General features: G+C 72.5%; 47 protein-coding genes and 2 pseudogenes. 23 read left to right on the top strand and 26 right to left on the bottom strand.

Annotated elements, in window-relative coordinates:
• From ABZS77_RS26005 to ABZS77_RS25995, 3 genes are all read left to right on the top strand, one after another.
• Entirely contained in the window at positions 1 to 759 is a 759-nt protein-coding gene (locus tag ABZS77_RS26005) for a TetR/AcrR family transcriptional regulator (RefSeq protein WP_354827869.1), read from the top strand.
• A 181-nt stretch (positions 760 to 940) separates the two neighbouring features.
• Entirely contained in the window at positions 941 to 1,570 is a 630-nt protein-coding gene (locus ABZS77_RS26000) for a DUF6230 family protein (RefSeq protein WP_354827866.1), read from the top strand.
• Position 1,571: 1 nt separating this feature from the next.
• Positions 1,572 to 2,081 carry a DUF6114 domain-containing protein gene (locus tag ABZS77_RS25995; protein WP_354827863.1) on the top strand — a complete coding sequence of 170 codons (510 nt, stop codon included), beginning with the start codon at positions 1,572 to 1,574 and terminating at the stop codon, positions 2,079 to 2,081.
• Between the two features lies 1 nt (position 2,082).
• On the opposite strand, the gene murD is transcribed toward ABZS77_RS25995, so the two are convergent.
• Positions 2,083 to 3,429 carry a UDP-N-acetylmuramoyl-L-alanine--D-glutamate ligase gene (murD, locus tag ABZS77_RS25990; RefSeq protein WP_354827860.1) on the bottom strand — a complete coding sequence of 449 codons (1,347 nt, stop codon included), beginning with the start codon at positions 3,427 to 3,429 and terminating at the stop codon, positions 2,083 to 2,085.
• Positions 3,430 to 3,511: 82 nt separating this feature from the next.
• On the opposite strand from murD, the gene ABZS77_RS25985 reads away from it, so the two are divergent.
• A complete protein-coding gene (locus ABZS77_RS25985; protein WP_354827858.1) occupies positions 3,512 to 4,864 on the top strand; it encodes a hypothetical protein in 1,353 nt (450 codons plus the stop codon).
• Positions 4,865 to 4,969: 105 nt separating this feature from the next.
• Here ABZS77_RS25985 and ABZS77_RS25980 read toward each other — a convergent pair whose 3' ends face one another.
• Genes ABZS77_RS25980 through ABZS77_RS25970 form a run of 3 tightly spaced genes read right to left on the bottom strand, consistent with a single transcriptional unit; the run spans position 4,970 to position 9,108 of the window.
• Positions 4,970 to 6,763, bottom strand: coding sequence for a PucR family transcriptional regulator (locus tag ABZS77_RS25980; RefSeq protein WP_354827855.1), 1,794 nt, complete (start codon positions 6,761 to 6,763; stop codon positions 4,970 to 4,972).
• 52 nt (positions 6,764 to 6,815) lie between these two features.
• Entirely contained in the window at positions 6,816 to 8,267 is a 1,452-nt protein-coding gene (gene argG, locus ABZS77_RS25975) for an argininosuccinate synthase (RefSeq protein ID WP_354827852.1), read from the bottom strand.
• Between the two features lie 28 nt (positions 8,268 to 8,295).
• Complete coding sequence (locus ABZS77_RS25970; protein ID WP_354827850.1) at positions 8,296 to 9,108, bottom strand: RNA methyltransferase; 813 nt, start codon at positions 9,106 to 9,108, stop codon at positions 8,296 to 8,298.
• A gap of 118 nt (positions 9,109 to 9,226) precedes the next feature.
• On the opposite strand from ABZS77_RS25970, the gene ABZS77_RS25965 reads away from it, so the two are divergent.
• The gene (locus tag ABZS77_RS25965) at positions 9,227 to 11,074 is read left to right on the top strand and encodes a thiamine pyrophosphate-requiring protein (protein WP_354827847.1); all 1,848 of its coding nucleotides are present in this window, start codon (positions 9,227 to 9,229) and stop codon (positions 11,072 to 11,074) included.
• A 129-nt stretch (positions 11,075 to 11,203) separates the two neighbouring features.
• Entirely contained in the window at positions 11,204 to 11,446 is a 243-nt protein-coding gene (locus ABZS77_RS25960; RefSeq protein WP_354827844.1) for a hypothetical protein, read from the top strand.
• A gap of 204 nt (positions 11,447 to 11,650) precedes the next feature.
• On the opposite strand, the gene ABZS77_RS25955 is transcribed toward ABZS77_RS25960, so the two are convergent.
• The 4 genes from ABZS77_RS25955 to ABZS77_RS25940 form a co-directional block, all read right to left on the bottom strand.
• Entirely contained in the window at positions 11,651 to 13,849 is a 2,199-nt protein-coding gene (locus ABZS77_RS25955; protein WP_354827841.1) for a transglycosylase domain-containing protein, read from the bottom strand.
• A gap of 185 nt (positions 13,850 to 14,034) precedes the next feature.
• Positions 14,035 to 14,802 carry a hypothetical protein gene (locus ABZS77_RS25950; RefSeq protein ID WP_354827839.1) on the bottom strand — a complete coding sequence of 256 codons (768 nt, stop codon included), beginning with the start codon at positions 14,800 to 14,802 and terminating at the stop codon, positions 14,035 to 14,037.
• 151 nt (positions 14,803 to 14,953) lie between these two features.
• A complete protein-coding gene (locus ABZS77_RS25945; RefSeq protein WP_354827837.1) occupies positions 14,954 to 16,060 on the bottom strand; it encodes an SPFH domain-containing protein in 1,107 nt (368 codons plus the stop codon).
• Between the two features lie 4 nt (positions 16,061 to 16,064).
• Positions 16,065 to 16,538, bottom strand: a complete 474-nt coding sequence (locus tag ABZS77_RS25940) for an NfeD family protein (protein WP_354827834.1) — start codon at positions 16,536 to 16,538, stop codon at positions 16,065 to 16,067.
• A gap of 109 nt (positions 16,539 to 16,647) precedes the next feature.
• Here ABZS77_RS25940 and ABZS77_RS25935 point away from each other — a divergent pair, with 109 nt between their 5' ends.
• Positions 16,648 to 17,949, top strand: coding sequence for a serine hydrolase domain-containing protein (locus tag ABZS77_RS25935; RefSeq protein WP_354827831.1), 1,302 nt, complete (start codon positions 16,648 to 16,650; stop codon positions 17,947 to 17,949).
• A 23-nt stretch (positions 17,950 to 17,972) separates the two neighbouring features.
• Here the strand turns inward: ABZS77_RS25935 and ABZS77_RS25930 are convergent, their stop codons facing one another.
• Positions 17,973 to 18,785 carry a DUF3097 domain-containing protein gene (locus ABZS77_RS25930; RefSeq protein ID WP_354827829.1) on the bottom strand — a complete coding sequence of 271 codons (813 nt, stop codon included), beginning with the start codon at positions 18,783 to 18,785 and terminating at the stop codon, positions 17,973 to 17,975.
• Positions 18,786 to 18,847: 62 nt separating this feature from the next.
• Positions 18,848 to 19,219 (bottom strand): annotated as a pseudogene (locus ABZS77_RS25925) (chlorophyllase); the annotation flags it as partial.
• Positions 19,220 to 19,318: 99 nt separating this feature from the next.
• Between ABZS77_RS25925 and ABZS77_RS25920 the strand changes: the two are divergent.
• Positions 19,319 to 20,113, top strand: a complete 795-nt coding sequence (locus tag ABZS77_RS25920) for a hypothetical protein (RefSeq protein ID WP_354827826.1) — start codon at positions 19,319 to 19,321, stop codon at positions 20,111 to 20,113.
• Positions 20,114 to 20,141: 28 nt separating this feature from the next.
• Here ABZS77_RS25920 and ABZS77_RS25915 read toward each other — a convergent pair whose 3' ends face one another.
• From ABZS77_RS25915 to fabG, 4 genes are all read right to left on the bottom strand, one after another.
• Positions 20,142 to 20,921: an HAD-IIA family hydrolase gene (locus tag ABZS77_RS25915; RefSeq protein WP_139587782.1), complete on the bottom strand. Its 780-nt coding sequence runs from the start codon at positions 20,919 to 20,921 to the stop codon at positions 20,142 to 20,144.
• Positions 20,914 to 21,966, bottom strand: coding sequence for a ferrochelatase (locus tag ABZS77_RS25910; RefSeq protein ID WP_354827823.1), 1,053 nt, complete (start codon positions 21,964 to 21,966; stop codon positions 20,914 to 20,916). The genes ABZS77_RS25915 and ABZS77_RS25910 overlap by 8 nt, the downstream gene beginning before the upstream one ends.
• Before the next feature lie 124 nt (positions 21,967 to 22,090).
• Positions 22,091 to 22,858, bottom strand: a complete 768-nt coding sequence (gene fabI / locus ABZS77_RS25905; RefSeq protein WP_354827821.1) for an enoyl-ACP reductase FabI — start codon at positions 22,856 to 22,858, stop codon at positions 22,091 to 22,093.
• A 27-nt stretch (positions 22,859 to 22,885) separates the two neighbouring features.
• On the bottom strand, positions 22,886 to 23,590 hold the full coding sequence (fabG, locus tag ABZS77_RS25900) for a 3-oxoacyl-ACP reductase FabG (RefSeq protein ID WP_354827818.1): 705 nt from the start codon (positions 23,588 to 23,590) through the stop codon (positions 22,886 to 22,888).
• 155 nt (positions 23,591 to 23,745) lie between these two features.
• Here fabG and ABZS77_RS25895 point away from each other — a divergent pair, with 155 nt between their 5' ends.
• The 4 genes from ABZS77_RS25895 (at position 23,746) to ABZS77_RS25880 (ending at position 27,772) form a co-directional block, all read left to right on the top strand.
• Complete coding sequence (locus ABZS77_RS25895; protein ID WP_354827815.1) at positions 23,746 to 24,978, top strand: histidine kinase; 1,233 nt, start codon at positions 23,746 to 23,748, stop codon at positions 24,976 to 24,978.
• The gene (locus ABZS77_RS25890) at positions 24,975 to 25,637 is read left to right on the top strand and encodes a response regulator transcription factor (RefSeq protein WP_354827812.1); all 663 of its coding nucleotides are present in this window, start codon (positions 24,975 to 24,977) and stop codon (positions 25,635 to 25,637) included. Before ABZS77_RS25895 ends, ABZS77_RS25890 begins: the two co-directional genes overlap by 4 nt.
• A gap of 99 nt (positions 25,638 to 25,736) precedes the next feature.
• Positions 25,737 to 26,633, top strand: a complete 897-nt coding sequence (locus tag ABZS77_RS25885; protein WP_354827809.1) for an alpha/beta hydrolase — start codon at positions 25,737 to 25,739, stop codon at positions 26,631 to 26,633.
• Positions 26,630 to 27,772 (top strand): acyltransferase, encoded by a 1,143-nt coding sequence (locus ABZS77_RS25880; protein WP_354827807.1) that lies wholly within the window; start codon positions 26,630 to 26,632, stop codon positions 27,770 to 27,772. The genes ABZS77_RS25885 and ABZS77_RS25880 overlap by 4 nt, the downstream gene beginning before the upstream one ends.
• 478 nt (positions 27,773 to 28,250) lie before the next feature.
• On the opposite strand, the gene ABZS77_RS25875 is transcribed toward ABZS77_RS25880, so the two are convergent.
• From ABZS77_RS25875 to ABZS77_RS25865, 3 genes are read right to left on the bottom strand one after another with little or no spacing between them, the layout of a single operon-like run.
• Positions 28,251 to 29,201 carry a VWA domain-containing protein gene (locus ABZS77_RS25875; RefSeq protein ID WP_354827804.1) on the bottom strand — a complete coding sequence of 317 codons (951 nt, stop codon included), beginning with the start codon at positions 29,199 to 29,201 and terminating at the stop codon, positions 28,251 to 28,253.
• Positions 29,198 to 30,199, bottom strand: a complete 1,002-nt coding sequence (locus ABZS77_RS25870) for a DUF58 domain-containing protein (protein WP_354827801.1) — start codon at positions 30,197 to 30,199, stop codon at positions 29,198 to 29,200. The genes ABZS77_RS25875 and ABZS77_RS25870 overlap by 4 nt, the downstream gene beginning before the upstream one ends.
• Positions 30,178 to 31,287 (bottom strand): MoxR family ATPase, encoded by a 1,110-nt coding sequence (locus ABZS77_RS25865; RefSeq protein ID WP_354827798.1) that lies wholly within the window; start codon positions 31,285 to 31,287, stop codon positions 30,178 to 30,180. Before ABZS77_RS25865 ends, ABZS77_RS25870 begins: the two co-directional genes overlap by 22 nt.
• A 241-nt stretch (positions 31,288 to 31,528) precedes the next feature.
• On the opposite strand from ABZS77_RS25865, the gene ABZS77_RS25860 reads away from it, so the two are divergent.
• The 3 genes from ABZS77_RS25860 (at position 31,529) to ABZS77_RS25850 (ending at position 33,949) form a co-directional block, all read left to right on the top strand.
• Positions 31,529 to 31,759 carry a hypothetical protein gene (locus ABZS77_RS25860; RefSeq protein ID WP_354827795.1) on the top strand — a complete coding sequence of 77 codons (231 nt, stop codon included), beginning with the start codon at positions 31,529 to 31,531 and terminating at the stop codon, positions 31,757 to 31,759.
• Positions 31,760 to 31,974: 215 nt separating this feature from the next.
• Positions 31,975 to 32,502, top strand: coding sequence for a PH domain-containing protein (locus ABZS77_RS25855; RefSeq protein ID WP_354827911.1), 528 nt, complete (start codon positions 31,975 to 31,977; stop codon positions 32,500 to 32,502).
• A gap of 34 nt (positions 32,503 to 32,536) precedes the next feature.
• Positions 32,537 to 33,949, top strand: coding sequence for a PH domain-containing protein (locus ABZS77_RS25850; protein ID WP_354827792.1), 1,413 nt, complete (start codon positions 32,537 to 32,539; stop codon positions 33,947 to 33,949).
• Between the two features lie 8 nt (positions 33,950 to 33,957).
• Here ABZS77_RS25850 and ABZS77_RS25845 read toward each other — a convergent pair whose 3' ends face one another.
• Positions 33,958 to 34,986, bottom strand: coding sequence for a phosphatase PAP2 family protein (locus ABZS77_RS25845; RefSeq protein WP_354827788.1), 1,029 nt, complete (start codon positions 34,984 to 34,986; stop codon positions 33,958 to 33,960).
• Positions 34,987 to 35,113: 127 nt separating this feature from the next.
• On the opposite strand from ABZS77_RS25845, the gene ABZS77_RS25840 reads away from it, so the two are divergent.
• Positions 35,114 to 35,518 carry a hotdog domain-containing protein gene (locus tag ABZS77_RS25840; RefSeq protein ID WP_354827785.1) on the top strand — a complete coding sequence of 135 codons (405 nt, stop codon included), beginning with the start codon at positions 35,114 to 35,116 and terminating at the stop codon, positions 35,516 to 35,518.
• Complete coding sequence (locus ABZS77_RS25835) at positions 35,515 to 36,345, top strand: MBL fold metallo-hydrolase (RefSeq protein WP_354827782.1); 831 nt, start codon at positions 35,515 to 35,517, stop codon at positions 36,343 to 36,345. The genes ABZS77_RS25840 and ABZS77_RS25835 overlap by 4 nt, the downstream gene beginning before the upstream one ends.
• A gap of 68 nt (positions 36,346 to 36,413) precedes the next feature.
• Here the strand turns inward: ABZS77_RS25835 and ABZS77_RS25830 are convergent, their stop codons facing one another.
• The gene (locus ABZS77_RS25830; protein WP_354827779.1) at positions 36,414 to 37,349 is read right to left on the bottom strand and encodes a carbohydrate kinase; all 936 of its coding nucleotides are present in this window, start codon (positions 37,347 to 37,349) and stop codon (positions 36,414 to 36,416) included.
• A 95-nt stretch (positions 37,350 to 37,444) separates the two neighbouring features.
• A complete protein-coding gene (locus tag ABZS77_RS25825; protein ID WP_354827776.1) occupies positions 37,445 to 38,590 on the bottom strand; it encodes an XdhC family protein in 1,146 nt (381 codons plus the stop codon).
• 314 nt (positions 38,591 to 38,904) lie between these two features.
• Between ABZS77_RS25825 and ABZS77_RS25820 the strand changes: the two genes are divergently transcribed.
• Positions 38,905 to 40,017 carry a lytic polysaccharide monooxygenase gene (locus ABZS77_RS25820; RefSeq protein ID WP_354827774.1) on the top strand — a complete coding sequence of 371 codons (1,113 nt, stop codon included), beginning with the start codon at positions 38,905 to 38,907 and terminating at the stop codon, positions 40,015 to 40,017.
• Between the two features lie 91 nt (positions 40,018 to 40,108).
• Here ABZS77_RS25820 and asnB read toward each other — a convergent pair whose 3' ends face one another.
• Positions 40,109 to 42,070, bottom strand: a complete 1,962-nt coding sequence (gene asnB, locus ABZS77_RS25815; RefSeq protein WP_354827771.1) for an asparagine synthase (glutamine-hydrolyzing) — start codon at positions 42,068 to 42,070, stop codon at positions 40,109 to 40,111.
• A 134-nt stretch (positions 42,071 to 42,204) separates the two neighbouring features.
• Between asnB and ABZS77_RS25810 the strand changes: the two genes are divergently transcribed.
• The 3 genes from ABZS77_RS25810 to ABZS77_RS25800 all read left to right on the top strand — a co-directional run bounded on the left by ABZS77_RS25810 (position 42,205) and on the right by ABZS77_RS25800 (position 47,841).
• Positions 42,205 to 43,686, top strand: a complete 1,482-nt coding sequence (locus ABZS77_RS25810) for an aminopeptidase P family protein (protein WP_354827768.1) — start codon at positions 42,205 to 42,207, stop codon at positions 43,684 to 43,686.
• 489 nt (positions 43,687 to 44,175) lie between these two features.
• Positions 44,176 to 45,903, top strand: a complete 1,728-nt coding sequence (locus ABZS77_RS25805; protein WP_354827765.1) for a right-handed parallel beta-helix repeat-containing protein — start codon at positions 44,176 to 44,178, stop codon at positions 45,901 to 45,903.
• A 303-nt stretch (positions 45,904 to 46,206) separates the two neighbouring features.
• Positions 46,207 to 47,841 (top strand): hypothetical protein, encoded by a 1,635-nt coding sequence (locus ABZS77_RS25800; protein WP_354827762.1) that lies wholly within the window; start codon positions 46,207 to 46,209, stop codon positions 47,839 to 47,841.
• Positions 47,842 to 47,924: 83 nt separating this feature from the next.
• On the opposite strand, the gene pulA is transcribed toward ABZS77_RS25800, so the two are convergent.
• The 5 genes from pulA to ABZS77_RS25775 form a co-directional block, all read right to left on the bottom strand.
• Complete coding sequence (pulA, locus tag ABZS77_RS25795; RefSeq protein ID WP_354827759.1) at positions 47,925 to 53,426, bottom strand: pullulanase-type alpha-1,6-glucosidase; 5,502 nt, start codon at positions 53,424 to 53,426, stop codon at positions 47,925 to 47,927.
• Positions 53,427 to 53,533: 107 nt separating this feature from the next.
• Complete coding sequence (locus ABZS77_RS25790; protein ID WP_354827756.1) at positions 53,534 to 54,211, bottom strand: cellulose binding domain-containing protein; 678 nt, start codon at positions 54,209 to 54,211, stop codon at positions 53,534 to 53,536.
• 67 nt (positions 54,212 to 54,278) lie between these two features.
• Complete coding sequence (locus tag ABZS77_RS25785) at positions 54,279 to 54,953, bottom strand: cellulose binding domain-containing protein (RefSeq protein ID WP_354827754.1); 675 nt, start codon at positions 54,951 to 54,953, stop codon at positions 54,279 to 54,281.
• A gap of 111 nt (positions 54,954 to 55,064) precedes the next feature.
• Positions 55,065 to 55,454 carry a hypothetical protein gene (locus ABZS77_RS25780; RefSeq protein WP_354827751.1) on the bottom strand — a complete coding sequence of 130 codons (390 nt, stop codon included), beginning with the start codon at positions 55,452 to 55,454 and terminating at the stop codon, positions 55,065 to 55,067.
• A 37-nt stretch (positions 55,455 to 55,491) separates the two neighbouring features.
• Positions 55,492 to 56,283, bottom strand: coding sequence for a collagen-like protein (locus tag ABZS77_RS25775; protein ID WP_354827749.1), 792 nt, complete (start codon positions 56,281 to 56,283; stop codon positions 55,492 to 55,494).
• 19 nt (positions 56,284 to 56,302) lie between these two features.
• Here ABZS77_RS25775 and ABZS77_RS25770 point away from each other — a divergent pair, with 19 nt between their 5' ends.
• Both ABZS77_RS25770 and ABZS77_RS25765 read left to right on the top strand, forming a co-directional pair.
• Positions 56,303 to 56,509, top strand: a complete 207-nt coding sequence (locus ABZS77_RS25770; protein ID WP_354827747.1) for a hypothetical protein — start codon at positions 56,303 to 56,305, stop codon at positions 56,507 to 56,509.
• A 905-nt stretch (positions 56,510 to 57,414) separates the two neighbouring features.
• Positions 57,415 to 57,671: pseudogene (locus ABZS77_RS25765) on the top strand (phytochelatin synthase); the annotation flags it as partial.

Genomic DNA, 57,671 nt, shown 5'->3' with positions numbered 1-57,671 from the left:
TTGACCACGCAGAGCCACCCACCGCCGGCGCCCCTGCCGGGCGCGCGCCCGGGCCGCGACCCGGACCGCGCGATCAAGCGCGGCCCACGCCGGGTCTCCGCGGAGGTCGTGGCCGCCACCCAGCGCGACCGCCTCTTCGACGGGCTCGTGCACGAGGTGGCGACGAAGGGCTACGACAACGCCCGGGTCAGCGACATCTGCCACGCCGCGGGCGTGACCCGGCCGGCGTTCTACGCCCTCTTCACCGGCAAGGAGGACGCCTTTCTCGCCGCGTACCGGCACGGGATCGCCGTGGTGTCCCAGCTGATGGAGAGCGCCTACCGCGAGGCCGGCCCGACCTGGCCGGACGCGGCACGCGCCGCGCTGCGCACCCTGCTGGAGGTGCTGGCGAGCGTGCCGGCGTTCGCCCGCATGGCACTCGTCGAGGTGGACGCGGCCGGCCCGGACGCCCGCCGCGAGCGCGACGCGCTGCTCAGCAGCTTCCGCCGGTTCTTCGCCGACGCCGGCCCGGGGCCGACGCTGGCCGACGTGGGCCGCGACGAGTTGGTGTCCACCGTGGTCGGCGGCATCTACGCCACCATCCGGGGACGTGTGGCGCAGGGCCGGGCGGCCGAGTTGCCGCAACTGCTGCCCGTGCTCACCTACGCGGCCGTGGCGCCGTTCCTGGGCACCGAGGGCGCAACCCGGGCGACCCGGCCGATACGGCCGGACGACGGCCCGAGCACGGCCGCGCCGTGCGTACCGGTCCACCACTCCTGACCACCGGTCGGAAACCGCAGCGGTTTTTCACTTTGGCCGCATTTAACAAATACCGCCCAAATAACTGCCACCCTCCGTTGACCTGCCCTTTACTCGGCGGTAACTTCGGCTCTGCGTCCACCACCACAGATCAGGGTCGCAATTCCCATTGTCGCCGACGAATGATCTTAAGGGAGTCACCATGTCGGAGGAGACCACACCAATCGCACCCGACCCGCCGCGCAGCGGCGTGCGCTGGCGCCGGTTCACCGCCACGTTCGGCATCGTCCTGGCCGGCGCCGCCGGCATGATCATGCTCACCGCCCAGGGCGTGCTGGGCGCGCAGTTCGCCATCTCCGGAATGCCGTTCACCGTCACCGCCGACAAGCTCACCGGCACCGGGTTCGAGCAGTTCGCCACTCTCGACCAGATGATCCCGGACAGCCCCAACCAGGGCGACACCGGCGGGCAGGTCCTGGTGATGGTCTCGGCGATCGACAAGGCCGAGCTGACCAACCTCTGCCAGAGCATCAACCTCGGCGGCATCTTCCTGAAGATCACCGCTGGCGGCGGCGACAAGCCCGTCACCGCCCGGACCCTGGTCGTCGACGGTGACGAGGTCGCCGGTGACGCCGCCTTCCGCAACATCGACGTCGGACAGGACGCCAGCACCCTGGACAAGGTGCCCGGTGTGAAGGGCAACCCGGGCGTCTTCTCACAGCAGGCGGACTCGGTCGTCATCGAGAACCTGCGGCAGAACAACTACGCCACCACGGCGGCCGTCTTCAACCTGCCAAACCTGCGCATGGCGTTCACCCCCGACGGGTGCTGACGTGAGCAGCGAACGACACCAGACAGCGCCGGCCGTCCGCGGATCCCGCGGGCGGTGGCGCCGCTGGCGGCGGGCCCGCCCGTTCACCGCCGCCGTGCTGCTCATTCTCGGAGGCGCGGAGATGCTGGCGACCCTCCGCGCGCCGCTCGGTGTGCTGCTGCACATCGGGCCGCAGGGGCTCGCCGCCTACCTGGTACCCACCATCCTGGTCATCTGCGGGGTCCTGCTGCTCACCACTCCGCAGCAGCGGATCTTCTACGCCGTGGTCTCGCTGGTACTCGGGCTGGTCTCCTGGTTGACCTCGAACCTGGGCGGCTTCGTGGTCGGGATGCTGCTGGCCCTGACCGGCGGGGCACTCGCATTCGCCTGGACACCGGACAAGAACCACCGACCCTCCGGTGCCACGACGGAACCCGTCGCACCCGCGCCACCCGAGGACGGAGACGACACCGACACCGTGCTGCTGCCCGGAATGCAGTCACCGGACCCCAGCCCGGCCGACCGGGGCTGACTCAGCCGGCGGTGTCGGCGACCGCCTGCGCGAACACCTCGGAGCGGTGCTCGAAGTTGCGGAACCGGCCGTAGCTCGGCGCCGCCGGCGACAGCAGCACCACACCGCCGGCCGGGGTCACCTCCCGGGACAGCCGGACCGCGTCCACCAGGTCGTCGACCAGTTCGGTACGCACCGTGGGCAGGCCGGCGAGCGCCTCGACGATGCGGGCGCCGCTGTCCGGGATCCCGATCACGGTCAGCTCCCGTTCGGCCAGGTGCTCAGCCAGCGGGGCGTAGTCCAGCCCCCGGTCGTTGCCGCCGACGATCACCGTCAACGGCCGCCCCTCGTACGCGTCGATGGCGTGCATGGCCGCGTACGGGCTGGTGGCAAGCGTGTCGTCGACGAACGTCAGGCCGGACGGGTCGGTGATCTCGGTGAGCCGGTGGGCCAGCCCCTGGAACTCGGCGACGGCGATGGCGAGGCTGTCCTTCTCGGACACCACGTCGATGCCGAGCGCGTCGAGCACGGCGAGGGCGACACACAGGTTGCCCTCGTTGTGCCGGCCCACCAGCGGCAGCACGGCGCGCGGGAAGAGCGGCTGGTCGCCGAGGTGGAACCAGGGCGTGCCGTCCGCGCCGGCCGCGACGTGGGCGGTGTCCGGACGGCCGGCCCGCACCGCCGGCAGCTCCCCCAGCTCGGCGGCGAGCCGGGGATCGCCGCCGTTGACCACGATCGTCTCCGGGTCGTGGGCGAGGAGGTTGAGCTTGTCCCGGTAGTACTCGCGTTCCCCGCCGTGCGCGTCCAGGTGCTCGGGGAACAACGCGGTGACCACCGCCACCCGGGGCGAGTCGGTGAGGTCACTGCACTGGTAGCTGGACAGCTCCAGCACGTACAGCTCGGACTCGGGCAGGTCGAGGGTGGGCACGCCGATGTTGCCGCCGAAGACGTTCGGCCGGCCCGTCGCCGTCAGCAGATGGCTGATCAGGCTGGAGGTGGTGCTCTTGCCCTTGCTGCCGGTGACCCCCACGGTGCGCGCCGCGTGGTCGGCCATCCACAGCGCGGTGCCCTGGGTGACCGGCACACCGCGCCGGCGCAGCTCGACCAGCCACGGGTGGGTCTGCGGCACGCCCGGCGAGCGGACCACCACGTCGGCGGCGGCGAGCTGCTCGAACCCCGCCTCGCCGGTGACCAGCGGCGCCGCCTCGGCCAGCGGGCCATCCCAGGGCAGCGACAGGAAGTTGGCGCTGTCGTCCACGGCCACCAGCTGGGCCGGGCCGTGCGCGGCGATCGCGGTCACAGCGGCCCGGCCCTCCCGACCGGTCCCCCAGACGGCGACGGTACGTCCGCGCAGGTCAGACAGGCGCACGGGACTCTCCTCGGACATCACGACGACGGTTGGGCGGGCCCGGTCCGGACACGGCCGGACGAACCAGGGCCTAGTATGGCGTGTGCCCAACGAGCAGCTCCGGCGGATGGACGCCTTCACCTTTCCGTCCTACTCGATCGACTTCGCCACCGGCGAGGTGTTGTTCGACTACGCTCTGACCGGCCCGGCCGGTGAGCAGCGGTTCACCGAGGTGATCACCCTCCCGCTGCCGGCCGAGCCGCCGTCGGACGAGACGGTAGCGACCCTCGACCGGGTGCTGGAGGTGCTGCACCTCGTCGCCGGGGTCAGCTACTACAAGGCCGCCGCACCGCCCCGGCTGGTGCTGCCGGCGCCGCTGGGCGCGGCCACCGTCGACTACGTGACGGCCGTCTACACCAAGGGCCTCGCCGAGTACGCGTACCGCAACCAGCTGCCGCACGTACTCCAGCTCCGCCCGGAGGTCCCGGCCGGGGTGGTGACGCCACCCCGGGTGTACGACGACTCCGACCGTCGCCCCCTCTCGGCGGTGGGCGGCGGCAAGGACTCGATCGTCAGCCTGGAGGCGCTGCGCCGCGCCGACCTGGATCCGGTGCCGTTCTCGGTCAACCCGAACCACGTGATCGTCTCGGTGAACGAGGCGTCCGGCCTGACCCCGCTGGCCGCCCGGCGGCGGATCGACCCGGTGCTGTTCGACCTGAACGCGTCGGGCGCGCTGAACGGGCACATCCCGGTGACGGCGATCAACTCGCTTATCGCGGTGGCCACGGCCGTGCTGCACGGGCTGGGCCCGGTGGTGATGTCGAACGAGCGTTCGGCGTCCGACCCGAACCTCGTCTGGGACGGCCACGAGATCAACCACCAGTGGTCCAAGGGAGTCGAGGCCGAGGGGCTGCTGCGGGCGTCGCTCGCCGAGCACGCCGGCCTGACCGAACCGTACTTCTCACTGCTGCGCTCGCTGTCCGAGCTGCACATCGCCCGGCTGTTCGCCGAGTTCACCAGGTACGACGACGTGGTGACCAGCTGCAACCAGGCGTTCAAGCTGCGCGACGCGAGTGAGCGCTGGTGCCGGGACTGCCCGAAGTGCCGGTTCGTCTTCCTCGCCATGGCGCCGTTCATGGCCCGGGAGCGGGTGGTGGGCATCTTCGGCGGTGACCTGCTGGCCGACCCGGAGCAGATTCCCGGCTACCGGGAGCTGCTCGGCGTGGACGGGCACAAGCCGTTCGAGTGCGTCGGCGAGGTCGAGGAGTCGGTGGTGGCCCTCGGCCTGCTAGCCGAACAGGACCAGTGGCGCGACGCCCCGGTGATCCGGGCCCTGGTCGACGCCGTACCGGCCACGGCCTGGTCGGCGGTGGCCAATTCGGACGTCTTCACCCCCGGCGGCCCGAACCACATCCCGCCCACCTATGCGAAGGCCCTGACCGCCCTCGGCGCCTGACCCTCCCCCGTTGATCATGAGGTTGTCGCCACTCGCACCGGCGTGTCACGGCGACAACCTCATGATCAACGCGGGTGGCTGGGAGGGCCGGCGGGGTCGGCCGGATCAGGGGGTGCGGACCGCTTCCAGGGCCAGCAGGGCCACGTGCAGGGAGAGGCTGGTCTCCACCGAGTCCAGGTCCGCGTCGAGGATTCGGGCGATGCGGGCCAGACGTTCGTAGAAGGCCGGGCGGGACAGGTGGGCCGCGGCCGCGCCTGCGGACTTGTTGCGGCCCTGCTCCAGGTAGGCGCGCAGGGTGTCGAGCAGCTGCTCCCGAGGGTGCCGGGCGTCGTACTCCAGCAGCGCGCCGAGTTCGCCCTCGACGAAGGTCTGCAACCGGGGCTCGTCGCGCAGCAGGTGCAGCAGCCCGGCCAGGCCGACGTGGGGCAGCCGGAAGATCGGCAGGTCCCGCCGGTCCCGGCGGGCGGCCTCGGCGATCTGCCGCGCCTCGACCAGCGACCGGCGGGCTTCGCGCAGACTGCTCACGCCGGACCCGGCGGCCACGATCACCCCGCCACCGCCTCCACCCCGGGACGGGTCGACACCTGCCACCGCCCGCGCGGGCTCCGCACCGGGCGCCGGGCGCGACACATCAGCGCCGGTGGCCGACCGGGACGCCTCGCCGGCGGCGGGCGCGCGGCCGGAGCCGGCGTCGAGGCGTACCCGACGAAGTGCGCTGGCGAACGCGGACAGCGCGCGGTCCTCGGCGGCCGGGTCGGTCAGAGCCAGCAGCGCGCCCACCGAGTTGTCGTCGACGGCGCTGGTCAGCGCCGTCAGTTTCGCCTCCCGCAGGGCCTGACCGACCGCTTCGGACAGGTCGCGCAGTCGGGCCTGACCGGCCTCGGGGCCGACCTCCCCGGCGGGGTCGTCCGCGCGGTGGCGGACCATCACACCGACCAGGTGCCGCCGGTCGAGCAGCACGCCGAGCGCCTTGGCGCGCAGCGCCACCTCGTCCACCGGCCGGGAGTGGTCGAGCAGCGCGGTGAGCAGGGTGCGGTGGATCTGCCGTTCCAGACCCTCGGCGTCGCGGCGGATCAGCCGGCCCAGCGCGAGCGTCGACGCGGCCCGCTCGATCAGGATGCTGAGCCGGGTGGGCGGGCCACCGGCCGGCTCACCGGCACGGGTGGGCACGTCGCCGCTGGCCGGCCAGCGCAGCAGCAGCCGCCCCCAGTCCTGCCCACGGGCGCCGACGGTGGTCACCAGCCAGCCGCTGTCCGGGTCGTACGCGGTCCGCCCGGCCGGCCGGATCCGCCGCGAGTGCTGCTCCCAGCCGTCGAGCAGCAGCTCGGCGCTCTCACCCGCGGGGTCGTACCCGAGGACCTGCCGGGACAGGTTCTCCAGCACCACCGGGCAGCCGGACAGCTCGGCGGCCTGCCGGATCACCTCGGCGGCGTCGGCACCCTCGACGGAGAGGTCGTTGAACCGCTGGTGGATCTCCTCGGTGGCGCGCAGCTCGGTGAGCTGCGCGTCGACGATCAACGCGTGCACCGCCTCGGTGATCCGGACGAACGGGGTGGCCCGTCGCAGCTCCACCAGGGGCAGCCCGCGCCGCTCGGCGGCGGCGGCCATCACCCGGGGCACGCCGCTGACGTAGCGGCGGCCCAGCTCGACGACGAGACCGGAGACGCCGACGTCGGCGAGGTCCCCGATGAACGCCCGCAGTCCCGCGTCGTCGCCCGGCAGGCCGATGCCGGTGGTGAGGACCAGCTCGCCGCCGCCCAGCAGGGTGGCGATGTCCGGCACCTCGGCCACGTGCACCCAGCGGACGGGCCGGTCCAGCCCCGCGTCTCCGGCGACGACGCGCGGAGCGCCGTGGCGGACCGGATCCAGGGCGAGGACCTCACGGACGGTAGGGAACACGGCCGCAACGCTACCGTCCGTGATGCCGGATCTCGACGCGCCGGGGTGGTGCTCAGTCCACGCCGAACTCCATGGCGGCCCGGTCGAGCGCCTCGTCGGCGGCGGAGGCGACACCCCGGGAGGCGATGGCCTCCGCGCCGCCCTCCGGCATCGCGCCGATCAGCCCCGTCGAGGCCGCCTGCGCGGCGCCGATCATCCGCTGCGGAGCCCCGCCGCCGACCATGCCGAGGGAGGCGTACTGCTCCAGCTTCGCCCGCGAGTCGGCGATGTCCAGGTTGCGCATGGTGAGCTGGCCGATCCGGTCCGACGGGCCGAACGCCGAGTCCTCGGTACGCTCCATCGACAGCTTGTCCGGGTGGTAGCTGAACGCAGGGCCGGTGGTGTCCAGGATCGAGTAGTCCTCGCCCCGGCGCAGCCGCAACGTCACCTCGCCGGTGACCGCCGTGCCGACCCAGCGCTGCAACGACTCGCGCAGCATCAGCGCCTGCGGGTCCAGCCAGCGGCCCTCGTACATGAGGCGACCGAGGCGGCGGCCCTCGTTGTGGTAGTTCGCCAGGGTGTCCTCGTTGTGGATGGCGTTGACGAGCCGCTCGTACGCGGCGTGCAGCAACGCCATGCCGGGCGCCTCGTAGATGCCCCGGCTCTTGGCCTCGATGATCCGGTTCTCGATCTGGTCGGACATGCCCAGGCCGTGCCGACCGCCGATGGCGTTGGCCTCCAGCACCAGGTCGACGGGGCTGCCGAACTCCTTGCCGTTGATCGTCACCGGGCGGCCCTGGTCGAAGCCGATCGTGACGTCCTCGGTGGGGATCTCCACCGACAGGTCCCAGAAGCGGACGCCCATGATCGGGTTGACGGTCTCGATGCCGGTGTCGAGGTGCTCCAGGGTCTTCGCCTCGTGCGTGGCGCCCCAGATGTTGGCGTCGGTGGAGTACGCCTTCTCGGTGGTGTCCCGGTACGGCAGGTCACGGTCGAGCAGCCACTCCGACATCTCCTTGCGGCCACCGAGTTCGGTGACGAAGGCGGTGTCGAGCCACGGCTTGTAGATGCGCAGCTGCGGGTTGGCCAGCAGGCCGTACCGGTAGAACCGCTCGATGTCGTTGCCCTTGAAGGTCGACCCGTCGCCCCAGATCTGGACGTCGTCGGAGATCATCGCCCGGACCAGCAGGGTGCCGGTCACGGCCCGGCCCAGCGGGGTGGTGTTGTAGTACGCGCGCCCGCCGGAACGGATGTGGAACGCCCCGCAGGTCAACGCCGCCAGACCCTCCTCGACCAGGGCGGCGCGGCAGTCGACGAGCCGGGCGACCTCGGCGCCGTAGCTGAGGGCGCGACCGGGCACCGAGGCGATGTCGGGCTCGTCGTACTGGCCGATGTCGGCCGTGTAGGCGCAGGGGACGGCGCCCTTGTCGCGCATCCACGCGACCGCGACCGAGGTGTCGAGGCCGCCGGAGAAGGCGATGCCGACACGTTCGCCGATGGGCAGGGAGGTGAGAACCTTGGACACGGGAAAGATTATTCAACAAGACGCATGGTCATGCAAGCTGATCGTCGCGACCCAGTTCCCAGAACGCCACGGCCGCGGCGGCGGCGACGTTCAACGAGTCCACTCCACGCCGCATCGGGATGACCACCCGGACGTCACTGGCGGACTGCGCCGCCGCCGTGAGGCCCGGCCCCTCGGCCCCGAGCAGCAGCGCCGCCCGCCCACGCTGCGCCGGGGTCAGCCGCTGGATCGGTACGGCGTCCGGGGCCGGCGTCATGGCCAACACCGTGAAACCCGCCTGTCGTACCTGGTCCAGGCCCGCCGGCCAGGGATCGAGCTTGGCGTACGGCATGGCGAAGACCTCGCCCATGCTGACCCGCACGCTGCGGCGGTACAGCGGATCGGCACAGGACGGCGACAGCAGCACCCCGTCGATGCCGAGCGCGGCGGCCCCCCGGAAGATCGCCCCCAGGTTGGTGTGGTTGTTGACGTCCTCCAGGATCAGCACGCGGCGCGCGGCGTCGAGCACCTCGGCCGCCGTCGGCAGCGGCCGGCGGTGGAACGACGCAAGCACTCCCCGGTGTACGTGGAACCCGGTGGCCCGTTGCAGCACGTCGGGTGTCGCGGCGTAGACAGGCGTGTCGCCGGCGTCGAGGTCGGCGAGCTGGTCGACACGCTTGGCGTCCACCAGGTACGACCGGGCGGGGTATCCCGCGCGCAGCGCCCGGCGCAGCACCAGTTCCCCCTCGGCGATGAACAGGCCGTGCGGCGGTTCCCAGCGGGTGCGCAGCTCGACGTCGGTGAGCGCGCGGTAGTCGGCGATCCGCTCGTCGTCGGGATCGGTGATCTGGTGGACGGACACCCGACGATTCTGCCGGACGGCGCGTCCGGCCTCCGCAGCCCGGCCCGCGTGGTGTTTTGTCCGATGGAGAAGGGGAACGACCGAGGGAGAACCGGACCGGACGGAAGGAAGCAGCCAGGTGAGCACCGACCGCACCGTGCCGTACGAGACCGGCCCTCTGCCCCGGAACCCGACAGTCGCGGACCACATCGTGTCCCGGCTGGCGAGCTGGGGTGTGCACCGCTACTTCGGCTATCCCGGCGACGGCATCAACGGCATGACCTCCGCGCTGCAACGCGCCGGCGAGCGGGCCCAGTTCATCCAGGTACGCCACGAGGAGACCGCCGGGTTCGCCGCCTCCGCGCACGTCAAGTACGGCGGTGGCCCGTTGGGCTGCGCGCTGGTGACCAGCGGTCCGGGTGCCATCCACCTGCTCAACGGGCTGTACGACGCCAAACTCGACCACCAGCCGGTGGTGGCCCTAGTCGGGCACACGGCGACCACCGCCGAGGGCGGCGGCTACTACCAGGAGGTCGACCTGCTCGCCCTCTACAAGGACGTGGCCGCGGCGTTCCTCGCCCAGCTCGACAATCCGGCGCAGGTCCGGCACCTCGTCGACCGGGCCTGCCGCACGGCGTTGGCCCGGCGTACCGTGACCGCCCTGATCCTGCCGCTGGACGTGCAGGACGAGCCGGCAGTGGTGGACCCGCCGCACGCGCACGGCTACTACCAGACCAGCAACGCGCCGAGCAGCGCGCCGACCGTGCCACCGGAGGCGGACGTACGCCGCGCCGCCGAGGTGCTGCGCGGCGGAGAGCGGGTGGCGATGCTGGTGGGGCAGGGCGCGCTCGGCGCCCGCGACGAGGTCCGCGAGATCGCCCACCGGCTCGGCGCCGGGGTGGCGACCGCGTTGCTCGGCTTCACCGCCGTCGACCACCGCGAGCCGTGGGTCACCGGCGCGATCGGACTCCTGGGCACCCGACCGAGCTGGCAGCTGATGACCGGCTGCGACCGGCTGCTGATCGTCGGCAGCAACATGCCGTACTCGGAGTTCTACCCGCCGCCCGGGCAGGCCCGCGCCGTGCAGATCGACCTCGACGGCACCCAGCTCGGACTGCGCTACCCGACCGAGGTGAACCTGACCGGCGACGCGGCCCCCACCCTGCGGGCGCTGCTGAACGAGCTGGGCCCCGGCCCCGGGCCGACCGCCTGGCGGGCGAAGGTCGCCGAGACCACCTCGGCGTGGCGCCGGACGCAGCGCGACCTGGCCGAGCAGAGCGCCGACCCGGTCAACCCGCAACTGCTCTTCCACACCCTCAACCAGCGGCTGCCCGACGACGTGATGCTCGCCGTCGACTGTGGCACCACCACCGCCTGGTACGCCCGGCACATCCAGGTCCGCCCCGGAATGCTGGCCAGCCTCTCCGGCACGCTGCTGTCCATGGGCGGCGCCATGCCGTACGCGCTGAGCGCCAAGTTCGCCCACCCGGACCGGCCGCTCGTCGCGCTGATCGGCGACGGCGCCATGCAGATGAACGGCGTCAACGAGCTGATCACGGTGGCGAAGTACTGGCGCAGCTGGGCCGACCCCCGGTTCGTGGTGCTGGTGCTCAACAACCGGGACCTGGCGTTCGTCAGCTGGGAGCAGCGCTCCTCGGAGGGGACGCCGATGTTCCCGGACAGCCAGCAACTGCCGGACATCGCCTACCACCGGTGGGCGGAGGTCCTCGGGTTGCACGGCGAGCTGGTCGAGTCGCCCGAGCAGGTGCCGGGGGCCTGGGACCGGGCACTCACCGCCGACCGACCGGTGGTGATCAACGCGCTGGTCGACCCGGCCGAGCTGATGCTGCCGCCGCACTTCACCGCCGAGCAGGCCCGCAAGACCGCCGCGGCGGTGCTGCGCGGTGACACCGACTGGGCCGGCATCATCCGCCGCGGCCTACCCGCCACGATCGCCAGCTACCGCCCCCGCCGCCGGGAGAGCTGACCGGGGCCGGCCTGCCGCCACCCGGCTCCGCTGACGTCGACCCCCACGCCGATCGACGGATTGCGAAAGATCGATCAGGGGTACGTGCCTGTCGCTTCACCCACGGGGGGTGGCACGAGGGAGCTGACGATGAGATCGACGACAATCAGACGAGGCATGGTCGCCGTGGTGGCGGCGGCGTTGCTGGCTGGCTGCGGGGGCGGCGACGGTGACGGCGCCCAGCCGGAATCGACGGCCCCCGCCGACAACGGCGTCGCCGCACTCGCACCCGACGAGGTGCTTCAGCGCGCCACGACGGCGGTGCGGAACGCCAAGTCCTACCACCTGGTGGGTGACGTCGACGACGACGGCAAGAAGATGACCCTGGACTAGCCGTACCCGGTCCGGCTGGAGGGTAGCCAGGACTCGGCCGGTCAGATCACGTTCAGCGAGTTCGGCGCGACCTTCGACGACGTGAAGACGCCGCCGGAGGGCCAGGTGGTCGACTTCGACCAGCTGAAGCGCAAGTAGGCGGCACGCACCGCTTCGGCCGGCGCCTCCCCACCGCTGGTGGGGAGGCGCCGTCGTCTCGCGAGGTCAGCCGCGGCGGTCCAGCCAGCGCTGGAGGGCGCTGCGGGGGTCTTCCTGGGTGGGCCGGCGATCCGGCACCACGGGGGCGCGCTCGACCGGTCGGCGGGGCTCGCCGGCCAGCTCCCGGCTGGGCGCGACGAACGCCTTCTCCGGCTGGCCCTTCACGGCGGTGGCGATGACCCGGGCGACCGCGTCGATCACCTTCGACTGCACCGCGGAACCCACCGAGTCGGCCGGGTCGTCCGGGTTGGCGGCGATGCCGGCCACCGCGACCTGCGGGGTGAAGCCGACGAACGTCTCGGTGGAGTTCTGCTCCGAGCTGCCCGTCTTGCCGGCCACCGGCCGACCGTCGAGGATGTCGTCCACACCGGTGGCGGTGCCGCCGTTGCACTGACCGTACGGCGACTGCTGCCCCACCGGGCACCGGGCGGCGTCGGTCGCGGCGCGGGCCACGTCGGCCTCCAGGACCCGCTTGCAGGACGGCTCCCCCACCGGCACCTTCTCGCCGTCGGCGGCGGTCACCGAGACCACCGGCAGCGGCGTGCAGTAGGTGCCCTCGGCGGCCACCGTCGCGTACGCGTTCGCCAGGTCCAGCGGGGTGGTGGCGGCCACGCCCAGGGTGAACGAACCCCAGTTAGCGGCGTTGTCCTTGGCGAACGCGGCCTCCGAGTCGGCGCGGAACGTGATGCCGAGCCGCTGCGCCATCTCGACGACCTTGTCCTGGCCGACCTGCTCGGCCAGCCAGACGAAGTAGGTGTTCACCGAGCGGCCGAAGCCGTCCCACATCATCCGGTACCCGTCCATCCAGTCCGGGTTGGCGTTCGCCGGGCACCAACGGCCGTCGCAACTGCCCGGCCCCTCGGCCGGGTACCGGGTGGGCAGCTTGGCGGGGGCGTCGAAGCCGGTGGAGAGCGTACGGCCCGACTCCAGCGCGGCGAGCATCGTGAACAGCTTGAACGTCGACCCCGCCTGGTAGCCGTCGACGCTGGTCCCGCCGGAGATCAGCGGGTTCACGGTGTTCGGGTAGTTCGCCTGGCCGGCCGGGTTGTCCGCGAGGCTGTAGTGCCGGTTGACGGCCATCGCCAGCACCCGACCGGTGCCCGGCTGCACGGCCGCGATCGGCAGGGCGCGCTTGTTGTCGTACCCGTAGACCTTGGTGGCCTGCTGCTGTGCGGTGGCCTGGACCTTCGGGTCCAACGAGGTGATCACGGTGTAGCCGCCCGAGCGCAGGGCCTGCTCACGCTCGGCCACGGTGGCCCCGAACGCCGGCTGGGTCACCCACCAGCGGCGCAGGTAGTCGCAGAAGTAGCCCCAGTCGTCGTGCCCCTGGGACACGGCGGTGCAGCCGTTGGGCTGCGCGGTGGGGCGCAGGGTCAGCGGCTCCGACTTCGCCTGCGCGGCCTGGGCGGCGGTGACCGCCCCGGTGGCGACCATCGAGTCCAGCACGTACGACCGGCGGGCGAGGGCCGCGTCCCTGTCGCCGTCGATGGGGCTGTACGCGTCCGGGGACTGCACCAGGCCGGCGAGCAGCGCCGACTCGGCGAGGGTCAGCCGCGCCGGGACCTTGCCGAAGTAGCGCTGGCTGGCCGCCGCGATCCCGTACGCGCCGGAGCCGAAGTAGGCGATGTTCAGGTACCGGTCGAGGATCTCGTCCTTGCCGAGGCTCTTCTCGAGCGCGCCCGCGTACCGGATCTCCTGGAGCTTGCGCCCGACGGTGGGGTCGGTCGCGGCGGCCCGCTCCTCGGCGGTGCGGTCGGGGTCCGTCTTGAGGACGTTGCGGACGTACTGCATGGTGAGCGTCGAGCCGCCCTGCTCGGTGCCGCCGCCCTTGACGTTGGCCACCAGCGCCCGCGCCAGGCCGCGCAGGTCAGCGCCACCGTGGTCGTAGAAGCGCCGGTCCTCGGCCGCCACGATGGCCTGCCGCATGACCGGGGCGATGTCCTCCAGCGCGACGTCGGTGCGGTTCACGTCGTAGAAGGTGGTGATCAGCGTCTTGCCGTCGTTGGCGTAGAGGTACGACCGCTGCGGGGTGGCCGGGGTGCGCAGTGCGTCGGGCAACGAGGCGTACGACCCGAGCGCCGAGCGCGCGGCGACCCCGAGCAGCAGGTTGCCCGGCAGCGCGGCGACCGCCAGGACCAACCCGGCCAGGAGGCCGGCGAGCAGCACGGTGAACAGCCGCGACAGCGGCGAGCGGGAGGCGGCCATGCAACCCAGGATTGCCACAAAAAACGCCAACCGACCACCGCCGCGGCCCAACTGTCAGCAACTTCACGGCCCTCCCATCCCCAATCCCCATCCCCGAGCCCCTGGTGATCATGAGGTTGGCCGGCGCTTTGATCACGGAATCGCCCGTCAACCTCATGATCACCAGGAAAGGGTGGGTGGGTGGGTTAGGGGGTTGGGGTGGTGAGGCTGGCGGAGGCGGCGTCGCGTGCCGTTTCGCGGGGCATCAGGCGGCCGGAGCGGTAGCCGATGCCGATGCCGGCGACCAGCACGAAGATCGCGCCGAAGGTCTGGAGTGAGCCGATCAGCGCCCCTCCGAGGCCGAGCAGCGGCGCGGCGATGATCAGCATGACGCCGTCACCGAGGCTGAACGCGCCTGAACGGGCCACCGCCCAGCCGGTGAGGAACCAACCCACGCTGTAGAAGGTCGCCCCGAGCAGCACCAGCGAGCGCGCGGTGGTGCCGAAGACCGACGTCTGCTCGGCGAGCCCGGCGAACGGCAGCATCAGCACCGTGCCGGCGATGCTGACCAGCAGGCCGGCGGCGGCCACCCGGCGGCTGCGGGTCGCGGCCAGCAGCCCGGCGAGCGCCAGCAGCGCGAGCAGGCCGAGCCACACCGCGGCCACCCAGCCGACCAGGTACGCCGCCCGGCCGTCGGCCGGATACGGGTCGTTGCCCACCCCTCCGTCGCTGGCCATCGCCACCGCGCCGTAGAGGATGGCGTACGCGGGCAGCAGCCACACCGCGGCCCGCGCGAACCGGCGTATCGACCAGGCCCAACTGGCGTTCGTGGCCGGGCCGGCCGGGGTCGGCTCACCCACGAACGGCAGTACGCCGAAACCGCCTCCGCCGCGCCGGGAGCCCAGCGGGGCGACCGGGTCGTGCGCACCGGGCACGGGGGCCGAGGACCACATCCGATTCGCCGGATCCTTCATGCGTCACCTCGCTCGTCCGCGAGCGGTGCGAGACGCGCCGGGGCGCCCCGATTGCCTGGTCACCACCCGTCCTAGGACCGATCGTGGCAGGCATCGGAGCGCCCCATGAGCACTTTTCATATTTAGCCGCCGTGGCGGCCGGGTGTACGGGTCAGCCGCGCTCGCGCTGGTCGGTCGGGTCGTTGACCAGGCTGTCCGGCGAGACCGGCTCCGGTGCGGGCAGCCCCTGCGGCTTGTTGCCGCCGGTGGCCTGCGCCTCGGCGACGCGTACCTCGTCGTGGATCTGCTGGGCGGCATCCGCCGCGGCCTGCGCTGCCTCCGCGGCCTCGCGCTCGACCTGGCTCGCGTGCGCGGCCGCCTCCGGTGCGGGCAGGTCCCCCACCATCTGGCTCAGCCCGCCGAGCGCGCCACCCATGCCCTCCAGGGCCTTGGTCAGCTCGGCCGGGACGATCCAGACCTTGTTGGCGCTGCCCTGGGCGATCTGCGGAAGAGCCTGCAGGTACTGGTAGGCGAGCACCTTCTGGCTCGGGTTCGCCTGGTGGATCGCGTCAAAGACCGTCCGGATCGCCTTCGCCTGACCCTCGGCCTGCAGGATCCGGGCCTGCCGGTCACCGTCGGCCCGCAGCACCGCGGACTGCTTGTCACCCTCGGCGGTGAGGATCACCGACTGCTTGTGGCCCTCGGCGGTCAGGATCGCCGCGCGACGGTCCCGCTCGGCGCGCATCTGCTTCTCCATCGAGTCACGGATGCTGGCCGGCGGCTCGATCGCCTTGATCTCGACCCGGGTCACCTTGATGCCCCAGCGGCCGGTGGTCTCGTCGAGCACACCGGAGAGGTGCCGGTTGATCTCGTCCCGGCTGGTCAGCGCGCGCTCCAGGTCCAGCGAGCCGATCACGTTACGCAGCGTGGTGACGGTCAGCTGCTCGATGGCCTGCAGGAAGCTGGAGATCTCGTAGGTCGCCCGAACCGAGTCGACCACCTTGAAGTAGAGGACGGTGTCGATCGAGACCACCAGGTTGTCCGAGGTGATCACCGGCTGCGGCGGGAAGCTGACCACCTGCTCGCGCATGTCGACCTTGGTGCGCACCGCGTCGACGAACGGCACCAGCAGGTTGAGGCCGGGGTTGAGCGTGCGCTTGTACTTACCGAGCCGTTCCACCACATCCTGGCGCTGCTGCGGCACGATCCGCACCGCCTTGGCCAGCGTAATCACGGCGATCAACGCCACCGCGATGATCAGCACACCGATGACCGTCATCCGTTCACCCTCTCGCTTCCGGCAGCTCGCCGGCGGAAGAAACATCGTCCTGCCACACCAGGGCTGTCGCGCCCCTGACCTTTATCACCCGAACCCGTTGACCGGGCTCGAAAGTCTGCGTCGAGTCGTACGACCGGGCGGTCCACAGCTCCCCGTCGATCTTGACCAGGCCCTGGTCGGCGTCCACCCGTTCCAGCACCAGCGCCGTGGAGCCCTCGATCGCCTCCACACCGAACGGCTGCTCGCCGCTCTCCAACGCGGACCGGCTGTGCCGCCGGATGACCGGTCGGACGACAACCAGGCTCAGCGCCGACACGACGGCGAAGACCAGCGCCTGCACGGCCACCGGCGCGCCCAGAGCGGCAGCGCCCGCGGCGGCGAAGGCACCGACCCCGAACATGATGAGAAAGAGGGTCGTCGTGAAGATCTCGGCGACCGCCAGCACCACACCCAAAACGATCCACACCACGGCGTCCACACCGCAAGGGTGACACGTTTATGCACGAGCAGCCCACCCGCGATGATCAGTAGGCTCGGCGGAGCGACCACCGTCCATCGAATCCGAACGGCCGAACGAGGAGATCCCGTTGACGCTGCTGCCCGAGACCATCCGACAGATCGACACCCGGGTCGCCCAGGCGCAGGCCGACGGGCGCGTCCCCTCGCTCGTGCTGGGCGTGGTCCGCGACGGCACACTCGCGCACCTGGCCACCGCCGGCGAACACCCCCACCCGGGCGTCGACCTCCAGTACCGGCTGGGCTCGATCAGCAAGACGATGACCGCGACCCTGGTCATGCAGCTGCGCGACGCCGGCCGCCTCAACGTCGACGACGAGGTGGAGAAACACCTGCCGGGCACCGACGTCGGCTCGCTCACCCTGCGTCAGCTGCTCGGGCACGCCAGCGGGATGCAACGCGAACCCGAGGGCGACTGGTGGGAACGGGCGGCGGGCGTCGACCTGGGAACCCTGCTCGCCGGGGTGACGGCCGAAAAGATCGCCTATCCGCCGCACACCGCGTACCACTACTCCAACCTGGCGTACGGGCTGCTCGGCGGGGTGCTCGAACGACTCACCGGGACACCCTGGAACGACCTGCTCGACGAGCGGATCCTCACCCCGCTGGGCCTGCGCCGCACCACGTACGCGGCCACCGAGCCGTACGCCCGCGGTTACGTCGTGCACCCCTGGCACGGCACCCTGCGCGAGGAGCCGCGTACCGACACCGGCGCGATGGCCCCGGCCGGGCAGCTCTGGTCGACGATCGAGGACCTGGGCCGGTGGGCCGCCTTCCTCGCCGACCCCGACCCGTCGGTGCTGACCCCCGCCACGCTCACCGAGATGTGCGCCCCCGTGGTGATCAGCGATCTCGACTCCTGGACCGGCGGGCACGGCCTGGGGCTGGAGCTCTACCGCGATGGTGAGCGCGTGTACGTCGGGCACGGCGGCTCGATGCCCGGGTACGTGGCCGCCCTCACGGTGCACCGGCCGACCCGTACCGCCGTCGTCGGTTTCGCCAACTCGTACGGCTTCCCGATCACCGGGCTCAGCCGCCGGTTGCTGACCACCGTGCTGGACGCCGAGCCGGCGTTCGCGCAGCCGTGGCGGCCGGCCACCGCCCAGCCCGCCACCGGCCTGACCGAGCTGACCGGCCGCTGGTGGTGGATGGGCACGTCACTGGACCTGAGCTGGGACGCGGGCGACCTGGTGGCCCATGTGCGCGGTGAGCGGGTGAGCCGGTTCACCGCCGAGGGAACGGACCGCTGGCGGGGATGCTCCGGCCCGGAGAACGGCGAGATCCTGACGGTACGGCGTGACGACAGTGGACGGGCGGTGGCGATCGACATCGCCACGTTCGTCTTCACGCGCAGTCCCGACGAGGTCCCCTGACCCGCCGCCTGAGGATCGGGCTGTCAGGGCGCTTCGGTGACGAAGTCGATGAGGCGTTCCATCGCGTTGATCAGGGGGGTCTCCACGTCGGCGAAGCTGTTCACCCGGGACAGGATGTGCCGCCACATGTCGGCCGGCTCGGCCACCCCGAGGGCCGCGCAGACGCCCTCCTTCCACGGTCGCCCCGGCGGCACCACCGGCCACGCCGCGATACCCAGCGCCGCCGGCTTGACCGCCTGCCACACGTCCACGTAGGGGTGGCCGGTCACCAGCACGTACGGCGAGGTGACCCGGGCCACGATGCGGCTCTCCTTGCTGCCCGGCACCAGGTGGTCGACGAGTACGCCGAGTCGCCGGGTCGGCGCGGGGCCGAAGTCGCGGACGGCGGCGTCGAGCTCGTCGATGCCGTCCAACGGCTCCACGACCACGCCCTCGATCCGCAGGTCGTCGCCCCAGATCCGTTCGACGAGCGCGGCGTCGTGGATGCCCTCCACCCAGATCCGGCTCGCCTTGGCGACCTGGGCGCGGACGTTGTCCACGGCCACCGAACCGGACGCGGTACGTCGGCGGGCCGCCGGCACCGGGGCGCGGGTGGGGCGGCGCAGGGTGACCGGGCTGCCGTCGAGCAGGAAAGCCGCCGGCAGGAGCGGGAAGTTGCGCCGCTTGCCGTGCCGGTCCTCCAGGACCACGGCACCGGCCTCGAACCCGACCACCGCACCGCAGAACCCGGAGTCGGCGTCCTCGACCACGAGGTCCGGTTCGGCGTCCACCTCGGGGGTGACCCTGCGCCGCCGCCAGTCCCCCGCCAACACGTCCTCGCCGTATCGCCCCGCCATGTCGATCACGCTAACTCCCGCGCGATCACCCCGCCCCCCGACACACCGCCCCACCGCGCCGATCACGAGGTGGATGCGAGGCGGCCCAGGTCGGTGTCGACAGGTGCCGGCCAGACCGAGTCCTTCAGGCCGAGCGCGTCGCGGAGGTAGGCCCAGGTGAGCCGCTGGATCAGCGCGACCCGCTCGGGGCTCTCGTCCGTCGTCTCCCTGGCCTCGTAGTCGGAGATGCCGCCGAGCGAGTGCTCCGCGCCGAACAGCGTGAGCAGGCTCTTGCTGCCCGGGCTGAGGTGGTACGCGTCGGTGAACCAGTCCGGCCCCCGGACCGACAACGGGGAGGCGTCCCGATCGCCGGCCACCACGAGGGTCGGGGTGTCCATCTCCGCGAAGCTCGGGCTCATGAAGGGGAAGTGCTCGGCCGCGAACGGCGACAGATCGCCGCGCGCGGGATCGGGCGAAGGGGGCAGTTCGGGGCACGCAGGGCGGCCGGAGCGGCAGTCGAGACAGGGCCGGTCATGACCACGTACCCTTTCGGCATGTCCACCCCCGCAACGGGCGCGGCCACACTCGCGCCGCGCCGGTCGAGCCGGTTCGTTGCCTGGGTGCGCGCGTGGCGCGCCGGGTTGGTGCCGTACGACGAGGTCGCCGACGCCATCGCCGGCGACGAGGAACATCTCGTCGCGGACGCCCCGGGCACCTGGACCGACGTCCCACTGGGCGCCGCGCTGCCCACCCTGGCCAAGCTCTCCCCCGACGAGATCCGCCTGGTGCTGCCCGCACCCGGCGACCCCCGGGGTCTGCCCGGCCCCGGCGACTTCGCCGGCGCGGCACTGGTGGCGGGTGAGGCGGTTGTCGCCGGCGGGCTCGGGTTGATCCCGGAGGTCCGCTCGCACACCTCCGGCTCCGGGGACTGTTTCGAAACCGTCCTGTGGCGGGTGTACCCGCTGCCGGCCAACGCCCCCGCCGCGTCGCTCTCACTGCCCGGCGCCGCCGAGGCGGAAGCCGAGCTGGCCGCCGCGCTGGCCGAGACGACCGCCGCGCTGACCCGCCTCGACGTCGCCCAGTGGCGGCCCGAGCTGGCAGGTGCGCTGGCCGCGTTGCGCCGACCCGACGGCACCACCGATCTGCCACCGGGGTTCGACCCGAGGGCCCGTCGGCTCTTCGCCCGCGCCGCGGTGCTCGACCGGGTGCTCGCGCTGGCCGGACACGCCGCTCCCGGCGGCGCGATCAACAACTACGAGGCACAGCAGCGCGACGCCGCGCTGCGCCCGCTCACCGCGGCCTGCCGGCAGGCGCTGGTGGCCGCCTGCAACGCCCCACTGCGCCCCTGACCGGTCGCCCCACGCCGGGAGCGCGCTGTCAGACCTCGTCGAGCAGGTCCGCGACCGAGTTGATGATCCGGGACGGACGGTACGGGTAACGCTCCGCCTCGGTGCGGCTGCTGATGCCGGTGAGCACCAGGATGGTCTCCAGCCCCGCCTCCAGGCCGCACAGGATGTCCGTGTCCATCCGGTCACCGATCATCGCGGTGCTCTCCGAGTGGGCGTTGATCGTGTTGAGTGCCGAACGCATCATCATCGGGTTCGGCTTGCCGACGAAGTACGGCTCCACACCGGTCGCCTTGGAGATCATGGCGGCGACCGAGCCGGCGGCGGGCAGCGCGCCCTCCACCGACGGGCCGGTCACGTCGGGATTCGTGCAGATGAAGCGCGCCCCGTCGTTGATCAGACGGACCGCCTTGGTGATCGCCTCGAAGCTGTAGGTGCGGGTCTCACCGAGCACCACGTAGTCCGGGGCGAAGTCGGTGAGCACATACCCGACGGCGTGCAACGCCGTGGTCAACCCCGCCTCCCCGATGACGTACGCGGTGCCACCCGGCCGCTGGTCGGCGAGGAACTGCCCGGTGGCCAACGCGGACGACCAGATCGACTCCTCCGGCACGTCCAGCCCCATCCGGCTGAGCCGGGCCGTCAGGTCGCGCGGGGTGTAGATCGAGTTGTTGGTGAGCACCAGGAACGGCTTGCCCGAGGCGCGCAGCCGGTTGACGAACTCCGGCGCGCCCGGCACCGGCTGGCCCTCGTGCACCAGCACGCCGTCCATGTCGGTCAGCCAGCTCTGCACCGGCTTGCGATCATGCATCGGTGCTCCCAGCAGGCGTCGGGCGACGGGTCGGCACGCAGCAGACGGTGGGGCAGGTGTCCCACATCGGCAGCTCGCCGAGGCGGCGGCGCAGCTGCGCGCCGTCCGGGTCGGTGCGCTCGGTGACCAGCTCACGGACCATGGTCACGAAGCGCGGGTCGGTGCCCGGTGTGGCGGCCCGGACGAAGTCCAGCCCGAGCTGCTTGGCGGTCTCCAGCGCCTCGGTGTCCAGATCCCACACCACCTCCAGGTGGTCGGAGACGAACCCGATCGGGCTGACCACCACGCTCGTCGTGCCGTCCTGCGCGAGGGCGGTCAGGTGGTCGTTGACGTCCGGTTCCAGCCACGGCACGTGCGGCGGACCGGAGCGGCTCTGCCAGACGAGGTCGTACGGCAGGTCGGGGGCGGCTGCCGCAGCCACCAGGCGGGCGCTCTCGCGCAGCTGCGCCTCGTACCGGCCGCCGTGCGGGCCGGCGTTGGCGGCCATCGAGCTGGGAATGGAGTGGGCGGTGAAGACCAGCCGGGTGCTGTCCCGCTTCGCGGGGTCGAGCTGACCCAGGGCGGTCCGGACCGCGTCGACGTGTGGCTCGACGAAACCGGGGTGGTCCCAGAACTGGCGCAGCTTCTCGATCACCGGCGCGTCCGGGCCCACCGCGGCGCGGGCGGCGGCGATGTCCTCCTGGTACTGCCGGCAGGACGAGTAGCCACCGTACGCGCTGGTGACGAACGCCAACGCCCGGGCGACCCCGTCGTCGCGCATCCGCGTCACCGTGTCGGCGAGCATCGGATCCCAGTTGCGGTTGCCCCAGTACACGGGCAGGTCGAGACCGTGCGCGGCGAAGTCGGCGCGGACGGCGGCCAGCAGGTCGCGGCACTGCTGGTTGATCGGGGACACCCCGCCGAAGTGCTGGTAGTGCTCGGCGACCTCGGCCAGCCGCTCAGGGGGCACGCCCCGGCCACGGGTCACGTTCTGCAGGAACGGCATCACGTCCTCGGGCCGCTCCGGCCCGCCGAAGGACACCAGCACCACCGCGTCGTACGACATGGGGTCATTCTGTCCCCTCGACCTGGACGGCCCGGCGACGCCCCCTGCTCCCGGCCGATCCGCAGTGCAAGGAAGGGCCCCCTGCTATACCGCAGGCGTTAACAGGGGGCCCTTCCTTACACCGTCAGGAACCGACGGCGTGGTAGCCGCCGTCGACGTGCACGATCTCGCCGGTGGTGGCCGGGAACCAGTCGGACAGCAGTGCCAGGCAGGCCCGTGCGGCGGGCTCCTGGTCGGTGAGGCTCCAGCCCAGCGGCGCCCGCTCGGCCCAGGCCTCCTCGAACTGGTCGAAGCCGGGGATGGACTTCGCGGCGATGGTGCGCAGCGGACCGGCGGCGACGAGGTTGCTGCGGATGCCCTGCTTGCCCAGGTGCATCGCCAGGTAGCGGGACGCGGACTCCAGGCCGGCCTTGGCCACGCCCATCCAGTCGTAGACCGGCCACGCCTTCGTCGCGTCGAAGGTCAGGCCGACGACCGCGCCGCCGGACGACATCAGCGGCAGCGCCGCCATCGCGAGGGACTTGTACGAGAAGGTGGAGACGTGCAGGGCGGTCGCCACGTCCTCCCACGGCGCGTCGAGGAAGCCGCCGCCCAGGCAGCTCTGCGGGGCGAAGCCGATCGAGTGCACGACACCGTCGAGGCCGTCGACGTGCTCGCGGACCCGGTCGGCGAGGCCGGCGAGGTGCTCGGTGTTGGTGACGTCCACCTCGATGATCGGCGCCGGCTCGGGCAGCCGCTTGGCGATCCGCTCGACCAGGGAGAGCCGGCCGTAGCCGGTGAGCACGACCTGCGCGCCGTTCTCCTGGGCGAGCTTCGCCACCGAGAAGGCGATCGAAGCGTCGGTGATGACGCCGCTGACGAGCAGCCGCTTACCGGCGAGCAGTCCGGACATCGCAGATTTCCTCCGTAGTCAAAATGGTCAGTGGCCCATGCCGAGGCCGCCGTCGACCGGGATGACGGCACCGGAGACGTACCCGGCGCTGTCCGAGGCCAGCCAGGTGACCACGGCGGCGACCTCGTCCGGGCTGGCCATCCGGCCTGCCGGGATGGACTTGCGGATCTCCGCCTTGCGGTCGTCGGAGAGGCCGGCGGTCATGTCGGTGTCGATGAAGCCGGGCGCCACCACGTTCGCGGTGATGTTGCGGCTGCCCAGTTCCCGGGTGATGGAGCGGGCCACGCCCACCAGGCCGGCCTTGCTGGCGGCGTAGTTGACCTGGCCGGCCCCGCCGGACAGGCCGACCACCGAGGAGATGAAGATCATGCGGCCCCACTTGGCGCGCAGCATCTTGCCCGAGGCCCGCTTGGCGACCCGGAACGCGCCCGTGAGATTGGTGTCCACCACACCGGTGAACTGCTCCTCGGACATCCGCAGCAGCAGCGTGTCGTCGGTCATGCCGGCGTTGGCCACCAGCACCTCGACCGGGCCGAGCTCGGCCTCGACGGCGGTGAACGCGGCGTCGATCGAGGCGGCGTCGGTGACGTCGGCGCGTACGCCGAACAGCCCGTCGGGCGCGTCGCCGCTGCGGTGGGTGACCGCCACCCGGTCGCCCTGCTTGGCGAAGGCCTGCGCGATGGCCAGGCCGATCCCCCGGTTGCCCCCGGTCACCAGCACGGTACGGGCCACTGTTCCCCCTTGCGAATGGTCGGCACGGACGCGTCGGAGCCTAGGCGTTACCGGCAGGTAAGCGCTAACGGGAGTCGTGTCACACCGGGGTACGACACGGGGATCAACCCCTGGTGGCACGCCCTGACCGGGGGTCGGCCCGTAGCCTCCCGGTGGTGAACCGGCAACCGATCGTCGCGGCCCTCGAGGCCCTGCGACAGACACTGCTGGGCCCGGACGCCCCGCCGGGCCGGCCGCTGCTGGCCCGCCGGCCCGGGCTGGCCCGGTACGCCACACCGGTCGGGTTGCTCGCCGCGCTCGGTTTCTTCTGGATCACGCTCGCCGTGGAGACCGACTGGGGTCTGCCGACCCCGGTCGCGGTGCTGTTCGCGGCGATGACCGTGGCGCCGCTGCTGGCGCTGCCCCGGCGTCCGCTGCTGGCCTGGCGGCTGACGGTGCTGGCCCTGCTGGTGTGCACGTTCAACGCGCCGGCCGACTCACCCGGACCGTGGACCCCGCCGCTGGCGCTCGGGTCGGTGGCGGTCGTCGCGGTGGTCCTGACGCGGGTCGACCGGCCGGTGCTGGCCTGGGTGGTGGCGATCACCGCAGTTCCGGTGCTCATCCTGGTGCATCCGGAGAACCGGGCCGCCGTCCTGGCGCTGCTCGGCGCGCTGGCGATCGTCGGTGACCTGCTCCGGCGCAACCGGCTGTCCCGGCGGGCGCTCGCCGCGCAGACCGAGGTGAGCGAACGGGAGCAGGAGCGCCGGGCGGTGCTTGAGGAACGCACCCGGATCGCCCGGGAGCTGCACGACGTGGTGGCCCACCACATGTCGCTGATCGCCGTGCAGGCGGAGACCGCCCCGTACCGGCTCACCGACGTGTCGGCGCCGGCGGCCGCGGAGTTCGCCGCCATCGCCGACTCGGCGCGCGACGCGCTCACCGACATGCGGCGGCTGCTGGGGGTGCTGCGCAGCGAGTCGACCGGCCCGCAGACCGCGCCGCAGCCCGACCTGGACGACCTGGGCGCCATGGTGGACGCCGCCCGTCGGGCCGGGCTGCCGGTGACCCTGGACGCCGGGCCGCTCGACGGCGGGCGGGTGCCCGCGCCGGTCGGGCTGGCCGCGTACCGGATCGCCCAGGAGGGCCTGGCCAACGCGGCCCGGCACGCGCCGGGGGCCGCGGTGCGGGTCACCGTCCACGCCGGCCCGTCCACGCTGACGGTACGGGTGCTGAACGCGCCCACCGACGACGTGGGGCCGGGAACCGAGGCGGGCGCCGGGCACGGGTTGACCGGCATGCGGGAACGGGCGACCTCGCTGGGCGGTACGTTCACCGCCGGGCCGCTGCCCGACGGGGGTTACGCGGTGACGGCCGAACTGCCGTACGACGCGGAGGGCGGGGACGCGTGATCAAGGTGCTGATCGCGGACGACCAGGCGATGGTGCGGCAGGGTTTCGGCGCGCTGCTCGCAGCCCAACCGGACCTGCTGGTGGTGGGTGACGCCGCCGACGGCGCGCAGGCCGTCGCCGCCACCCGCCGGCTCGACCCGGACGTGGTGCTGATGGACGTGCGGATGCCGGTCATGGACGGGCTGGAGGCCACCCGCAAGCTACTCGGCGACCGGTCCGCGCAGCGCCCCCGGGTGCTCATCCTCACCACCTTCGACCTGGACGACTACGTGTACGAGGCGCTGCGCGCCGGGGCGAGCGGCTTCCTGCTCAAGGACGCCCCGGCGGCCGACCTGGTGCACGCCGTGCGGGTGGTGGCGGCCGGGGACGCGCTGCTCGCCCCGGCGGTGACCCGCCGGCTGATCGCCGAGTTCGCGGCCCGCCCGGACCGTCGCCGTCCCCGCCCCACCGACCTGGCCGGCCTCACGCCCCGCGAGACCGAGGTGCTGCGGTTGATCGCCCGGGGACGCAACAACGCGGAGATCGCCGGCGACCTGGTGGTGGCCGAGCAGACCGTGAAGACCCACGTCGGGCGGATCCTGGCCAAGCTGGGGCTGCGCGACCGGGCCCAGGCCGTGGTGCTGGCGTACGAGACGGGTCTGGTCGCCGCCGGCGAGTAGCACCGGGGAGCCAGCCCTCGAACGGCTCCGCGGGACGACGACCGGCACCCGCCCCTTCGCGCACTGTCGCTCCGGACGACATTCCGGAGGGAGAACGTGATGCGACGACGAGGTGCCAGCCGGGTGGCGCTGGCCGCGCTGCTCGGCGTGAACCTGGTCCTGCCGGGCCGATCCGAGCCGGTCGCCGCGGCGGGGTTCGTCGAGGCGTACCCCGTCATGGCGGCGGCGATGCGCGCGGCCGGCCCTCCGTACGCGGACTGGGTGGCGGACCGGCGCCGGTTCCTGCTGTTCGACGAGCGCGGCGACGGCCGCGCGGTCGAGGTGCTGGGTGACCTGGCGGGCGCGGACCGGATCGCGGTGCTGGTGCCGGGGGTGGGCAGCACGCTGGCCGACTTCGACCGGGGGCTGGGTGGGGTGGCCCGGCGGGCGCCGGCGGTGCAGGCCGGGCAGCTCTACCGGGAGGTACGGGCGGCCGACCCGGCGGCGCGGGTGGCGGTGCTGGCCTGGCTGGGCTACGACCCGCCCGACGGGGTGCTGACGGCCGCCGGTGACGTCAGCGCCAGGCGCGGCGCGGCCGGGCTGGCCGCGCTGCTACGGGAGTTGGCGTCGCGCCGCCCGGGGGCGGCGATCACCCTCGTCGGGCACAGCTACGGCGCGCTCGTGGTGTCGTTGGCCGCCGTGGACGCCCCGGCCCAGGTCACCGACGTCGTCAGCCTCGGCGGGATCGGCGCCGGGGTGCAGCGTGCCGACGAGGTGCCCGGCGGGCGACGGTTCTGGGCGGCCGAGGCGGCCACCGACTGGATCCGTCGGGTGCCGCCGGTGCGGCTGCCCGGTGTCGGGTTCGGCCGCCGGCCGGGCGATCCCGCGTTCGGCGCCCGGCCGTTGCCGGTGACCGGGGTGGCCGGGCACGACGGCTACCTGGCCCCGGGCAGCGCCACGCTGCTCGCGGTGGCGGCGGTCGTGCTGGGCGTCGACCCGGTCGGGGACCCCAGGTGAGGCGGGACCGCGCGGTCGACGCGCTGCGGGCGTACGCCATCGGTGGGGTGGTGTTCGGGCACTGGCTGGTGACGGCGCTGGTGCTGACCGACGGCGGCGGGTTGCGGTTGGCCAGTCCGCTTGTCGCGCTGCCCGGCCTGGCCCCGGTGACCTGGGTGTTGCAGACCCTCGGCCTGTTCTTCTTCACCGCCGGGTTCGGCTCGGCCCGGTCGTTGGCCCGCCACGGTGGCCGTCCGTCGGGCTGGCTGGCCGGGCGGCTGCGCCGGTTGCTGCTGGGTGTGGTGGCCCTGCTGGGCGTGGGCGCGGCCGTGCTGCTCGCCGCGACCGTCGTCGGCACCCCGGACGACACGCTCGCCGTTGCGTTGCGGCTCGCGGTCAGCCCGTTGTGGTTCCTGGCACCCCTGGTGGTCCTGGTCGCGCTGAGCGGCCCGCTGCGCGCGGCGGTACGCCGGTGGGGGCTGGCACGCTGCGTCGTACCGGCGGTGGTCGTGGTGGCGGGGACGGACCTGGCGGTCCGCGTGCTGCCGGACGGCGTCGACGTGCCGCCGGTGACGGTGCTGGTGGCCTGGGCGGTGCCGTACCTGCTCGGTCTGGCGCACGGTGACGGGCGGCTGGCGGGCCGGCGGTCGGCGGCCGGGCTGGCCGTCGGTGGCGCCGCCGCGTTGGCCGGGTTGCTGGCGCTGGGGTACCCGGTCAGCGCGGTCGGGGTGCCCGGCGCCGGGGTGTCGAACCTGAACCCGCCGTCGCTGCTGGCGGTGGCGCTCGCGGTCACGCAGGTCGGGCTGGGGTTGCTGGCCCGTCCCGTGCTGGAGCGCTTGCTGGCCCGCCCGGCGCCGGGTCGGGCGGTACGCGGGGCGAACCGCCACGCGGTGCGGATCTACCTGTGGCACCAGCCCGTGCTGGTCGCGGTGACCGCTCTCACCGCCCGGGGTGGCGTGGCGCTGCCGGGTCTGCACACCGCGCCGGACGGCCCGGCGTGGGTGCTGGCGCGCTGCTGCTGGCTGCCGTTGCTCGCCCTCGTGCTGGTCACCCTGGTGCGGGCCGGCAGGAGGCGCGGGGGTGCGGTGGCGGCCGGGCGGTGGACGGGCCGCCGACCGGTCGGCCGAGTGCGTCCGCCCGACACCTCAGGTGTACGATGATCGACGTTCCGGCCGGGCCGACTTGCAGGAGGTGATCGCTGTGCGAGATAGCGATCCTCCCAGTCGTGGCCGGGCCGATGGTCAGCCCCGCTGAGCCACGACTCAGTCTGGCGAGCTGACCCCGCTCCGCTCCCCCACCGCCCCGGCCGACGCCGGGGCGCGTGCGCCGCGCCGTCCGATCCTCCGGACGGTCGCCGGGAGCCGCCCGGTCACGACTTCGTGTGCGCGTCCTCACCCCCTGCGGTCCGCCCCCGCTCGCGGACCGTCCAGCCGCCACCCGGAGCCGTCCATGAGCCGCTACGTCGCCCCGCTGGGCTTCACCCTCGCCGCCGTCTGGGTGGCCGTCGTCTTCGTCCTGGCCGGCGGCGGTCACTGACCGCGCCGGCCGGCGGTCGCCATCGGCCCGCCGCCGGCCCGGCGCTGGACGCGTCCGCGTCGACGCCTCCGTCCCTGAGCATCCGGCGTCGACGCCTCCGCCTCAGAGCATCCGCGACGACCAGAGCAGGCTGAGCGCACCCGCGCAGAGCGCCAGCAGCAGCGCCACCCCGGCGTACCACTGGGTCACCTCGCGGGGTTCGGTCCGGAAACCGATCGAGCTGCCCATGTCCTGGTAGACCTGCTTCAGCTCGCTCACCGAAGCAGCCTCGTAGAAATAGCCCTCGGTGGTCTCGGCCAGCTCGGCCAGGGCCAGCCGGTCCACCGGCACCCGCTGGAGCTGCCCACCGATGTCGACCTGACCGGTGTCCGTGCCGAACGCGATGGTGGAGACCGGCACGTTCGCCGCCTGGGCGGCGGCCGCCGCCTCCTCCACCGACCGGCCGGAGGTGCGGAACCCGTCGGAGAGCAGCACGATCCGGGCCGGCGGGATGCCCGCCGCGCCGTCGGCCGGCACCCCCCGGATCGCCTCCAGGCAGGTGAACACCGCCTCGCCGGTCGCGGTCGCCTCGGCCAGCACCAGCCCGTCGATGGCGCTTGTCACCGCGGCCCGGTCCTTGCCCGGCGGCACCAGCACGTTCGCGGCCTTGGCGAACGACACCAGGCCCAGGTTGTAGCTCTCCGGCAGCTCGGCGACGAACTGCTTGGCCGCCTCCTGCGCCGCCTCCAACCGGTTCGGCGCCACGTCGTCGGCCTGCATCGACAGCGACACGTCGATGGCGAGCATCACCGTGGCCCGCTCCAGCGGCTCCTTCGTGTCCACCGCCGGCCGGGCCAGCGCGGTCGCGAGCACCAGCAGGCAGAGCAGGAACGCCGTCGCCGGCACGTGCCGACGCCAGCCCAGCCCCTTGGGCGCCACCGTGCGCAGCAGGTCCACGTTGGTGAACCGCATCGCGTACGCCCGGCGGTGCAGCTGCCGCCACACGTAGAACGCGGCGAGGGCGACCACCGGCAGCACGGCCAGCAGCCACCACGGTTGCAGAAATCGGATCATCGTGTCGTCCCCCGGGTACGCGCGTGCCGCTGCGCGGCGACGAAACGCACCATGTCCAGCAGCCAGTCTCGATCGGTACGCAGACGCAGGTGGGCCGCGCCGGCGCCCCGTAGCGCGGCGGAAATGGTGGCCCGCTGGGCGGCGGCGGCCTCGGCGTAGCGCCGCCGCAGGCGCGGGTCGGCGGTCTGCACCTCGTGCAGCTCCCCGCTCTCCGGGTCGACCACCGGCAGCACCCCCACGTCGGGCAGCTCCAACTCACGCGGGTCGACCACCTCGATCGCCAGCACGTCGTGGCGTACGCGCAGCTTGCGCATCGGCCGGCTCCACTGCTCGGCCGGAGCGAGGAAGTCCGACACCACCACCGCCACCCCACGTCGGCGGGGCGGGCGGTTGAGCATCTCGACCAGGGCGCCCAGGTCACCCCTGCCGGGCTGGATGGCGGTGCCGGCGACGGCACGCAGCAGGCCCTGCGCCTCCTTGCGTCCGGAGCGCGCGGGCAGCCGGGTGAGCACTCCCGGCCCGGGCGGTGGTGGGCCACCCCGCCAGCGCCGGGTCGGGGCGGTAGCGCCGCCGCCGGTGCCGATGACCGCGCCGATCCGGTTGCCGCCGCGCACGGTCAGGTGGGTGATGGCGGCCGCGGCTGCCACCACCACCTCCCGCTTGAGCCACTGCCCGGTGCCGAAGTCGAGGCTGGCCGACAGGTCCAGCGCCAGCCAGGTCTCCAGCTCCCGGTCGGCGACCGTACGCCGTACGTGCGGCGTCGTGGTCCGTGCGGTGACCGGCCAGTCCATCCGGCGTACGTCGTCGCCGGGCCGGTACTCGCGGGACTCCCCCGCCTCGCTGCCCGGACCGGGCAGCAGACCGGCGTAGTCGCCCTGGAGCAGGCCGTCGAGCTTGCGGGTGACGAGCAACTGGAGCCGGGACAGCACGGCCTCACTGCGGTCGGCGGAAGGGGCGGGACGAGGGGTGGGTGAGGTCACGGGCGCTGCCCGGGCCATCCGGCGCCGGGCGGCGCGACGGTGGGCGGCGGGGTGGCCTGCTGCCGGGGAGCGACCGCCGGCAGCGGAATGGTCGACATCACCCGGTGCACGATGTGGTCGGCCGGTACGTCGTCGGCGAGCGCGTCGTAGCTGAGCACCAGCCGGTGCCGCAGGATGTCCGGTGCGATGTCCTGCACGTCCTGCGGCAGGGCGTAGTCGCGGCCACGCAGCAGCGCCAGGGCGCGGGTGGCGCGGACCAGGCCGAGCGAGGCGCGCGGGCTGGCCCCGTACTGGATGAGCTGGGCGACGTCCGGCATGCCGTGTTCGGCCGGGGCGCGGGTGGCCAGCACCAGACGCACCGCGTAGTCGACGAGCGCGTTGTGCACGAAGACCTGGTCGGCCTTGCGTTGCAGGGCGATCAGCTCGGGGGTGTCGAACACCGCGGTCGGCTCCGGCGGGGACACGCCCATCCGGTAGACGATCTCCCGTTCCTCCGCGTCGGTCGGGTAGCCCACCACGATCTTCATGAGGAACCGGTCCCGCTGCGCCTCGGGCAGCGGGTAGACGCCCTCCTGCTCGATCGGGTTCTGGGTGGCCATCACCAGGAACGGGTCGGGCACCCGGTGGCTCTCCCCGCCGATGGACACCTGCCGCTCGCTCATCACCTCCAGCAGCGCCGACTGCACCTTGGCCGGAGCCCGGTTGATCTCGTCGGCGAGCAGGAAGTTGACGAAGACCGGCCCCAGCTCCACGTCGAACTTCTCACTCGACTGCCGGTAGATCCGGGTGCCCATGATGTCGGCCGGCACCAGGTCCGGGGTGAACTGCACCCGGGCGAACGAGCCGCCGACGACCTTGGCGAGGGTCTCCACGGCCAGGGTCTTGGCGACCCCGGGCACACCTTCGAGCAGGCAGTGACCACGGGCGAGCAGCGCGACGAACATCCGCTCCACCATCCGGTCCTGCCCGACGATCACCCGTTTGATCTCGAACAGCGCCTTCTCCAGCAGCCCGGCGTCCTGCGCGGGAGTCGTCACCGGAGCGGGTTTCTCCGGGGCCGACGCCCCGTTCGGCGTCGGAGCGTCGGGCGTGGTCGGCTGGGCCACCGGTCCTCCACAGCGTTCGTTGGTCGTCGCGGCTGGTGCGGTATCAAGACTCGCACGCCTACCTGAGTGTGGTGGCGGGGAGAAGCCGATTTTCGCCGCGCCGTCCTCGGCGGCCGAATCGCCCGTCACGGGTGGACACGGACCCGCCCGCCGCGTGTACGATTCACCCCGTCGCCGGGCGGCTCCCCCCGTGGCCGCCCGGCGCTCTAGCTCTCCGTCGTGCCGCCCTAGACTGGCCCGGATGAGCATCCCCTCCCCGGCCGACGAGCCCCTGGTCTGCTCGGCCCGTGGCTGCCGGGCCGCGGCCGTGTGGGCCCTGGAGTGGAACAATCCGCGTCTGCACGACGCCGATCGCCGCAAGACCTGGCTCGCCTGCGCCGACCATCGGGGCAGCCTCGGCGACTTCCTGGACGCCCGCGGCTTCCTGCGCGCCGTCAACCCGGTGCCCGGATCGCCTACCCTCGACATGTGAGCGGCGACCCTCCGGCTTCCCCCGGCCCCACCTTCCCGTCCCGGCCGCCCGCTCCGGGCGCCCCACCCGCGGTCGAGCCGCCGCCCGGCGCGTTCCCGGCGCCCGGCCCGGAGCCCGCCCCGCCCGACGTCCCGTCGCCCGCGCCGCTGCCGCCGGGCGCGCTGCCGCCTCCCGGGCACCGGCCGGGTCCGCCCGCCGACCACCGCGCGCCCGACCTGCCGGCGCCCGGCCTGCTGCCGCCCGGTTCGGGAGGGCGCGGGCCGCTGGAGCCCTGGCCGGCCTCGGTCCAGTGGCAGTCGATCTCCACCGACCTGATCTGGGTGGAGCTGATCCGGCTGTCGATCGTGGTGGCCATCGGGCTGGCGGTCACGGCCGTCGGCTGGGCGTTGAGCGGCCACTGGCTGTTCGGGCTCGCCCTCGCCGTCGTCGCGCTGCTCGGCCTGTGGCGGGCCGTGGCGATCGTCCGCGCCGTGCGGGCCTGGGGGTACGCCGAACGGGAGGACGACCTGCTGGTCCGGCACGGGCTGCTGGTCCGGCGGCTCTCCATCGTCCCGTACTCGCGGATGCAGTTCGTCGACGTCAGCGCCGGCCCGTTGGAACGCGCCTTCGACCTGGCCACCGTGCAGTTGCACACGGCGGCGGCGGCGAGCGACGCACGGGTGCCGGGGCTACGCCCGGCGGAGGCGTCCCGGCTGCGCGACCGGCTCACCGCGCTCGGCGAGGACCGGGCGGAGGGCCTGTGACGCCCCGACCGGATCGGCGTCGGGGGCCGGCCCGATGAGCGACCATCCGGCCGAGCCGCCCGTCGGCGCGCCGCCGCACCACGCCGTCCCCCACTCCTGGCCGACGCCGCCACCGGGCGCCGACACCGAGCCACGGCAGCGCCTGCACCCCCTCAGCCCGGTGCTGCACGGCGCCAAGTCGCTGGTCGTGGTGATCGCCGGGCTGTCCTGGTCGACGCTGTCCCGGGTCGGCTTCGGGTGGTTCGCCGCCATGGTGGCGGTACTGGCGCTCGGCGCCACCGTGCTGTCGGTGGTCAGTTGGTACAACACCGGCTACCACGTGGTGGGCCGCGAGCTTCGGGTGCACGAGGGGCTGCTCTGGCGGCGTACCCGGGCCATCCCGCTGGAACGGTTGCAGGCCGTGGAGGTGGTCCGGCCGCTGCTCGCCCAGCTCACCGGCCTGGCCGAGCTGCGGCTCGAGGTGGTCGGCGGGGGCAAGACCGAGGCGCCGCTGGCGTACCTCGGGGTGGCCGACGCGGCCCGGCTGCGTGAGCGGCTACTGGCGTTGGCCGGTCGGGTGGCGCAGCCGTCCACGCCGGGCGGCGCGGTGTCCGCGACCGCCGCCGGGTCGGCACCGACGGCGGCGGTCGTCCCGGGCCGGCCCCTGCACGCCGTACGCAACCGGGACCTGCTGGTCAGTCAACTGCTCACGCCGCAGGCGTTCCTGCTCCCGTTCGGCGTGGCCTTCGTCGTCGCGCAGTTCCTCACCGCCGGGTCGTGGTCGTTCGTCGCGGTGGCCAGCACGGTGACCGCGATGGCGGGTGTGCTGCTGCAACCGATCCGGCGGGTCCTGGACGACTGGAACTTCCGGCTGGGCCGCGACGGCGGCACGCTGCGGGTGCACAACGGCCTGCTGGAGACCCGGGCGCAGACCGTGCCGCTGGAGCGGGTGCAGACCGTGCGGGCCACCTGGCCGCTGCTGTGGCGGGTGAACGGCTGGCTGCGGCTGCGGCTGGAGGTGGCCGGGTACTCGCTCGCCGAGGCCGACGACCGCAACCGACCGGATCGGCTGCTGCCGGTCGGTGACCTGCCGACGGCGGCGATGATCGTCGCCGAGGTGCTGCCGGGCGTACACCTGGACGCGCTGGCGCTGACCCCGCCGCCACCCCGTACCCGCTGGCTGCACCCGCTGGGGCGCGGAGCGCTCGGCGCGGGCCTGTTCGAGCGGGTCTTCGCCACCCGGTCGGGGCTGCTCACCCGGCAGTTGGCGGTCGTGCCGTACGCCCGGATCCAGAGCGTGCGGGTGGTGCAGGGGCCGGTGCAGCGCCGGCTGGGGTTGGCCACGGTCCACGCGGACACCGCCGGCGGGGCGGGTGCCGCCGCCGAGGACCGGGACGTGGCGGAGGCCTGGGCGCTGGCGGCCGAGCTGACCGCCCGCGCGCACGCCGCCCGCCTGCGCACCCGCTGATCAGGAAGTCATCGCCGCGACACGCCTTCCCCGCTGGCGACAACGTCATGATCGACAGGGTCCGGGGGTGGGGGTTGGGGTGAGCGGCGGCTCCGCCGGGTCTTCCAGGCACGCTCGGCCAGGCCGACCACCAGGAAGGTCATCCCCACGTACGCCCAGCCGACCAGCACGTCGATCACGTAGTGCTCACCGGAGTACACCAGGGTGAACGTCATCGCCAGCGGGTACGCGAGCAGCAGCGGCCACCAGCGGCGACGGGTGGTGGTCAGGAAGAACAGCACCACGAACAGCGCCCACGCGGTGTGCAGCGACGGCATCGCGGCGACCGGGTTCGAGGCGATCTGACCGGCGTTGAGGACGTTGCCGGCGCCGTGCATGCCGAACGCCTTCCAACCCCGCGTGGAGATCCGGGCGACCTCGGTGAGCAGCCCGTTCTGCGCCGCCCACCAGGGCGGGGCCGCCGGGTAGACGAAGTAGGTGACAAGCCCGGCGGCGCAGAGGAAACCCCAACGCCGCATGTACGCCGCCCAGCGGTGCCGGTCCCGCAGCCAGAGCACCGCGGCGGCGGCCAACGCCACCACGAAGTGCGAGAAGTACACCCAGCTCGCCGCGACGTCCCACCAGTGCACCTGCGGGCGGTAGAGGTGTTCCTGCAACCAGACGGTGGGCACCTCCCCACCGGTGGCCCAGCCGAACATGAACCGGTCGGCGACGATCAGCTCCATCGCGTGCGGGGTGGCGCCGTTGTCGGCGAACCCGCGCGAGAGGTTGTAGACGACGAACAGCAGCACCACGGGCACCCAGTCCCGGGCGAAGCGCAGGTGGCTGCGCCACGGCCGGTCGCTGTTCCAGGCGATCGTCCCCGCCCAGATCCAGACGAAGGCGTACGCGGGGTCGGTGGGCAGTCCGATCGCCAGCCACGCGGCGACGAAGGCGACCGCCCAGATCGTCATGGCGACGACGCGCCGACGGCCCCCGTCGGGCGACGCGGGCGGGTCGGTCCGGGCGGGGGGTTGGGGGTCAGTCACGACGGCCATCGCGGTCAAGGTTAACGACGGATACGGCATCGACCGACGGGGACCACCCGTCGGTCGTTCCGGGCGGGTGCGCCGGGATCACCGGGCGCGTGCTCGGCGGCCCCGACGAGCACCTAGGCTGACGACCATGCAGGAGCAGCTCGAGCCGGCCTTCGCGCCGGGTCTGACCGCCCAGGTCGAGTTGACAGTCAGTGACTCGGACACCGCCCAGGCGGTCGGTTCCGGGGACGTACCGGTGCTGGGTACTCCCCGGGTGCTCGCGCTGGTCGAGGCGGCCACCGTAGCGGCAACCGCGATCGACATGCCCTCCGGGTCGACCACGGTGGGCACCCGCGTCGAGCTGGAACATCTGGCGCCGACGGTGGTCGGACGGACGGTCCGGGCGCAGGCGCTGCTGGCGACCGTCGACGGCCGGCGGCTGTCGTTCGAGGTCACCGTCAGTGACGGCGACCAGACGGTGGCCCGGGGCCGGGTGGACCGGATCCTGGTGGACCGGCAACGCTTCGTCGAACGCGCCGGGCGGTCCTCGTGACGGCCGGGTTCGTCGAGGTCGCCGACCGGGTGTACGTGCGGCGCGAGCCCCTGCTGCGGGTCAACGTCACGCTCGTCGTCGGGGCCGACGGGGCGCTGCTGGTCGACACGCTGTCGTCCGCCGCCCAGGCCGTCGAGCTGCGCGACGCCGTCCGGACGGTCACCGACCGTCCGCTGACCCTGGTGAACACCCACCACCACTACGACCACTGCTTCGGCAACGCGGTCCTCGCCGACGACCCACCCCGCCCGGTGTACGCGCACGCGCTCGCCGCCGCGGCCCTGCGCGAGCAGCCGGAGCGGCTGCGCCGGGAGGCGTACGAGGAGTTGCGGCACGACCATCCGGCGCTCGCCGCCGAGCTGGCCGACACACCACTGCTCGCGCCGACGCACACCGTGCACACCGAGACGGAGATCGACCTGGGTGGCCGGCGGGTGCTGCTGCGGCACCCCGGTCGCGGGCACACCGACGCCGATCTGGTGGTGCACGTGCCGGACGCGGACGTGCTTGTCGCCGGGGACCTGGTGGAGCAGAGCGGGCCGCCCGCCTTCGAGGACTCGTACCCCCTGCGCTGGCCGGACGCCGTCGCGGACCTGCTGCGGCTGACCACCGCGCGCACGGTGGTCGTGCCCGGTCACGGCGACCCGGTGGACGTCGAGTTCGTCCGCGCCCAGCACGCCGAGCTGGTACGGCTGGCCTGGCTGATCCGGGCCGCGCACACCGGGAGCGCGCCGCCCGAGCGGGTGGCTGCCGAGGCCCCCTTCGGGGCCCGCGCCGCCCTGGTCGCCGCGAAGCGCGGCTACCAGGAACTGAACGGCGAGCCCTAGCCCCCGAACCCTGCGGCGATCTTGCACTGCCGGGGGGCGCGAGGCTGCGCGGGCGCGCGGGCGCGGAGTCAGGGCTTGAAGCGGCGGTCTACTGCGGGGCGGGTGGGCATGGCTGTGGCGCCGCCCGGGGATTCGCAGACCAGGCCGGCCACCCGCAGCGCGAACGCGACGCGCGCGATCCAGCCGTCGGGGTCGGTCGGTTCGCCGTCGACGAGCAGGTCGGCGATCAACGCGGCCATCACCGAGTCCCCCGCGCCGGTGGCGTCGATCGCGTCGACCTTGGGCGCCGGCACGAGGACCGGGTCGGCGTCGGCGGCGGCCAGCACCGCGCCGGTCGCGCCGAGTGTCACCACGACCGTGGCGGCCCCCAGTTCGCGCAGGTACGCGGCCACCCCCTCGGCCGGCTCGCCCGGGTAGAGCAGTTGCGCGTCGGCGCCGCTCACCTTCACCACGTGCGCTCCGGTGGCGAACTCGGCCACCACCTCGCGCAGCCCGGCCAGCGCGGCCGGCCCGTCCAGCAGCCGGGGTCGTACGTTCGGGTCGAAGACCCGCAGACCGGTGGCGAGTGACCAGGCGCGGCGGGCGGCGGCCAGGGTGGGGGGTCGCAGCAGCGCCACCGAACCGCAGTAGAGCACGTCGGCGCCCTCGACGAGCGCCAGGTCCAGGTCGTCCGGGCCGAGCAGGCCGTAGGAGGGCGGCTCGCCGTAGAACCGGAAGTCGGGTTCCGGGCCGGCGTGGGTGACCACGGCCAGCGAGGTGGACACCGGCGCCGTGACCGTGCCGGCCAGTCCGACGTCGGCGGCGGCCAGGAACGCGCGGATCCGGCCAGCGAGCACGTCGTCTCCCAGCGAGCCGACGAACTGCGCCGCGCCGCCGAGTCGGGCCACGCCGACGGCGACGTTGAGGGGGCCGCCACCGATGGCCTGCCGGTACACCCGCTCGCCGTCGCAGTCGCCGTCGAGCAGGTCGACGAGCGCCTCGCCGAGCACCACCGCGTATCCCATGCCGCTCCCTTCGTCGTCGCGGGCCGTCACCGGCCGCCGCACCAGGCTGGCACAGCGGGCGGGCCGGCGGGTGTGGAAGGCGGCGCAACGCCGCGCTACGCGGGCTCGTGGATCGGCCCGGCGAGCGCCGTCAGCGGGCGACCGGACCCGCCCCACCGGGCCGCGACGATCTGCGCGGCCACGCTCACCGCGGTCTCCTCGGGGGTACGACCACCGAGGTCGAGCCCGATCGGGGAGGCGAGCCGGGCGAGCTGCGCGGTGCTGAGTCCCGCCTCGCGCAGCAGCTTGTGCCGCTCGTCGTGGGTGCGCCGCGAGCCCATCGCACCGACGTACGCGAGCGGGTGGCGCAGTGCCAGCGCCAGCAGCGGCACGTCGAACCTCGGGTCGTGGGTGAGCACGCAGACGACCGTACGTCCGTCGACCCGCCCGGCGTCCAGCTCGCTCCGCAGGTAGCGGTGCGGCCACTGCGCGACGACCTCGTCGGCGTCGGGGAACCGCCGTGCGGTGGCGAAGACCGGTCGGGCGTCGCAGACGGTGACCCGGTAGCCGAGGAACGCGCCGATCCGGGCCACGGCGGCGGCGAAGTCGATCGCCCCGAAGACGATCATCCGGGGTGGTGTGACGTACGCGGTCACGAAGAGGCTGATGCCGACGCCCCGGCGTTGACCGTGGTAGCCGTACCGCAGCAGGCCACTGTGTCCGGCGGCGAGCAGCCCGCCGGCGTCGGTGGCCGCGGCGTCGTCGAGCCGGTCGTCGCCGAGCGATCCGGTGACCTCGTCGCCGGTGAGCACCAGTCGCCGGCCGAGCCGTCGGGCCGGGTCGGCCGGTGCCGCGCCCTCGCCGGCGTCGGCCGCCACGCAGGTCATCACCGCCGCGGGTTGTCCGGCGCGGCGGGCGGCGTGGACCGCCTCCAGTTCGGCACGGCGATCGGGGTCGATCCGTTCCACGAACACGTCGAGCACGCCACCGCAGGTCAGCCCCACGGCGTACGCGTCGTCGTCGCTGACCCCGTAGCGGGTGAGTTCGGGTGCGCCGGTGTCGAGGATTCGGCGGGCGCGTTCGTACAGGTCGGCCTCGACGCAGCCACCGGAGACGCTGCCGGTGACCGTGCCGTCGGCGGCGACGAGCATGGCGGCGCCGGGTGGTTGTGGCGCGGAGCGCCAGGTGGCCACGACTGTGGCCAGGGCGACCCGTTCGCCCGCGCGGCAGCGGCGGTGCATCTCGTCGAACACGTCCGGCACCGCACCTCCCCGCTGCCATTCTTCCTTTTTGGCAGGATATGCCGCAGACCGTGGCGCTGCGGGCGGTCCGACACATCGAGGATCGACTATTGCGTGCCGACCGGGCGGCATGGTGGGATGGCGCATACCGGGCGGTGCGAGGGCTGCCGCGCCGCCGGTTGCCGGGTGTTCGACGCGAGGGCGCCGGTCCGTGACAGGACCGCTGATGGCGCACGTCCATGGCCGCTCCGGCCTGGCACGTCGCCGTGATCGCCACATCCCACCCGTTCGGGCGGGGCGGCTCGGGCGGCACGCCTCGCGAGTCAGGAGATCCCGTGAACCGTTCCCGTACGGCCGCGTTGCTCACCGCGGCCCTTACCCTCGCTCTGGGCGCCGTCGCCCTGGCGTCGAGCCCCCAGCCGGCTGCCGCGCACGGCGCCGCGATGACCCCGGGCAGCCGCACCTACCTGTGCTGGCAGGACGGCCTGAGTCAGACCGGCGAGATCCGGCCCACCAACCCCGCGTGTTCGGCCGCCGTGGCGCAGAGCGGCGCGAACTCGCTCTACAACTGGTTCAGCGTGCTGCGCTCCGACGCTGGTGGTCGCACCACCGGCTTCATCCCGGACGGCCAGCTGTGCAGCGGCGGCAACACCGGCTACCGCGGCTACGACCTGCCGCGCACCGACTGGCCGCTGACCCACCTGACCTCCGGCGCGCGGTTGGACTTCCGGTACAGCAACTGGGCGCACCACCCGGGCACGTTCTACTTCTACATCACGAAGAACAGCTGGAGCCCGACCCGGGCGCTGGCCTGGAGTGACCTGGAGGAGCAGCCGTTCCTCACGGTGACCAACCCGCCGCAGCGCGGCTCGGTCGGCACCAACGAGGGGCACTACTACTTCAGCGGCAACCTGCCGGCGGGCAAGAGCGGCCAGCACATCATCTACTCCCGCTGGGTCCGCTCGGACTCGCAGGAGAACTTCTTCGGCTGCTCCGACGTGGTGTTCGACGGTGGCAACGGTCAGGTGACCGGCATCAAGGGCGGCACGACCCCGACCCCGACGCCGACCACCCCGACGCCCACCCCGACCACGCCCGGGCCGACCGACCCGCCGCCGACGACCACCACCCCGCCGCCGGCCGGTGGGGACTGCATGGCGGTCTACAAGGTGACCAGCGCCTGGCAGGGCGGCTTCCAGGGCGAAGTCATGATCATGAACCACGGCAGTACGCCGTTCAACGGCTGGACCGCGAGCTGGACCTGGCCCAACGGGCAGTCGATCAGTCAGATCTGGGGTGCGACCCAGACGTCGTCCGGCGCGTCGGTGACGGCGACGAACGTCGCGTACAACGGCACTGTCGCACCGGAGGGCACCACGACGTTCGGCTTCCTGGCCAGCACCTCAGGAACGAACGGACTCCCCACAGTCACCTGCGCCCGCCGCTAACGACAACTCCCCATTAGTTGATCAAGAGGTTTGCGTCACCGGAACCGCTCCGGATGACGCAAACCTCTTGATCAACAGGGTTGGGTGGGGGTCAGCGGACCATGGAACCCACTACCGGCTTGGTGAGGAGGGCGGACTGGTTGCGCTGGATGCCCGGGTCGAGGGTCTTGGCCACGAAGATGGCGTGCCAGATGCAGAAGATCAGCACCGTCCACACCTTGCGGGAGTGGTCGGCCTCCTCCCGCTTGTGCTCGTCGAGCAGCCGCAGCGCGTACGACAGGTCGAGCAGGTCACCGGCCCCCGAGGTGCTCAGCACGTGCCGCGCCCACTCGTACATCTCGCCGCGCAGCCACACCCGGGTCGGGGTCGGGAAGCCCAGCTTCTTGCGGTTGACGATGGCTGGCGGCACGACACCCTGCAACGCCTGACGCATCGCGTACTTGGTGGCGTCCGAGCGCGGCGGCAGCTTCAGGTCCACCGGGATCTTCGCCGCGACGTCGAAGACCTCGCGGTCGAGGAACGGCACCCGCACCTCCAGCGAGTGCGACATCGAGATCCGGTCGGCCTTGACCAGGATGTCGCCGCGCAGCCAGGTGTACAGGTCGACGTACTGCATCTTGGTGACGTCGTCCAGCTCGGTGCACTCGGCGTAGATCGGGGCGGTGACGTCGGTGTAGCGCACCGAGGGGTCGTAGCGACGCAGCAGGTGCTGCTTCTCCTCCTCGGTGAACATCCGGGCGTTGCCGTAGTAGCGCTCCTCGATCGGCGTGGTGCCGCGTTCCAGGAAGCTCTTGCCCTTGACGCCCTGCGGGATCGCCCTGGAGACCGCGCGCAGACCCTTCTGCACCCCGCCGGGCAGGCCGTTGACGGTGCCGAGCGACAGCGGCTCGCGGTAGATCGTGTAGCCGCCGAAGAACTCGTCGGCGCCCTCACCGGACAGCACCACGGTGACGTGCTCGGCGGCCTTCTTCGCCACGAAGTACAGCGGGACCAGCGCCGGGTCGGCCACCGGGTCGTCCAGGTGCCAGACGATCTTCGGCAGCGCGTCGATCATGTCCTGCGGACCGATCTTGGTGGGGATGGTGGTGACGTCCAGGTGCCGGGCCGAGTCCTGCGCGACGTCGATCTCCGAATACCCCGGTACGTCGTAGCCGACGGTGAAGGTCAGGATGTTCGGGTTGAACTCGCGGGCCAGCGCGACCACCGCAGTGGAGTCGATGCCGCTGGACAGGAACGAGCCCACCGGCACGTCGGAGCGCATGTGCATGCGCACGCTCTCGCGAAGCGTCTCCCTGATCTCGTGGTACAGCTTCTGCTCGTCGTCGACCGGCGCCGGCCGGAACACCGGCCGATACCACCGGCGTACGTCGATCCGCCCGCCCGGCGTCCAGGTCAGGTACTCCCCCGAGCCGATCCGGCTGATGCCCTTGTGCAGTGTGCCGGGCTCCGGCACGTACTGCAGGGTCAGGTAGTGGCTGAGGTTGGCCGCGTCGACACCCGCGTCGCCCTGGTAGTTGCTGTGCGCGAACGGCAGCAGCGCCTTCTTCTCCGAGGCCAGGTAGAGGCCGTCGGCGGTCTCCAGGTAGTGCAGCGGCTTGATGCCGAAGTAGTCGCGGCCGCCGAACGCGCGCCGCTCCTGCCGGTCCCAGATGACGAACGCGAACATGCCGCGCAGCCGGGTGAGCACCTGCTCGCCCCAGTAGTGGTAGCCGGCGACGATCACCTCGCCGTCACCGGCGGTGGCGAACTGCGCGCCGAAGTCCCGGACCAGCTCGTCACGCAGCTCGATGTAGTTGTAGATCTCACCGTTGAAGGTCAGCAGGTAACGGCCGTTCGCGTAGGGCAGCGGCTCGTGGCTCGACGCCACGTCGATGATGGCGAGCCGCTTGTGGGCGAACACTCCGTCCGCGTACCGGCCGGAGGCGTCGCCGACCACCTCGACCCCTGTCTCGTCGGGGCCGCGGTGGTGCAGGCATTCCAACGCTCCGGCGATGTGGTCGCGGTGCGCGGCGGCGTTGCCGTTCGCGCTGAAGAAGGCCAGGAGTCCGCACATGGTGGTCATCTTCCCACGCGCGCCACGGGCCCGTCGCAGCCGTCCGCGCATCCGGAGCGCTCCCGGGCGGCGCCACCGCGAACCGGGCGCGCGGTACCGTCGGGACCAGCAACGAAGCGGAGGGGAGCGGCGCAATGACCGAGGGACGCACCGACGGTACGCCGACGGACGGTACGGAATCGCACGATCCGGACTTCCCGGAGGCGTTCCTGTCCTTTATGCGGCAGGGCTGGCGCGACACGGCGCTGCCGGTGGCGCCTCGGGCCGAGGTGCCCAACTACGCCAAGCGGCGGGCGGCGCTCTCGGCGGCCTTCCCCGGCGAGACGCTCGTCATCCCGACCGGCACCGAGAAGGTCCGGGCCAACGACACCGACCACCCGTTCCGGCCGGGCAGCGACTTCGCCTACCTCACCGGTGACCACGACCCGGACAGCGTGCTGGTGCTGCGCCCGAACGGCTCCGGGCACGACGCGACGCTGTTCATGCGGCCCCGCTCGTCGCGGGAGACCGACGAGTTCTTCCGCAGTCGCCACGGTGAGCTGTGGGTGGGCCGGCGGCACACGCTCAGCGAGAAGTCCACCGAGCTGGGGCTGCCCACCGCCGACCTGACCGGGTTGGAGGCGGCGCTGGCCGACCTGGCGCCGGGGCGTACCCGGGTGCTGCGGGGCTTCGACGCCCGGGTCGACACCTCGGTCCGCCCGTACGACGGGGTGCGTGCCGAGGGGCAGCCGGCCCGCGACCGGGAGCTGGCGATCGCCATCTCGGAGATGAAGCTGGTCAAGGACGAGTGGGAGATCGGCCAGCTCCAGGACGCGATCGACGCCACCGTACGCGGCTTCGAGGACGTGGCCCGGATCCTGCCGGCCGACCGGGCGGTCTCCGAGCGGCTGTTGGAGGGCGTCTTCGCGCTGCGCGCCCGGCACGACGGCAACGACGTCGGGTACGGCTCGATCGTCGGCGCCGGCGAGCACGCCACGATCCTGCACTGGGTGCACAACCACGGCGCCACCCGTCCGGGTGACCTGCTGCTCATGGACATGGGTGTCGAGGGCCGCAACCTGTACACGGCCGACGTCACCCGGGTGCTGCCGGTCAGCGGCCGGTTCACCGCCCTGCAACGCCAGGTCTACGACATCGTGTACGCCTCGCAGCAGGCCGGCATCGAGGCCATCCGCCCCGGGGTGAAGTTCAAGGACGTCCACCTGACCTGCATGCGGGTGCTCGCCGAGGGCCTGTCCGAGCTGGGGCTGCTGCCGGTGAGCGTGGACGAGGCGATGGACGAGAAGTCGACCGTCTACCGGCGGTGGACGCTGCACGGCTTCGGTCACATGCTCGGCATCGACGTGCACGACTGCTCGAACGCCCGCAAGGAGACGTACCGCGACGGCGCGCTCGGCGAGGGTTACGTGCTCACCGTGGAGCCGGGTCTGTACTTCCAGCCGGAGGACGAGCTGGTCCCCGAGGAGCTACGCGGCGTCGGTGTACGCATCGAGGACGACGTGCTGGTGACCGCGACGGGTGCGGTGAACCTCTCGGCCGGGTTGCCGCGTACCTCCGACGAGGTGGAGACCTGGCTGGCCGAGCAGCGTGAGGCCGGTCCCCGCCTGCCCGGCTGACCGCGACACGAGTCTCCGAGGTCCCGGTCGACGTCCCACGACGTCGACCGGGACCTCGCCCTTTTGCCGTCGGGTGGTCCGCGTCGCGACGTTCTCCGCTCGGCGAGGTGACGGGCACCGCGCGCCTCGACGGCACACCTGGCCACTCTCGCCGTGCCGTCGGGCGGCGAGGTCGTAGCCTGCCGTCCGTCCGCGTTCGTGCTGCTCACGCCCCTTCCTGCCGCGCCGGCCGGGTTGACCGCGCCTGCCCTCAGTGTGCCGAATGCGGGGTTATCTCGGATACGTCCGCATCGCGAAGATGGTTCTCATACGGTGGGGATCAGAAGCTGCAACCTGTTTGTAGCTGGTCGTGGCGCCTCGGGCGGTGCGATCCCGTCTGGTATCAGGAAAGGGCGGAAGGCTCTGATGTCCAATGACGTAACGAGTACCGACGGCGGGGCCTCGACAGCTCCGCCGACACGACGACGACGGGCGCTCTGGGTCGCGGGCGTGGCCGGACTGACAGGCGTGGTCGGCCTCGCGGCCCTCGGCGGCCTTGCCGCCCGCGACGACAAGCCCAGCTCCGACCGGGTGTCCGACGCCCAGCCGTCGACCAACCGGCAGAACGTCAGCGACGCCGGGGCCAACGCCGACGGCGCCACGGAGAGCGGCGGCCGGGACGACGAGTGGAGCGGCGACGACTGGAGCGGCTTCGACGACCGGGCCGACGGGCACGGCGAGAAGGACCGCGGCACGCAGGTCCCGTGCGACAGCGACAAGCTGATCCAGGCGATCACGTACGCCAACAACACCGACGGCGGCGTGCTGGAACTCGCCAAGGGCTGCACCTACCTCCTGACCCGCAGCCAGGACGGCAACGGCCTCCCGGTCATCACCCAGCCGATCACCCTCAAGGGCGAGCACACCACCATCGGTCGTGAGGCCACCGCCGGCTACTTCCGCATCCTCAACGTCGGCCCAGGCGGGGACCTCGTCCTCAAGGGCCTGAGCATCCGGGGCGGACAGACCCTCCAGCAGGCGATGACCGTGGACCCGGCGACGGTGTGGGCCCCGTACTCGACGTCGGTCCGGGCCACGGCGGCCAGGCCGACCACGACGGCCGCGGCCAAGCCGACCACGGCGGCAGCCAAGCCGGCAGCGACCACCGCCGCCAAGCCAGCGGCCAAGCCGGCAGCGACCACCGCCGCCAAGCCAGCGGCCAAGCCGGCAGCGACCACCGCTGCCAAGCCGGCCACGACGGCCGCCAAGCCCGCCGCGAAGTCGGTGGTCACGACGGCGGCCAGGGTGGCGACGGGTACGGCGGTCAAGCCCGCGACGGCCGGGCCGGCGGTGACGCCGCTGGTGGAGGAGCCGGGGACCAACGACGGCGCCGGGGTGCTGGTGCAGCCCGGTGGCCGGGCGGAGATCCTGGACAGCGAGGTGCTCTACAACCAGTCCGGCGGCAACGGTGGCGGGCTGGCGAACTTCGGCAGCACCAGGCTCAGCAAGACCACCGTGGCGCACAACACGGCCTTCCTGCACGGCGGCGGCATCTTCAACGCCGGGGTGCTCCAGGTCGACGAGTCGAAGATCAAGGACAACACGGCCATCATCGGTGGTGGCGGCGTCGCCAACGGCGCGGTCGGGATCCTCACCGAGGGCGTCGACGGCGGCTCGGTCTGGGTCTACAAGAGCGAGATCACCGACAACGAGACGCTCGGCTTCGGCGGTGGAGTCCTGGACGTCGAGGGCACCACGACGCTGCACCAGACCACGGTCAGCGACAACACGGCCCTTCTCGCCGGCGGCGGGGTGGCCGTGGCCGACAGTCAGCTCACCCTCGAGCGGGCCACGGTGTCCAGGAACAGCACCGCCGGTGTGGGTGGCGGCGTGGCGGTCACCTTCGACAGCACCGCGACGATCGAGGAAACCACGGTCAAGGACAACACCGCCGGGTTCTTCGGCGCCGGCCTCTACAACGAGGACAGCGTCACCACGCTGCGCGACAGCGAGGTGGTCGGCAACCGTGCCGTCGGGCCGCTCGGCAGCGGCGGCGGCCTCTACAACACCGACGGCGGCGAGGTCACCCTGCGCCGGACGACGGTCTCGCACAACGTGGCGACCCTGCCGCCGGGTGGGATCTCCAACGGCCTCGGCAGCTTCGTACGACTTGACGACGAGTCCGCGGTGTCGGCCAACCGCCCCACCAACTGCCTGAACGTTCCCGGTTGCTTCTGACCGGAACGGGTGGCTGATCCACATAGAGGGCGCGCCCCTCCGAGCCGGTCGTCGGCGCGGAGGGGCGTACCCATTTGGGCTGCTCACCGGCCCTGCGGCCCGCTTGGGGGGCGCGTCCCCCGCCGGGGCTTCCCGACCCTTGCCGGCCCGCTACGAACCTAATGTGGGGTTGTTTCGGATAAGCCCGCGAGGCGAGGAACATTCTCATAAGTTGGTTTTGGGAGCTACAACCGATTTGTAGCAGGGGACGCCCGCCTGAGGGCGGCGACCCTGTCTGGTACGAGGAGAGGGCAGAGAGCTCCGATGTCCAACTACCTAACGAACAACGAAGCCTCCGGGCGGGCGGCGGCCAAGCGTCGCCGCAAGCTCTGGCTCGCCAGCGGCGTGGCCGGTTTGACGGGCGTGGTCAGTCTCGCGGCGGTGGGCGTCGCGAGCAGCGCCGGAGCGGTCGGCCTGAACTGGAACACCGCGCAGGTGAGCAAGGACGGTGACCAGCGCGGCGACGAGGGACGCGACTGGGACAAGGACCGGGACAAGGACCGGGACAAGGACCACGAGCGCGGGAAGGAGGTGCCCTGCGACACCGACAAGCTGATCCAGGCGATCGTCTTCGCCAACAACAAGCACGGCGGTGTGCTGGAGCTGGCCAAGGGCTGCACCTACAACCTGAGCCGCAACGACTACCAGGGCAACGGCCTCCCGGTGATCACCGAGAACATCACCCTCAAGGGTGAGCACACGACGATCGCCCGGGAAGCCACGGCGGACTACTTCCGGATCCTCAACGTCGGCAGCGGTGGGCACCTCACCATCAAGGGCCTGACCATCAAGGGTGGGCAGACCCTCGAACTGTTCGACGCGGTCGAGCCGGCAGCCGTCTGGGCGTCCTACTCGGACTCCGAGGCGATCGCCGCGCAGGTGAAGGCGGGCGTTCCGCTGAACCAGGCGCTCACCGCCCGCCAGGCCAACCCGAAGGCGGGCCTGAAGGCGGCGCCGAAGGCCGCACCCAAGGCCACGCCGAAGGCTCAGGGTGGCGTCGTCACGCCGCTCGTCGAGGAGCCGGAGCCGACCGACGGCGCCGGCATCCTGGTCCAGCCGGGCGGCACCGCCGAGATCCTGGAGTCCGAGGTCGTCCTGAACCAGTCCGGCGGCAACGGCGGTGGCGTGGCCAACTTCGGCACCACGAAGATCTGGCACAGCACCGTCGCCCGGAACACCGCCTTCTTCTTCGGTGGTGGTGTCTTCAACGCCGGCCTGCTCAAGGTCGAGGAGTCGAAGATCACCGACAACACCGCGGTCATCGGCGGTGGCGGCATCTCCAACGGCGCCGCCCCGATCTTCACCGACGACGTCGACGGCGGGACAGTCGAGTTGAAGAAGGCCGAGATCACCGACAACGAGACGCTCGGCTTCGGCGGTGGCCTGCTCGACATCGGTGGCAACACCACGGCGTACGAGACCAAGTTCGCCTCGAACACCGCGATCCTCGCCGGTGGTGGTCTCGCGGCGGCGGACAGCCAGCTGAACCTGCACAACGTCACGGTCGAGAAGAACAGCACGGCCGGCGTCGGCGGCGGTGTCGCCATCGCCTTCGACAGTGCCGTCACGTTCGAGAAGAGCAGCATCAAGGACAACACCGCCGGCTTCTTCGGCGGCGGGCTCTTCAACGCCGACAGCGTCACCACGCTGCGCGACAGCGATGTCGTCGGCAACCGGGCCATCGGCCCGATCGGGGTCGGCGGCGGCATCTTCGACATCTTCGGCGAGGTCACCCTGTCGAAGACGACTGTCGCCCACAACTTCTCCACCTTCGCCCCGGGCGGTGTCTTCACCTTCTTCGGCGAGGTGAACGTGGACGACAAGTCGGCGATCACCGCCAACCGTCCGACGAACTGCCTGGCCATCCCGGGCGGTGCCATCGAGAACTGCTTCGCCTGATCACCCTCGGGTGACAGCGGGCACGACCCGACACGAAAGGACCGGCCCCCTTCCGCACCTCGCGGAAGGGGGCCGGTCCGTCGTCACTTCTGGACGAACACCGCCACGCTGCGCGCCGGCACCGAGAACGTGCCGGACGCCCGGTCGAAAGCGGCCGTGCGCAGCACCGGGTCGGCCGACGTCAGCAGCACCGGGTGCAGTGCCACGTCCGCGCCGCGCAGACCGGTCACCGTCTGCGTCGCCGCCGTCGGGGTGCCGTTGAAGACCACGGTCACCGACGTCCACGGCCCGCCCAGGCCACGGGCGTCCAGGGTCATGGTGAGGACGCCCGGGGTCTCCCGCTCCCCGGACAGCGGGAACGCCACCCGCCGCTGCACCTGCTCGGCCGTGGGCAGACCGAACACCGGCGACGACGCCCGGATGCGCAGCAGCTCGGCGTACCGGGCGTCGGTGGTGGTGATCGCCGAGCAGTCCGGCACCAGCGCCGGGTCGGCCAGCAGCGGCCGCGCGTACGACCACTTGTCCTCGTTGTCGGGCGCGGGTGGCAGGCCGGCGCCGAAGCCGTTGCCCTGCTCGCAGTCCCAGCGGATCTGGTTGAACCAGTCACCGGAGTTGTACGAGTTGCGGTCCAGCGACTTCGACCGCAGCCGTTCGGTGCCGGCGGTGACGAACCCGGTGCTCTGCCCCAGCACCACGGTGCCCAGCGCCAGCACCTGCATCCGGGCCCGGTCCGCCGCCGAGGTGCCCTGCGGCAGCTTGTACGCCAACGCGTCGTACAGGATCTCGTTGTCGTGCGCGTCGACGTAGGTGACGGCCTCCCCCGGAGCGGCGGTGTAGCCGGCCGGGGAGCCGTTGTAGTCCACCTGCGCCCCGGTGACCTGCCGTCCGGCGGTGTCGGTGAACCGGTAGCCGCGCAGGTTGCCGGTGAGCCCCACCTTGATCAGGTCGTGGGCGTGCAGCAGTCGGGCCTTCTGCTCGGCAGCCGAGCCGTTGACGGCGTCGCCGTTCGGGTCGGTGTAGAGCCCCGACGCGAAGCCCTGCACGCGCGGGTTGGCGTCGAAGGGGCCACCGCCGCGCACCGCGTCGCGCAGCCGGTCGTTGAAGGTGCCGATGCCGGTGCCCGCCATGTTGGCCTGGGTGGCCTGCACAAACCGGGCGTCGTTGGCGACCTCGCCGAAGTTCCACCCCTCGCCGTAGAGCAGGATCGCCCTGCCGTCGACGCCGTCGCGGGCGACTGTCAGCCGGTCCAGGGCCTTGCGGACGGCCAGGATGTTCGCCTTCGGGTGGTGCCCCATCAGGTCGAAGCGGAAGCCGTCCACCTTGTACTGCCTGGCCCAGGTGACCAGCGAGTCGACCACCAGCTTGCCCATCATGGCGTGCTCAGGGGCGGTGTTGGCGCAGCAGGTGGAGTTGGCCACCGTCCCGTCCTCCAGCAGCCGGTGGTAGTAGCCGGGCACGATCTGGTCGAGCACCGACGTGTCGTCGGTGCCGGCGGCCGACGTGTGGTTGTAGACGACGTCCATGACGACCCGCAGGCCGGCGTCGTTCACCCCGGCGACCATCCGGCGGAACTCGGTGGTCCGCGCCGCGCCGGCCGGATCGACGGCGTAGCCGCCCTCGGGCACGGTGTAGTGCAGCGGGTCGTACCCCCAGTTGTAGCCGTCGGTCTCGGCGACCGCCGCCACGCATTTCTGCTGTTCCGCGGAGTCCGGCGGGAGGGCCGCCAGGTCGCAGGCCGGCTGGCGCTGGTCGGCGCGCTTCTCCGGGATGGTCGCGAAGTCGAACGCCGGCAGCAGGTGCAGGTGGGTGACACCGGCGTCGCCGAGCGCCTTCAGGTGGGTCATCCCGGCGGTCTTCGGGTCGGTGAAGGCGAGGAACGTCCCCCGCCGCTCGGCCGGCACGGTGTCGTCGGCCATCGAGAAGTCCCGCACCGACAGCTCGGAGATCTGCGCCTTCGCCGCCGGCACGGGCGCCGGTTTGCGCAGGGTACGCCAGCCGGCCGGGGCCAGCGCCGGGTCGTTCAGGTCGACCAGTTGGCTGTGCGTGGAGTCCGCCGCGAGGGCCACCGAGTACGGATCGGTCACCGAGGCGGTCACCATCTTCTGCGCCGCCGGTTGCCACGCCTGCACCTGGTAGCGGTAGTACTTCCCGACCCAGGCGTGGCTGCCGCGTACCGACCAGACACCGGTGCGGTCGTCACGGCGCATCGGCACCGTCGTCGGCTGGGCGGTGGGCGAGTCGAACAGGTGCAGCGCCACCATCCGGGCCGTCGGCGCCCACAGCGCGAGGCTCGGCGTACGGCCGGCGAACGTCGGGCCGAGCGTGGCGTCGGTGGCCCGGGCGTACACGTCGTCGAGCACGCCGGGGATCTGCACGCCGGTCGCGCCGAGCAGGGCGCCCGCCGCGTCGCGCTCGGTGACGAGCAGCTGCCCCCGCAGCGCCGCCGGGACCTTGGCCAGGTCACGACGGTCGAGCGTGAAGGTCCGGTACGACCACAGGTGCGGGAAGGCCGCCCGCTGGGCCTCGGTGAGCCCGTTGCGCTGCGCGGACAACGGCAGACTGGTGTACGTGCCGGTCAGCTCGCCGTCGACCATGCCGACCCCGCCGGCCGGCGCGGCCACCAGGGCGTACGTCTTCCCGTCGGTGGGTCCGGTCTGCCAGGCCACGGTGGACCGGTCGATCCAGTGCGCCTTCTGTCGACTGATGTCGGTGTCCCCGCTGGCGCTGGTCGCGTTCGTCGGCAGCAGGCGGCCCGGCGTGGCGGCGAGCAGCCACACCTCCCGGCCGGCGCTGGCGAAGTCGAGCCGCTGGTCGTCCGGCAGGTCCTTGGTGTCGCCGTTGTGGATGATGTAGTTCAGCCCGGTGGCCCCGGCCGCCAGCGGCACCCGGAACACCGCGCCGAACGCGTCGACCGAGGTCGGCTTGAGCGGGCTCGCCCAGTCGGTCGGGGTGGCCGCGCCGTCCCACAGGTGCAGGCCCCAGCCGTCGTAGTTGCCGTCTGCCCGCCGGTAGTGGAGCACGGCGGTGCCCTCCTCGACCGGCGGGGCCGGTGCACCGGCGGCCGCCTGCCGGCTCGGGTAGATCGTCGGGTCACCCTGCTTGAGCCAGATCTCGCCGGTGGAGGTGACGTCGATGCTGCGATCCTGGGCGACGTCCTTGTTCCCGTCGGAGTCGACCACCAGGAAGCTCACCGACCTGGCGCCCGGCTTGAGTTTCACCCACGCGAACCGGCCGTAGGAGTCCTCGCCCGCGAACGGCTGCCCCGTGGGCCACTCGGTGACGTACGCCGGGTCGATGTCACCCCACGCGTACAACGACCAGTCGTCGTACCCACCGGCGGGGCGCTGGTAGTGCACCACCGCCCAGTCCCGGGAACTGCCCTGTGCCGGCGTACCCACGACGGCCGTGGACCGGGCCGTGGCGGTGCGGCCCCGACCGTCGCGGACCACCGCCTTGTACTCGACGCGGGTGCCGCCGGCCAGGCCGGTCAGGTCGTGCTGCACCGTGTACGGCGCACGGTCGGCGCTGCCCAGCAGCGTCCACTTCCCCCCGGCGACCCGGGCCGCGACGGTGACGGTCGCGAGCGGGTCACCGGTCACCTGCGCGGTGACGGTGGCCCGGGTGGCGACCGGCGCGTCCGGAGCCGGGCTGGTGATGGTGATGGTGGGCTTGCCGGCGGGCCGCGCCACGGGTGTGCCGGCCCGGTGCACCACCGCCGACAGCGGCGGAACGGTGAGGGTGAGTCTGCCGTCGGCGCCGGCCCTTGCGGTGCCCGAGCCGCCGTAGATGCCGGTGAAGGTGGTGCCGGCCGACCAGGTGTCCACTGTGACAGTCTGCGCGGTGTCGGCGTTGTTCACCGCCACCACGTACTCGGTGCGGTCGCCGGGAGCGATCCGGGACGCGGCGAAGACACCCGGGCCGTCGGCCGCGTAGCGGGTGACCTGCACACCGTCGCGCAGGGCCGGGTGCGCCTGGCGCAGCCGGCCCAGCTCGGCGATCGTCCGGTACAGCGGATGGCCGGTGTCGAACTGGTCGCTGGCGTGGGTGCGGTCGGTGCCGAGCAGGTCGTCGTCGAGGTAGTCGGGGGTCTTCGACGCGAACATGTCCTGCCGGGCGTCCTTGTCACCGCCGGGGCCGGTGAAGCCCTGCTCGTCGCCGGAGTAGACCACCGGCTGGCCACGGGTGAGGAACATCAGCTGGTGGGCGAGCTGGTCACGCCGCAGATGGCTGCCCGCACCGGTGCCACCACCGGCGATGAACGAACCGATCCGGCCCATGTCGTGGTTGCCCAGGAACGTGGTCAGCCGACCGGCGTCGGTGTCCCGGGCGGCGTACAGGTCGTCGCGGGCGTACACGTCGGCAAGCGCCTTCGCCGAGCCGGCGCCGGCGGTGTAGCCCCGCGCGGCCTCCTGGAAGGCGAAGTCGAGGGTGGCTGGCAGGCCGCCCTGCCGGACGTAGCTGGAGCTGATCTCCGGGTCGGCGCTGTACACCTCACCGAACATGAAGAAGTCCTTCTTGCCGGCCTTCTCGGCGGCCCGCTCGATACCCCTGCTGAACTGCGGCCAGAAGTCCATGTTGACGTGCTTCACGGTGTCCAGCCGGAACCCGTCGACGCCCGTCGCGCCGATCCAGTCCCCGTACGCCTTGGTCAGCCCCTGGACCACCTCGGGACGCTCGGTCCACAAGTCGTCGAGGCCGAAGAAGTCGCCGTACTCGCTGTTCTCGCCGGCGAAGGTGGAGTCGCCCCGGTTGTGGTACATGGTGGCGTCGTTGAGCCAGGCCGGCACCTTCACGGTGGCGTCTCCCGGCTCGGCGAACGTCGGCGTGTACGGGAACGACTCCCGGTCGACCGGTGGGAAGGCCCGGCTGCCGTCGGCGTAGTTGCGGTCCTCGAACGCGCGCCCCTGCGCGTCGGTGTACGGCGAGGTCGCCTTGTCCACGTACGCGTACCTGTCCTCGGCGTACTTGATGACGTCGGCGGTGTGGTTGACGATCACATCGAGGTAGATCTTGATGCCGCGCTGGTGGGCGAGCCGGACCAGCCGCTTCATCTCCTCGTTGGTGCCGAAGTGCGGGTCCACCTGGGTGAAGTCGGTGATCCAGTAGCCGTGGTAGCCGGCCGAGACGTCGTCGCCGCTGCCCTGCACGGGCCGGTTCTTGAAGATCGGCGCGAGCCAGATGGCCGTGGTGCCCATCCCCTGGATGTAGTCGAGCTTGTCGATGACGCCCTTGAGATCGCCGCCGTGGTAGAAGCCCTTGTCGGCCGGGTCGAGCCCGGTGCGCAACCGGTCGCCGGTGAGGCCGCCCCGGTCGTTGCGGGGGTCGCCGTTGGCGAACCGGTCCGGCAGGACGAAGTAGAACTGCTCGGCACGTGCGGAGGTGTCGCCCGCCTTCAGCAACGCGTCGGCGGTGGGTTCGTCGCGCCACTGGAGGGCGCCGGCGGCGGCCAGCGTGTCGGCACTGGACGGACGGGGATCGCCGGTGGCGCCGAGCTGGCGCACCGCGACCGGGGCGCCGACGAGGGTGACGGTGAGCAGTGAGACGAGAGCCAGCAGGGCGGTGCGCGGTATCGGCGGGGGTTTCATCGACGCCTTCCTCTGGTGGATTGGCCGCACGCTAACCCTTGCCGAAACATTCTGCAATACCTTGCAAACATGGTCGCAACAAAGCAGCGTCCTTGCGGAAGCGGCAATCAGAACCCGCTACACCGCACCCCGTCGACCGTGCACCCACGCGGCGTCACGGACGCCCGCTCCAGATGGAAGCGCAGCGCCGCCGACCCGCCGGGCGGCACGTCAACCCCACTGACGTACGTGAAACCGCCGTCGAACTGCCGCACCGTCCCCTGTGGCACACCCTCCACCCAGGTCGTCACCAACCGCCCACCGCCGGAGAACTCGAACCGCACCGACCAACCACGGCGCACGCCCGACGCGTTGACGACCAGCACCTCGCCGATGAACCCGCCGTCGAAGCTCTGCACGACCCGGTACCGGCCACTGACCGGCGGCGGAGCCTGCGGAGCGCGCGTGGGCTCCCGCGCTGGCGTCGAGGCGACCGTCGGTGCCCACGTCACCGCCGGGCCGCTCGACGGCACCCCACTCGCGCGCGGCGACAGCCCCGGCCGCAACTCCGGAGCCGACGACCCGGTCGCCGCCGGTGCCGGCTCACCCGACGGCACCCGCGGCAACGGCAACGCCGGCGGGGGCGACCCCGCGTCCGACGCCGGACTCCGCCCCCGGTACGCGCCCAACGCCACGATGAGCAGCACCACCATCACGACGACACCGGCCAGCACCACGATCCAGGGCGACGACGCGATGGCTACCGGACCACGGGACGGTCGACGGGCACGACGCATGCCGGACATGTACCTCCCTCAGCGGACCGTCCGGGCAGCGTAGCGATCGACGGCCGGGCCCGGGAAGCGCCGACGATCAGCCCAGGCGGCAGCTGACGCCGTTGACCGTGCACCGCAGCGGCCGGGTCCCCGACTCGCCCCAGCCCAGCCGCAACCGCAGCGTCCTGGTGTCGCCCGGGGCCAGCGAACGGGTACCCCGCACGACGAACTCGCCGTCACCCCGCCCCCACACCGAAACCCCCGAGTCGTCGGACACCCGCAGAGCCCACATGTCGTCGTCGAACGCCAACTCCACCCGCCACTCCACCGCCTGGCTCGTGGAGTTCGTGACCGACAGCACCGCCTCGGTCCCGTCCCGGCCGTCCGTACCGACCTCGTACCGCGCGCTCACCGTCCGCGCCGGCGTCGGCGCCACCGCCGGGGCGCTCACCCGCGTGGCCGACGGCGACGCCGTGGCGACCCGCGGCGACGGCGTCCGACCGCTCCGCGACGGCCGCGGCGACACCGTCCGCCGCTCCACCCCCGCCGGCGTCGGCCCACCCGTCGGCGACACGGCCGCGGGCACCGTCGGCAGGAACACCGGCGGCGCGGCCCGCGGCCCGTCACCCCGCTCCCGGGTACGGAACGACAGCAACGCGACCACCAGCAACGCCACAAGCACACACACGCCGAGCAGCACCACAACCCACGGCACCGACGCCAACACCCGGGCCGTCCGCACCTCTGCCGCACCCTCCGGCCGCACCGCCATCAGGTCTCCCCTCGTCCCCACCGACGCGCCAGCGTAGCCAGCAACGACGGATCGGGCCGATCGGCCCACCCGACACCGCGAAGGGGCCGGTCGCGCAGACGGCCCGGCCGATCAGGCCGTCCGGACGACCGTGCAGATGACCGGCTCCGCATCGGCGGTACGCAGCAGATAGCGGTACCGCTCCCCCGGCACCGCACACCCCCGGCTGTCCAGGAACTCCCACTCCACCGCCACCATGGCCAGCATCGCGGACAACGGCTGGACGTCCTCGATACGGGCGTGCGCCGCGACCAGCTCCCGGTCCTGGTAGTCCGGGGCGGCGCCCACGAAGGACAGCGCGACGGCCGCCGGCGAGCTGAACGAAAAACTGTACGTGTCGGCCACCACCAGTCCGGGCAGGGCGTAGCAGCCGGCGAGAGCCGGCAGGTCACCGGAGACCAGCGCCACGCCGTACCGGTCGAAGAAGTCCGCCAGAGTGTCGAGATCGGTGGAGGCGTTCACGGCGACAGCAATTGCCGGTCACCAGCCAGGTCAAACCTCAACGCGCCGGAACCCGGACCTCGATCTCCGCACCCAACCGCGCACCCGAGGCCAGACCCAGGTCGTCCCCGCTCCAGAACCGCCCCGGGTCGTACCAGTTCGGACGTTTCCCCGGCGGCAGCAACCCCATCGCCTCGTAGGTCACCGCCACCACCTCCGCGCAGTACGCCGTCTCCAACGCCCGCTCCCGCGCCTGACCCGATTTACCCGGCTCGCCCGTTCCTGCCGGCGTACCCGCGCCCGGGGGCTGTCCCGGCTTGCCCGCCCCTGCCGACTGCGCCGGCTCGCCCGCGCCCAAAGGCTGTCCCGGCTCGCCTCTTCTCCCCGGCAGGCCGGCCAGACGCGCCAGTCGCCCGGGACGCGGCAACGTCGGCACCCGCCCCCGCGCCCACCGCCACGCCAGCTGCGCCGTCGACGGGAACGGCGTCCCGTCCAGCCGCGCGACAGTCCGCAGCACGGCCCGTTCCATCTCCCCGTCCGCAGGCGGGTCGAGCTGCCGCAACCAGGCCCGCTGGCCGTACCGGTTGGCCCAGACGCAGACCGCGTCCCGCAGGTCGTGCAACTGCACACCCCGCTGATGACCGCCCGACCACAGATCGGGCAACGACCGGCCCAACTCCGCGTGCCACATCAGTGGCGGCATGTCGTCCAGCACCACCGCCATCCCGACGTGGTTCACCGGGCTGTTGGTGGTCAACTGGATCGCCCGGTCCGGCACGCTACGGCCCCGGAACACCCACACGTCACCGGTGCGGGTCAATTCGACGGCCTCATCCAGGCTGATGCTCATGAGGGTCTACCCTAGGCCGATGCGGCAACGGATGCGGTGGTGGAAGGTCCTCGGGCTGGCCGGCCTCGCCGGCGTCGCGGCCTCCGGCGTGGTCATCGCCCGCGCCGAACGACGGCGGCGCGCGTACACCCCCGAGGAGATCCGCCAGCGGCTCCTGGAACGCCACGCCCAAGCTGGGGAAACCTCCCCTGTGGAGGGCGCGCGGGGCTCCGCCTCCGACGAGTGACCGACACCGTGCGGCACGACGACGCCCGTCGCTGAGCGGGCAGGTCCACGCCGATCCGGTGGTGCTCTGAGACTGCTCCGACGCGGCTGCTTCTCCGACGGCGGCCTACTCGCGGCGTCCGGCGCCGGCCTGCTCGCGTTTTCCGGCGGCGGCCTGCTCGCGGCCGACCGGCTCCGCAACGTGCCGCCCCGCGCGGGATCACTAGGCAGGGCCTTTGCCGGGCGGACCCGGCCCTGCTCGCATGATCGTGCTCGATCCCTGATGTAGTGGCCTCCCCGCGCCGCCGAGGGGCCTCTTTCCTGGATCGAGTGCGATCTTCGGGTTGTCGAGTGTGGTTTCGGTGGCATTGCCCGGTTTGAAGACTGGTCCGGCCGGGTGATGTGGTCGGGGTTTTGGGTTCGGATGGGTTTGGTCGGAGTTGGTTCGGTGGTGTGGTCGGGGTTGGGTTCGGGAGGTGTGGGCGGGGCGTTTGAGTTCGGGTGGGTGGGATCGGGGGGCAGTTTGGGTTCGGGTGGGTCTGCTGTCGGGTTCGGGTCGGGTGCGCTGATGTGTGGTGTCCGCCGTTGTGAGGTTTGTGCCGTGGGCGGGGCCACCCTGGGGGCGGAATCGGGGGCCGGGCGGGGTCGTTGTACGTGGCATGCCGCCGCGACTTCGGGTCGCGGGGGCGAGGGTGGCCCCCGGGGAACACCGGCCCGGCCGCCGCGGTTACATCCCCCGGCACGACCAAGCAGCCGCCTGCCGTGAGGCCTGGAATGGTCCGCCGCCCCCGGCTGTTGCACAGTCTCCCGATGCCGGCCCGCACGGGCCGCCGGGTGAGAAGACTTCCCCCCGCTTTGCACGTGCGGCACGCCCCACACCCCCCGGGGTGTGTCGTGTACCCCCGACAGGCAGAGGAGCACGCCATCATGCGTACCGATCTGATCCGTAAGACCGCCCTGACCGCCGCTGGCCTGGCCTTCACCGGCGGCGCCATCGCCGGACCCGTCACCACCGCCTTCGCCGCCCCGACCAGCGCCAAGCCCGCATCGCAGACCCAGGCCGACCGCAAGCCCGCCAGCGAGCGGGAGCTGGGCGTGCGCTACGAGGCGCAGCCGAACTTCTACTACTGCGGCCCCGCCGCCACCCGCAACGCCCTGAGTGTGCAGGGCAAGAACATCAACGT

The sequence above is a fragment of the Micromonospora sp. NPDC005298 genome (genome assembly GCF_040607375.1).
In the GTDB taxonomy this organism is placed as follows: Bacteria; Actinomycetota; Actinomycetes; order Mycobacteriales; family Micromonosporaceae; genus Micromonospora.
Note: the sequence above shows the minus strand (reverse complement) of the source record. Positions and strands in the feature narration are given on the sequence as shown.

Bases quoted from the DNA above. Each gene is read 5' to 3' on its own strand.
- ABZS77_RS25945 (WP_354827837.1), bottom strand. From the start codon at position 16,060: ATGACGGTCATCGGTGTGCTGATCATCGCGGTGGCGTTGATCGCCGTG.
- ABZS77_RS25790 (WP_354827756.1), bottom strand. From the start codon at position 54,211: ATGTCCGGCATGCGTCGTGCCCGTCGACCGTCCCGTGGTCCGGTAGCC.
- ABZS77_RS26000 (WP_354827866.1), top strand. From the start codon at position 941: ATGTCGGAGGAGACCACACCAATCGCACCCGACCCGCCGCGCAGCGGC.
- ABZS77_RS25950 (WP_354827839.1), bottom strand. From the start codon at position 14,802: ATGAAGGATCCGGCGAATCGGATGTGGTCCTCGGCCCCCGTGCCCGGT.
- ABZS77_RS25870 (WP_354827801.1), bottom strand. From the start codon at position 30,199: ATGGCCCGGGCAGCGCCCGTGACCTCACCCACCCCTCGTCCCGCCCCT.
- ABZS77_RS25850 (WP_354827792.1), top strand. From the start codon at position 32,537: ATGAGCGACCATCCGGCCGAGCCGCCCGTCGGCGCGCCGCCGCACCAC.
- ABZS77_RS25840 (WP_354827785.1), top strand. From the start codon at position 35,114: ATGCAGGAGCAGCTCGAGCCGGCCTTCGCGCCGGGTCTGACCGCCCAG.
- asnB (WP_354827771.1), bottom strand. From the start codon at position 42,070: ATGTGCGGACTCCTGGCCTTCTTCAGCGCGAACGGCAACGCCGCCGCG.
- ABZS77_RS25785 (WP_354827754.1), bottom strand. From the start codon at position 54,953: ATGGCGGTGCGGCCGGAGGGTGCGGCAGAGGTGCGGACGGCCCGGGTG.
- ABZS77_RS25775 (WP_354827749.1), bottom strand. From the start codon at position 56,283: ATGAGCATCAGCCTGGATGAGGCCGTCGAATTGACCCGCACCGGTGAC.
- ABZS77_RS25860 (WP_354827795.1), top strand. From the start codon at position 31,529: ATGAGCATCCCCTCCCCGGCCGACGAGCCCCTGGTCTGCTCGGCCCGT.
- ABZS77_RS25930 (WP_354827829.1), bottom strand. From the start codon at position 18,785: ATGGCGGGGCGATACGGCGAGGACGTGTTGGCGGGGGACTGGCGGCGG.
- ABZS77_RS25920 (WP_354827826.1), top strand. From the start codon at position 19,319: ATGTCCACCCCCGCAACGGGCGCGGCCACACTCGCGCCGCGCCGGTCG.
- ABZS77_RS25800 (WP_354827762.1), top strand. From the start codon at position 46,207: ATGTCCAACTACCTAACGAACAACGAAGCCTCCGGGCGGGCGGCGGCC.
- ABZS77_RS25830 (WP_354827779.1), bottom strand. From the start codon at position 37,349: ATGGGATACGCGGTGGTGCTCGGCGAGGCGCTCGTCGACCTGCTCGAC.
- ABZS77_RS25960 (WP_354827844.1), top strand. From the start codon at position 11,204: ATGAGATCGACGACAATCAGACGAGGCATGGTCGCCGTGGTGGCGGCG.
- pulA (WP_354827759.1), bottom strand. From the start codon at position 53,426: ATGAAACCCCCGCCGATACCGCGCACCGCCCTGCTGGCTCTCGTCTCA.
- ABZS77_RS25885 (WP_354827809.1), top strand. From the start codon at position 25,737: ATGCGACGACGAGGTGCCAGCCGGGTGGCGCTGGCCGCGCTGCTCGGC.
- ABZS77_RS25915 (WP_139587782.1), bottom strand. From the start codon at position 20,921: ATGCATGATCGCAAGCCGGTGCAGAGCTGGCTGACCGACATGGACGGC.
- fabI (WP_354827821.1), bottom strand. From the start codon at position 22,858: ATGTCCGGACTGCTCGCCGGTAAGCGGCTGCTCGTCAGCGGCGTCATC.
- ABZS77_RS25770 (WP_354827747.1), top strand. From the start codon at position 56,303: ATGCGGCAACGGATGCGGTGGTGGAAGGTCCTCGGGCTGGCCGGCCTC.
- ABZS77_RS25955 (WP_354827841.1), bottom strand. From the start codon at position 13,849: ATGGCCGCCTCCCGCTCGCCGCTGTCGCGGCTGTTCACCGTGCTGCTC.
- ABZS77_RS25810 (WP_354827768.1), top strand. From the start codon at position 42,205: ATGACCGAGGGACGCACCGACGGTACGCCGACGGACGGTACGGAATCG.
- ABZS77_RS25875 (WP_354827804.1), bottom strand. From the start codon at position 29,201: ATGATCCGATTTCTGCAACCGTGGTGGCTGCTGGCCGTGCTGCCGGTG.
- ABZS77_RS25910 (WP_354827823.1), bottom strand. From the start codon at position 21,966: ATGTCGTACGACGCGGTGGTGCTGGTGTCCTTCGGCGGGCCGGAGCGG.
- ABZS77_RS25845 (WP_354827788.1), bottom strand. From the start codon at position 34,986: ATGGCCGTCGTGACTGACCCCCAACCCCCCGCCCGGACCGACCCGCCC.